Source organism: Paenibacillus sp. A3M_27_13, from assembly GCF_024213315.1.
Taxonomy (GTDB): Bacteria; Bacillota; Bacilli; order Paenibacillales; family Paenibacillaceae; genus Paenibacillus; species Paenibacillus polymyxa_B.
The window spans coordinates 115344-158121 of record NZ_JANAVE010000012.1; the positions used below are offsets into that span (position 1 = coordinate 115344).

General features: G+C 45.6%; 36 protein-coding genes (1 of these 36 running past the window's edge). 12 read left to right on the forward strand and 24 right to left on the reverse strand.

Annotated features, from left to right (window positions below; genetic code table 11):
• Nucleotides 1-80, reverse strand: the beginning of a protein-coding gene (locus NLX82_RS25905) for a DUF2500 family protein (protein WP_028541043.1). 229 nt of this gene lie to the left of the window's left edge; the window shows 80 of its 309 coding nt (coding positions 1-80); the start codon lies at nt 78-80; the stop codon falls past the left edge of the window.
• A 465-nt stretch (nt 81-545) separates the two neighbouring features.
• Nucleotides 546-1940 carry a helix-turn-helix domain-containing protein gene (locus tag NLX82_RS25910; RefSeq protein ID WP_049828369.1) on the reverse strand — a complete coding sequence of 465 codons (1395 nt, stop codon included), beginning with the start codon at nt 1938-1940 and terminating at the stop codon, nt 546-548.
• Nucleotides 1941-2182: 242 nt separating this feature from the next.
• Between NLX82_RS25910 and NLX82_RS25915 the strand changes: the two genes are divergently transcribed.
• Nucleotides 2183-2635 (forward strand): hypothetical protein, encoded by a 453-nt coding sequence (locus NLX82_RS25915; protein WP_028541046.1) that lies wholly within the window; start codon nt 2183-2185, stop codon nt 2633-2635.
• A gap of 959 nt (nt 2636-3594) precedes the next feature.
• Here NLX82_RS25915 and NLX82_RS25920 read toward each other — a convergent pair.
• The 7 genes from NLX82_RS25920 to NLX82_RS25950 all read right to left on the reverse strand — a co-directional run bounded on the left by NLX82_RS25920 (nt 3595) and on the right by NLX82_RS25950 (nt 13294).
• A complete protein-coding gene (locus NLX82_RS25920; RefSeq protein WP_013308681.1) occupies nt 3595-4422 on the reverse strand; it encodes a carbohydrate ABC transporter permease in 828 nt (275 codons plus the stop codon).
• Nucleotides 4419-5303, reverse strand: a complete 885-nt coding sequence (locus NLX82_RS25925) for a carbohydrate ABC transporter permease (RefSeq protein ID WP_023986930.1) — start codon at nt 5301-5303, stop codon at nt 4419-4421. The genes NLX82_RS25920 and NLX82_RS25925 overlap by 4 nt, the downstream gene beginning before the upstream one ends.
• Before the next feature lie 38 nt (nt 5304-5341).
• Nucleotides 5342-6622, reverse strand: coding sequence for an ABC transporter substrate-binding protein (locus tag NLX82_RS25930; protein WP_023986929.1), 1281 nt, complete (start codon nt 6620-6622; stop codon nt 5342-5344).
• Nucleotides 6623-6840: 218 nt separating this feature from the next.
• Nucleotides 6841-7908 carry a response regulator transcription factor gene (locus NLX82_RS25935; RefSeq protein ID WP_254349253.1) on the reverse strand — a complete coding sequence of 356 codons (1068 nt, stop codon included), beginning with the start codon at nt 7906-7908 and terminating at the stop codon, nt 6841-6843.
• Nucleotides 7905-9704 carry a sensor histidine kinase gene (locus NLX82_RS25940; protein WP_254349254.1) on the reverse strand — a complete coding sequence of 600 codons (1800 nt, stop codon included), beginning with the start codon at nt 9702-9704 and terminating at the stop codon, nt 7905-7907. Before NLX82_RS25940 ends, NLX82_RS25935 begins: the two co-directional genes overlap by 4 nt.
• 133 nt (nt 9705-9837) lie before the next feature.
• Complete coding sequence (locus tag NLX82_RS25945) at nt 9838-11844, reverse strand: beta-galactosidase (protein WP_254349255.1); 2007 nt, start codon at nt 11842-11844, stop codon at nt 9838-9840.
• Nucleotides 11845-11899: 55 nt separating this feature from the next.
• Nucleotides 11900-13294, reverse strand: a complete 1395-nt coding sequence (locus NLX82_RS25950) for an MFS transporter (RefSeq protein ID WP_075153715.1) — start codon at nt 13292-13294, stop codon at nt 11900-11902.
• 174 nt (nt 13295-13468) lie between these two features.
• On the opposite strand from NLX82_RS25950, the gene NLX82_RS25955 reads away from it, so the two are divergent.
• On the forward strand, nt 13469-14383 hold the full coding sequence (locus tag NLX82_RS25955) for an AraC family transcriptional regulator (RefSeq protein WP_023986924.1): 915 nt from the start codon (nt 13469-13471) through the stop codon (nt 14381-14383).
• A 160-nt stretch (nt 14384-14543) separates the two neighbouring features.
• On the opposite strand, the gene NLX82_RS25960 is transcribed toward NLX82_RS25955, so the two are convergent.
• Complete coding sequence (locus NLX82_RS25960; protein WP_023986923.1) at nt 14544-15632, reverse strand: site-2 protease family protein; 1089 nt, start codon at nt 15630-15632, stop codon at nt 14544-14546.
• A gap of 333 nt (nt 15633-15965) precedes the next feature.
• On the opposite strand from NLX82_RS25960, the gene NLX82_RS25965 reads away from it, so the two are divergent.
• Both NLX82_RS25965 and NLX82_RS25970 read left to right on the forward strand, forming a co-directional pair.
• On the forward strand, nt 15966-16916 hold the full coding sequence (locus NLX82_RS25965) for a macrolide 2'-phosphotransferase (RefSeq protein ID WP_034094972.1): 951 nt from the start codon (nt 15966-15968) through the stop codon (nt 16914-16916).
• A 166-nt stretch (nt 16917-17082) separates the two neighbouring features.
• Nucleotides 17083-20448 carry a DEAD/DEAH box helicase gene (locus NLX82_RS25970; protein WP_254349256.1) on the forward strand — a complete coding sequence of 1122 codons (3366 nt, stop codon included), beginning with the start codon at nt 17083-17085 and terminating at the stop codon, nt 20446-20448.
• A 128-nt stretch (nt 20449-20576) separates the two neighbouring features.
• On the opposite strand, the gene NLX82_RS25975 is transcribed toward NLX82_RS25970, so the two are convergent.
• The 3 genes from NLX82_RS25975 to NLX82_RS25985 form a co-directional block, all read right to left on the reverse strand.
• Entirely contained in the window at nt 20577-21527 is a 951-nt protein-coding gene (locus NLX82_RS25975) for a ring-cleaving dioxygenase (RefSeq protein ID WP_053324602.1), read from the reverse strand.
• A 55-nt stretch (nt 21528-21582) separates the two neighbouring features.
• Complete coding sequence (locus tag NLX82_RS25980; RefSeq protein ID WP_023986919.1) at nt 21583-22209, reverse strand: nitroreductase family protein; 627 nt, start codon at nt 22207-22209, stop codon at nt 21583-21585.
• 140 nt (nt 22210-22349) lie between these two features.
• On the reverse strand, nt 22350-22721 hold the full coding sequence (locus NLX82_RS25985; protein WP_023986918.1) for an MmcQ/YjbR family DNA-binding protein: 372 nt from the start codon (nt 22719-22721) through the stop codon (nt 22350-22352).
• Nucleotides 22722-23252: 531 nt separating this feature from the next.
• Here NLX82_RS25985 and panB point away from each other — a divergent pair.
• Together panB and NLX82_RS25995 are read left to right on the forward strand one after the other, a co-directional pair.
• A complete protein-coding gene (gene panB / locus NLX82_RS25990) occupies nt 23253-24125 on the forward strand; it encodes a 3-methyl-2-oxobutanoate hydroxymethyltransferase (RefSeq protein ID WP_068941424.1) in 873 nt (290 codons plus the stop codon).
• Nucleotides 24125-25048, forward strand: a complete 924-nt coding sequence (locus NLX82_RS25995; protein WP_254349257.1) for a ketopantoate reductase family protein — start codon at nt 24125-24127, stop codon at nt 25046-25048. The genes panB and NLX82_RS25995 overlap by 1 nt, the downstream gene beginning before the upstream one ends.
• 101 nt (nt 25049-25149) lie before the next feature.
• Here the strand turns inward: NLX82_RS25995 and NLX82_RS26000 are convergent, their stop codons facing one another.
• The 7 genes from NLX82_RS26000 to NLX82_RS26030 all read right to left on the reverse strand — a co-directional run bounded on the left by NLX82_RS26000 (nt 25150) and on the right by NLX82_RS26030 (nt 31013).
• Nucleotides 25150-25707: an NADPH-dependent FMN reductase gene (locus NLX82_RS26000; protein WP_028541058.1), complete on the reverse strand. Its 558-nt coding sequence runs from the start codon at nt 25705-25707 to the stop codon at nt 25150-25152.
• Nucleotides 25708-25948: 241 nt separating this feature from the next.
• Nucleotides 25949-26956: an AI-2E family transporter gene (locus tag NLX82_RS26005; RefSeq protein ID WP_023986914.1), complete on the reverse strand. Its 1008-nt coding sequence runs from the start codon at nt 26954-26956 to the stop codon at nt 25949-25951.
• Between the two features lie 55 nt (nt 26957-27011).
• Entirely contained in the window at nt 27012-27428 is a 417-nt protein-coding gene (gene psiE / locus NLX82_RS26010; protein WP_025723919.1) for a phosphate-starvation-inducible protein PsiE, read from the reverse strand.
• Between the two features lie 87 nt (nt 27429-27515).
• A complete protein-coding gene (locus tag NLX82_RS26015; RefSeq protein ID WP_013308662.1) occupies nt 27516-28010 on the reverse strand; it encodes a DedA family protein in 495 nt (164 codons plus the stop codon).
• Between the two features lie 22 nt (nt 28011-28032).
• Nucleotides 28033-28542: a CDP-diacylglycerol--serine O-phosphatidyltransferase gene (pssA, locus tag NLX82_RS26020; protein ID WP_023986912.1), complete on the reverse strand. Its 510-nt coding sequence runs from the start codon at nt 28540-28542 to the stop codon at nt 28033-28035.
• Nucleotides 28543-28566: 24 nt separating this feature from the next.
• Complete coding sequence (locus tag NLX82_RS26025; RefSeq protein WP_028541059.1) at nt 28567-30336, reverse strand: sensor histidine kinase; 1770 nt, start codon at nt 30334-30336, stop codon at nt 28567-28569.
• Nucleotides 30333-31013, reverse strand: a complete 681-nt coding sequence (locus NLX82_RS26030) for a response regulator transcription factor (RefSeq protein ID WP_028541060.1) — start codon at nt 31011-31013, stop codon at nt 30333-30335. Before NLX82_RS26030 ends, NLX82_RS26025 begins: the two co-directional genes overlap by 4 nt.
• Nucleotides 31014-31223: 210 nt before the next feature.
• On the opposite strand from NLX82_RS26030, the gene NLX82_RS26035 reads away from it, so the two are divergent.
• The 3 genes from NLX82_RS26035 (at nt 31224) to NLX82_RS26045 (ending at nt 33837) form a co-directional block, all read left to right on the forward strand.
• A complete protein-coding gene (locus NLX82_RS26035; RefSeq protein WP_071559335.1) occupies nt 31224-32567 on the forward strand; it encodes a glycoside hydrolase family 30 protein in 1344 nt (447 codons plus the stop codon).
• Nucleotides 32568-32729: 162 nt separating this feature from the next.
• Nucleotides 32730-33119, forward strand: a complete 390-nt coding sequence (locus tag NLX82_RS26040; protein WP_023986908.1) for a winged helix-turn-helix transcriptional regulator — start codon at nt 32730-32732, stop codon at nt 33117-33119.
• Nucleotides 33120-33390: 271 nt separating this feature from the next.
• Nucleotides 33391-33837, forward strand: a complete 447-nt coding sequence (locus NLX82_RS26045) for a hypothetical protein (protein WP_028541062.1) — start codon at nt 33391-33393, stop codon at nt 33835-33837.
• Between the two features lie 103 nt (nt 33838-33940).
• Here NLX82_RS26045 and NLX82_RS26050 read toward each other — a convergent pair whose 3' ends face one another.
• Complete coding sequence (locus NLX82_RS26050) at nt 33941-34432, reverse strand: phenolic acid decarboxylase (RefSeq protein ID WP_013308656.1); 492 nt, start codon at nt 34430-34432, stop codon at nt 33941-33943.
• Nucleotides 34433-34598: 166 nt separating this feature from the next.
• Here NLX82_RS26050 and NLX82_RS26055 point away from each other — a divergent pair, with 166 nt between their 5' ends.
• A complete protein-coding gene (locus tag NLX82_RS26055; protein WP_028541063.1) occupies nt 34599-35147 on the forward strand; it encodes a PadR family transcriptional regulator in 549 nt (182 codons plus the stop codon).
• Between the two features lie 63 nt (nt 35148-35210).
• Here the strand turns inward: NLX82_RS26055 and NLX82_RS26060 are convergent, their stop codons facing one another.
• From NLX82_RS26060 to NLX82_RS26070, 3 genes are read right to left on the reverse strand one after another with little or no spacing between them, the layout of a single operon-like run.
• Nucleotides 35211-36410, reverse strand: coding sequence for a Ger(x)C family spore germination protein (locus tag NLX82_RS26060; RefSeq protein ID WP_254349258.1), 1200 nt, complete (start codon nt 36408-36410; stop codon nt 35211-35213).
• Nucleotides 36407-37501, reverse strand: coding sequence for a GerAB/ArcD/ProY family transporter (locus NLX82_RS26065; RefSeq protein WP_069079778.1), 1095 nt, complete (start codon nt 37499-37501; stop codon nt 36407-36409). The genes NLX82_RS26060 and NLX82_RS26065 overlap by 4 nt, the downstream gene beginning before the upstream one ends.
• Before the next feature lie 25 nt (nt 37502-37526).
• On the reverse strand, nt 37527-39227 hold the full coding sequence (locus tag NLX82_RS26070; RefSeq protein ID WP_254349259.1) for a spore germination protein: 1701 nt from the start codon (nt 39225-39227) through the stop codon (nt 37527-37529).
• A 238-nt stretch (nt 39228-39465) separates the two neighbouring features.
• On the opposite strand from NLX82_RS26070, the gene NLX82_RS26075 reads away from it, so the two are divergent.
• Together NLX82_RS26075 and NLX82_RS26080 are read left to right on the forward strand one after the other, a co-directional pair.
• Nucleotides 39466-39807, forward strand: a complete 342-nt coding sequence (locus NLX82_RS26075) for a phage tail protein (protein ID WP_023986902.1) — start codon at nt 39466-39468, stop codon at nt 39805-39807.
• A 46-nt stretch (nt 39808-39853) separates the two neighbouring features.
• Nucleotides 39854-42778: immunoglobulin-like domain-containing protein (locus NLX82_RS26080; protein ID WP_254349260.1), on the forward strand; the 2925-nt coding region annotated here is incomplete at its 3' end.

Genomic DNA, 42778 nt, shown 5'->3' on the forward strand with positions numbered 1-42778 from the left:
TTGCTCGCAATCCGAGAACCGCCTATAAACGCTGAAAGAATAAGTCCCACGACTATAAGTAAAAGAATCCAAAAGACCATCTATAATCCTCCTAAGTATTCATTAGTTGGTAATTATGATATCGGCTTTTCAACTGTTTATTTTGATATCGATTGAAAAATGAATATAAAAACACCCCACCAGCTTAGCCAGTAGGGTGTCACCGATGCTTTCGGATTGCACAACAGTACTTCCGTATTCGTTTTATCAATACGATTGGTTTGGATAAATTTGTAAATACAATATGTATGGTTCATGCTGATCACCTCAAGATAGGTATTCGGTGATTGATGTGTTAATTCCTCCAAAATAACAAATCACCGCCAACCACTGGATGGCGGTGATTTGTTTGCTTACGCTTAAGCACCTCCATGCTGTACATGAGGCTGTATATCATGCGTCTGGGCAGGTACAGTAACAATAAACAAAAAACTAGCTGCAATCATTAGCAGTACCATTTTTTTAACATTGTCTAACCATTCATTCTAAAATAGAGGGCATAAATATTAATAGTAAAATAATCTTTCTCTTTGCCCTACACTAACTAAACTTTCATACTTTATAAAAGTTCTAACGTCAGCAAATTGTTTAAACTGCTCAAATAATCTTATGCATCTAATGAAGAAGGATTCTTTGTTATTGGCTAATGATTTAGATAAAACGTCTAGCAGGTATCTGAAGCCATAAGAGTAATTGCCTCTGTTCAAGTAGTATTTAGCAAGTTCATATTTAAAACGTGTTGTTTGCTCTGGTACTACCTGATAGGTATACATATCCGATGATGGCTGTTGTACAAAAGAATCAATAATCATTTCAAACCGTTTAAGTATATCATTCACGTCTAACTGAAATCGGTTAGCTGCAAACATTACGTTCAAAAGCTTTACGATCATTTCCTTATCGACTTTATCACTTGATGCAATAATATATTGAACATAATCGTTTAGCACGCTTACATCTCCAGATAAAAGCTTATATACGTACGTGTTACCTTCTGCCCAGTTTTGGAACAAGCCCATCCAGTATTGGGTGTCCTCGTCCTTCTCCAAAACCCAATCTAAATTAGTGTAGGCGTATGTATACTGTAGGGCTTGGTGGTAATCGCCTTTAGCTTCGCAAGAACCTGAACACAACAAATCAGCATAAGCGATGTACACAAACAGTGGACGACTTAGTTTCTTGGAAGACTCATCACGCATTCGACTCTGCTGTTGATGTTCCAAAGTATATTGGATTTCAGCTTTAGCTCTCATTGTTCTAGCTACTTCCTCAACCTTGTCCCATTTACGCAAAGACCTGTACACGTTTGCTAAATCCTTCAGCGCGTCAAGCTGTTCTATTTCATCCAGACGTTCCACGAAGGATTCAAATAGCGTTGCTGCCTTGAGATTCCGGCTTTGATCGTTTCCAACTTGAATCGTGAATATACGATATTGGCAGACTGCCAATCGTTCAGAATGTTGATACTTCTCCGCTTCAGCCACACCCTCATAGAGCAGTAGTGCAGCCGCATGTCTTCCCTGCTTCAACAATTCTTCTGCAATTTCAAATAGCTTGGGCGAATACAGTAGATTGTCCATGATGGCTCCCACCACTCGACTAATCGCATCCAACTTGTCCAACTCCGCACAACGAAATAGAAATGGCTCGATTCGCCTCATATTCGGGGGGGTGTCGATGATGTAGTTTTCTATAAACAGATCGTAAAAATACCCTTCTGGTAAATCCATAGCCTCAGTGATTAGGTCAAGCTGGTTAACAGACATTGACTTATTCCCTGTCACAATAGCACTTACTATTCCCCTATTCATGCCTGCAAGTTGTCCGAATTGCGCTAAGCTCAAACCCTTTTGTTGTAGGTAACTATCTAATTCTGCTCTAATCGTAGGTGTATGCTTCATGTCATATCCACCTTCCACACAGAAATTCCAAAACTTTTTATTATTGCATTCTATTTTTGTCCATAATTTAACAGTTGTCAATAAGCTTTGAAATATATGTCATGCAATATTCGAATAAAATATATATTTTCGAATATTAATGCTTTTTACCATTTTGTTAACAAAAATATACACTATATTCCTTTTTTGATGATATACTTGGTCAGTAGTACAAATTATACCAATCGAGAGGGCGATTTTTGATGAAGTTTAAAAACACAGTAATCATTCTTACAGGTGTATTGGCTCTTACGGCAGTAGCTCCGCTGGCTGCTACTGCCGCACCAGTTACGGGGATTAAAGTATCGAAGGATCATGGAGGTATAGTTATCCAACAAACTGGTCAAGAGGTACATGAGGTTCTTGGTGGGACAAGTCCGACGATGGACTTAACTGTTGATAAAGGTTATGGACATGTAAAGATTAAAGTTCGGAATCAAGGAACATCAACTATCTCTTGGAGCTTGCAGGGTAACGGGAAAGAATATGTCTATAAAACTGTTGGCAAAGGAGGCTCATTAACGTGGAATAGTCTTAATTCATTCCCTAATGGGATGCCTTCAGGGAAATACGTAATTCAATTCAGAGCCGACGGAAACAAAGTTGATGGCGAGGCTTGGGCTACTACTGGTCAGTACCCATCAGACATTAACTAACCGTTATTACAAGCAGGGGAGCGTCTTGGAGTTAAATCCAAGGCGCTTTATTTAATTTTTCCAAAAAAATAAAGGTGAAGGTAGCAAAACACCTGATGTAGTGATAATTGTTGGTTTAGTGATCGGAGTTCTCATAGGTATCGCTCCTGTCTTTCTTAGTGGAATACAAGAGTGGACTTGGCACACTACAGTCCTTGTACTTGGTTCTGCGCTTGTTATTGGTCACATCCTTTATAGTTGGATAAAGGAAAAGATAGTATATGAGACAAACTATGTCACGGTATTCGTAAATTAAAGCCCTTGTTGCAAATGGAAGACCTATTCATTGTAATGAAGAGGAGAGAGTGATGAAAAAGAAATTTTTTATCGTAATTGGAGTTATAATAGGCATCCTGTTCTTCTTTTACTTGTTAACTTTATGGGCGGCAAACAATCTCCATGTGCCCTCTCAATAGATTAAACAAGTTATATCGATTTTGTTTGATGTTCATTTACAATTCACATAAACGTTCCTTTCCATAAAGAGTTGCGTTTGCAATATACTCAAAAGTAAAGGAATTGTGGCTAACTTCAAATGAGAAGCATATCTTATTACAAGTAAACTCTCAACATTTTAAGCCCAGTGGAATATGAGGTATGCATAATAATCAAGGGAGCTGATATTATCTATAATTCATTTACCTCCATATTTTTTGCTGCGTTAACTGCAATCACCCTCATAACGCTGCCAAAATTAGAAGCTAGGGTGAGTAAGAGAATAATGTTGAAAGTGAGAATTTCCATAATAACAACAGTTCTGCTGATCGGAGTCGTGTTGTATATCATTGACCCTCAGTGGTGGATCATTGTAGCCTTTGCAATTTTGTTTGTAACCCTTCCTATCTTTTTATTGAAACGTTGGCGCGAAAAAAGCTGAATCAGAGAAAAAGCCTTCCTTGTTGATAGGAAGGCTTTCCACCTTATCCCTTAACCGCTCCCTCCGCAATGCCCTCCATGATGAATTTCTGAAAGAAGGCGTAGATCAGGATAACCGGGATGGAGGTCAGCACAAGTGCGGCCAGAATAAGCGACCAATCCTTGTTGTACTCTCCAAACAGCATATTGGTCGAGAGAATCAGGGTGTAATGGTTTACATCCGTCAGCATTAACAATGGAAGCAAAAAGTCGTTCCAAATCCACAGAAAATCCAAAATCGCGATGGTAACTGTGATCGGCAGCAGCAAAGGAAATATAATGCGAAAGAACGTTTGGAACTCATTACAGCCGTCCATTTGCGCGGATTCTTCTAGCTCACGTGGGATGGATTTGACGAATCCATGATACAAAAAGATCGCCATATTCACACCCAAGCCGATATAGATCAGGGCCAAGCCGTACGTACTGCCCTGAACGGACAAATCTTTTGCCATTCGCGTAAGCGGTATCATAATAGAGTGAAACGGCACCAGCATCGATGCGACAAACAGGAAGAAAATCGCACTACTCAATTTCCCCTGTGTACGAGACAGCTTGTAGCCTGCCAGTGCCGAACAGATCACAATGCCACCAATGCCGATAAAAGAAATAATCGTGGAATTAAGAGCGCTGTTCAGCAAATGAGTCTGATGAAAAGCCTGACTGTAATTTTCAAAGTGAAGCTTTGTCGGCAGCGCCGTAAAGGATGCAAACATCTCACCCTGTGTTTTAAACGAGTTAATTACCGCCATGTAGATTGGGAAGAAGGACACGACTGCGCCCACGCACAGAATCAGCGTAATCAACAAGGAATTGGCTTTCTTCAGCCTCATGCCTCCACCTCCCTCTTCTTCATGACACGCAGCTGAATCAGGGTGAAAATGAGAACGATTGCGAACAAAATAACGGATTTGGCGCTCGCATAACCATAACGGAAGTTGTTGGAGAACGCCTCCTCATAAATGTTCATCGTAATCACCTGTGTACTGCGCCCCGGCCCCCCGCCAGTCAGTCCGTATACGACCTCATACACCTTGAAGGCACCATTCAGCGTCAGGAAGAAACAGATCGTAATCGCATGAGTAATCATTGGCATCGTTACGCTTCGCAATGTCTGAAATGCGTTCGCCCCGTCAATAATAGCAGCCTCCTTCAAGCTTTGTGGTACACCTTGAAGCGCAGCCAGATAGATGATCATCATATAACCTACACCATTCCAGAGCGACACGATAATAATTGAGAAGAAAGATACTTTCGGATCGCCCAGCCACGATTGGCCCAAAAATGCGATAGCCGTCTTTTCGGCGATCTGTGGCAGCACGGAAGAAAAAACGAAGGTCCACATAAATGCGCTAATAATGGTACTGATCATATTGGGCATGAAAAATATCGTCCGGAAAAATCCTTTGGTACGTGTACGCGACTCAATCAACACTGCCAGTGCCAGTGCCAGTACATTTTGCAGCACAATCATGACCAATACGTATTTAAGGGTAAACCAAAGGGAATTGAGAAAATCGGGGTCTTCCTTCAACGATTCCACAAAGTTCCCCAAGCCGATAAAGCTGTAATTAGGATTCAATCCGTTCCAGTCTGTAAAGCTGTAGTACATGCCGCTGATCGTTGGAATGAGCAGGAAGATAGCATAAAAGATCAGCGCCGGGGCTGTAAACGCCAGTAACATGACGTATTTTTTATAGATTTTAAAAGGCATGGAGTCTCTCCCTCCCGGTGTAATTCTGTAGGTTACCGTTACTTGTTCACTTTGTTATACGATTTCCATGCCTTATCCAGCGCCTTAATTACGTCATCCTGCGAGAGCTGACCAGCATAATAGGATTGTAGCGATTTGCCTGCCTCGTCCTTAACCGCTTGCGGGATAGATGGATCTTGGTACGACTTGCCTGCTTTCACGTATTCGGTAGCGTCATTAACCCAAGGATAGCTTTTAAACGTATGCACTTTGGAGATCGGGTTAAATTTCAATGCTTCATAGAATGCGCTAGAATCCTTGTCATCCAGCACATAGTTAACAAAATCGAGCGCAACCTCCTTATTCTTGCTTGTAGAGGATACAGCCAGCGAAGTCGAAGTGGACAAATTAATCAATGTCGCATTGGAATCGTCATTGATCGGCAGCGGTGCTACCCCAAAATCCATCTTCGGATCCGATTTTAAAATCGTTTCCGCAAACCACGGTCCTTGAATCCACATCGCCGCTTTACCCGAGGCAAACGCAGCCGATCCATCATCCCCGCCGATTTCCAGCGCCTTGTCAGTACCGTTGCTATTCACCAGATCAATAATATCGAACATGCTCTTCATTTCGGAAAAAGAGCCTTTATCCTGATTCATCCGGTCGATAAAATCCTTATTCTGTGTGTTCATCATTGCACCTGCCGTAAGTGGCACAAACAGCTGTGGAATCCAGGATTCCTTGTAGGACAACAGGAACGGTTTCACATTATTCGCTTTCAGCTTCTCGACCACAGCCTTCATTTCGGTCAACGTTCCCGGCGGCTGCAAATCCAAATCCTTAAATATCTTTTTATTGTACAAGTAGCCCCATGAGATCGTTTCCAAGGGAACCGCTACGACCTTTCCGTCTTTGGTTGTCACCGAAGGCTTCACACTATCCATCAATTTGTTAACAAAAGGCTGACCGGACAAATCCTCCAAATAGCCCGCTTTATAAAACGGAGGAATTTCATTCACCGCGTGCAATGCAAATACGTCCGGCGCATCGTTGGATGCGAGTCTTGTCTTCAAAATTTGTGCGGCGTTGTCAGCAGGCGGCATCTCCAGTTGGACCGTAACGTCGATATTTTTATCTTTCTTCTCTTTCGCTACGAACGCATTAATGTATTTATCGTAGTGCTCCTTCAAACGGGGCTGAGCAATAAACATTTTGAGATTCACCGTTTTGCCGTCTCCACCGGAACCGCTGCTGTCACTGCCTGAAGAATTCGCTCCACACCCGGCCAATAACGTGCCAACCAGCATCGTGCTCAATACACCTTTCCACACTTTCATGAAAAATGACCTCCCCTATTTTGAAAATAACTGTTACCCATCGGCAAATCAGCTGTTATTCAAAGCAGCTATGCCGCCGGTCTTTAACCTCTATTCAGCTCTGTGCGAACTTCGTAAGGCCAAATTCCTTTGTACCGCTTGTTTTGTATACGCTTTCATTATAGAGTGGGAGGTCACTTCTGCCATTGGACACCCTTAGCTTATTGAATTGGACTTTTTTAAACTTCCTTCCTCATTTCACCGGGTGCCATGCCAAAATGCTTTTTAAATACCCGATAGAAATAAGACACATCCTCATATCCTGCCATCTCCGCAACTGCTTTAATTGAAATCTGTTTATTGGCCAGCCATTCCCGCGCCTTTTCCATTCTTCGCTCTACGATGTAGTCCGTTACATTTTGACCATACTCCTGCTTAAATACCTTGCTCATATACTCTTTGCTCACAAAAAAGTTTTTCGCCAACTGCTCCAGTGTAATCGGCCCAGCAAAGTGACTATCGATATATCGCCGTACCTCTTCTAAATTCAGCTTGTTTTTGTATTTTCGCTGCCGAATGAGCTGATCCAGTTCCTGAACATAGCACGACGATACGAATTCCAGCGCATGTTCTACAGAGGACACGGCATCCTGCGGCAGTGGAAATCCTGCCTTTGTCGTAGAATTATCCAGCCCGTTATCCGCTGCAAGCTCTTTCAGCAGGGAAAGAAGCTCCTGCACCAGCCTGCCTAGCATATGTGGACTTGGTGCTCCATAACTCTCCAGCTCCTGCATAACCTGCCTGCAGGTTAAGTTCACCCCGTCACAGTTCAGCTCATTAAAATAAAGACGCAGCAGTTGCTTATACCGGGTCAACCTGTGAAAAAACTCATAATCCAGCTCTGTCGCTTCTTGCTGCTGTTCAGCAGCCTTGACCTCCAGATCGTTTTTGCATTTGAGCAACACTGCATTCAGCTCTGCAGGATTGACTGGCTTTAACAAATAATCGACAGCCTTGTAACGGATGGCATGTTTGGCATACGCAAAGTCATCATATCCGCTTACGACAATGATTTTCACATCAGGACAATGGTTATTTAGTGCTTGCAGCAGCTCCACTCCGTCCGCACCCGGCATGCGCATATCAGTAATCACAATATGGGGAGCTAACTCCCCGACCAGCCTGAACGCCTCGTCCCCGTCTTCAGCCTCACCCACTACCAACATTCCAAGTTTTTCCCATGTGCCAAATGTCTTCAAAATATCGCGGTTCCACGGCTCATCGTCCACAATTAATACTCTGATCATACTTTTCCCTCCTCTGCTGAGGTGAATGGAATGCGGATGGTGACACGTGTACCGACTCCCTGCTCACTATCTATCGTCACTCCGTAGTGCACTCCAAAATTCATCCGTATGCGTGAAGACACATTGCTCAATCCGATATGACTACCCTGCGCCCAGATCGGTTCCTCCGACGCGTTTTCCAGCTTTGCCCGTAGTTTTTCCAGCTTGTCCGGGGCCATGCCGTTTCCATTATCGCAAACCGTAATACACACATCTTGTTTCATAATCTCCACCCGAATCCCCATTTGCCATGCCCCCGCCTTTCGATCAAGACCGTGCTGAAAAGCATTTTCCAACAATGGCTGAAGCGATAGCTTAGGCAGTCGAATATCCATCGCCTGTTCTTCCGTCTCCACCTGGAACACCAATCTTTGTGGAAATCGTCGTTGCTGGATGCGCATATAGTGTCCCACATGGTCGAGCTCTGCGCGTAAAGAGGCCAAATCCTGAGGTTCCCGTACCACGTAACGGAACATCTCACTCAGCGACCGAATGACTTCATAGGTGTCCTCCGGCTTTTGAGAAAATACCATACTTCCGATCATTTGCAGCGTATTTTGCAGAAAATGTGGATGAATCTGCGCTTGGAGCGCTTTCAATTCAGCCGTCTTTTTTTGCAAATTTATACTGTATTCCGCCTGAATATGCTCGCGAATTCGGCCTGCCATCCCATGCAGACTTCTTTCCAGCAGCCCAATCTCATCCGGGCGTGTACTTGGCTGTCCAATCGGTCCTTTGATCATATCCAGCTCCTGTACGGAACGCGCCAAATGAACAATCGGACGTGCAGTCCGCCATGCGATGAAAACGGCAATGCAGATGGAAACCAGAATTGAAATCACGCCTACGATAATACCATACAGCATGGTTGAAAAGGCACTGTGGTTAATGGAGGAAGTGGGTACGATTTTGACCAGCTTTAGCCCAACTACATCCAGATCATTATAGAACACATAATGTTCAGCAGTTTGAATCACTCCAGGGCCCGACTTAACGTCACGAAGAGCTGTCAGCACACCTGCAGGTGGAGGCGACTGCCGAGCCTGTGCTGGATACATGACCCTGCCATCCGCATCTGTAATAAGCACCTGATGCTGATCCCCTCGTCCCAGCAGGCCCAGCGTCTGATCGAATTGCGACCACAATACATCCAATGAAATAGCTCCCGTCTGCTTCTGATCTTCGAAACGCCGAATACTGCGCGTCAAAGTAAAGCGTTCCGGGTCAGCAGAGCTTGGGCGAATCGAATAATCCTTATTTGCTTGCCACATCTCGGCATACTGTGGGGGAATACCGCTCACTGTCGTAATTTCATTTTGCATGCTATTGAAGGTAAACAGAGTTTGCGATTGCTTCAAATAAAGCTGGATGCCGATCACATGACTTCCGGCTGAATAATACACATTCGCCATCGTATTCAGCATTTTTCGCTGAGCATTAAATTGGCTCGAAAGATTGTCAGGCTCGCGCTCATTCAAATAATCGCTCAGATCAGGGCTGATCTGAATGCTGTAAATCAGATGATTTAGACGATCTAGCTGGTCGCTGATATAGATCCCCGTCCATTTCATATTGGACATGTTCGTCTCTACCACTTCAGTTTCCATGGAAGCTCTACTTTTTTCCGCAGCCAGCACCGTGACAGCAATGACCGGCAGCACAGATAGAACAATCATCGTCAAGATCAGCTTAAGCTGAATGCTGCGTCGATACGGGGCCGTCAGCGCCCGGAACCAGCGGACTGCTCGGGTTGGCATAGCGATGCACTCCTCTACTCAGCCATATGCGAAAACGCCCCGCAATTCGCAGGGGCGCTTCATTTACCGGATACTCCCGGAGAATACCTATATGATATTATTCGTAAGTTGGTTTCAGCTCATTATTCATCATTTACGCTTCTTCGATAATTATAACACCCCAAGGCTCTAATGGAAGCGTTTGTCCTTGGATAACTGTACGTCCCCCGATTAACTCCTTGCCGTCTCCATGTGGATATACCACCGAGCCTGCTTGTTCGGAATAGTTAAAATAGTACCGGATTGTCCGTCCCAGCTCATTTGTGCCAGATTTAACAATGATCGGATAAGACGTTTCCTGATCCACTCCCCATACTCCCGCCTTTTTGGCTACAGAGCTGAATAGTTCGCGGATGACCGCCGGGCTGACGATACAGCCGATGTAGGTCGCTGTTCCCTGACCATAGCGGTTTTGCGTAATCGCGGCATATTTTCCCCAATGCGGGTGATCGTAATAGGCCAACACTTCGGCGGTCGTCGGGGTAATCAACTCCATCCACGTATCTACCTGATTGTACTCTGGTGCCACCTCAAAAGGATTATTTTTGAGCGTCACCTTCTTCGGCTCCACGAACAAGCTGTAATGAATGCCGCAGGCTTCGCTAATCACGCCCGGCTGCCGGGACGTTCTCACCTGCACATGCTCGTCAGTAAATCCGCTTCGGAATGTGTATACTATATGACCACCTCTCTCCACATATCGGTTCAGCTTCTCCAGTAGTGCGTCTGGGGCAGAATAGAGGACCGGGACGATCAAGAGATCATAGTCGTCAAACGATTCTGTACCTGGATGAACAATATCCGTCCCGATATTCAGTTTATACAACTCGTCATACAAACGGCGTACGATGTCATTGTAATTCAACGGGCTGCTCATATTAAATTTAAACCAGTCAATCGACGTCAATGCTTCGTTGCTGACCAGAATCGCCGTTTTATTTTTCTTTTTCAGGTTGACCAAATGCGGAGACAATCTTGCAAAATCCTTCCCTATGGTCTGTGCTTCCTCATACACAGGATTCGGTTCAAAATCATGGCTGAGCAGACCCTTCCAGTAAGTTTCGAAGGAATTATGGATGGAATGCCAGTGCCAGTATGCCACCATATTGGCTCCAGAAGCCAGATGGCTGAACGCTTGCAGACGCAATTGCCCCGGATAGGGAACCCAGTGGGTAAAAGCCTGCGCTTCCGTTTCCAGCACCAGATAGTTGTTATTTTTCGTCGAACGCGCTACATCGCCACCGAAGGAAATTTCAATTCCGGTCAGATCATCCTGTGATGGATGGTAAATATCCACCCCAGTCACATCAAAGGCTTGCGATGCCGCAAAGTGATCCACGTCTGGCTGAACACCAAAGGAATGACCTCTCCATTCAAAATCAAAGTTTTGCGTAACAAATTGGTCTTCCCGCTTATATTCATTCACCAGCGCGACCTGCCATGCCAGGAAATCCGTCACCAGCTTGCGCTGGAATTGGGAAAAGGCTGCGCCCAAACTTCCATTAATCGTTCCGACCACCGAAGGAAAGTCCTCCCAGCTATTGATGCGATTACTCCAGTAGTCCAGACCAAATTTGCGGTTTAGCTCCTCCAGCGATTCGAACCGCTCCCGCAAATACTTTACAAATTGCAATTGCACATTGGGCCCACTCGTGTGGTAATGCTTGGTCTCATTATCCGTCTGAAAGCCAATGACCGCCGGATGCTGACTCACCCGTCCGATCAGCTTGCGTATGATTCGCTCGGCATGGAACAGGTACACCGGGTTCGTTATGTCCATAATCTGGCGAGCTCCATATTTGCCCGGACCTTGAGGCGTTGTCGCCAATACATCGGGATGCTCCTTCACCAGCCATGTGGGTACGGCATAGGTGGGCGTCCCCACAATGACTTCGATGCCCGCCTTATGCATGGCGTCCAGCACCCGATCCACAGAGGTAAAATCAAACACGCCGTTTTGCGGCTCATGCGTACTCCAAGTGGATTCGGCAATCCGCACCACGTTGATGCCCGCATCCTTCATCATTTGGATATCCTGGTCCAAACGGTCATATGGCATATACTCATCATAATAGGCAACACCGTACAGTAGCTTTTTCATCAAGTCGTCCTCCAATTAGGTTCGTTAGGGTATGTGGAGCTATATAAGGTTATTTTCAAACACCGTGGCTGTTATGCGGTTTTTTCAGGGATGGAACGGATATCGTCTTGTCGGCAACACCCTGCTTCGCAGAATCTGCCTGTTGTAGATTTTTTTTCGCACTTGCCAGCCAGCCTTCTACGTCTTTTTCTTTAATCTTGTACAGCCATGCAAACAGACCTGCCGTAATTAAGGCCCCCACTCCAGGTACTACTGCATAGAGCGCGAATATCCATGTGAGAACCTGTCCGGTCTGCGGTACATTCGGGACATAGCCTGCAAAGGCAAGCGCATAAGCGACGATTCCACTGGCTGCCGCTCCCCCCAGTTTTCCTGCAAACGTTTGGGTAGCAAAAGCGGTACCACTGGCACGTACGCCTTTTTTGAATGCGCCATATTCCACACAATCGGCCGTAAACATCGGTACCATGAGCTGTGGTGCAGAGCTGAACAAACCGAAAAGAACCGCAAATACACATACGACAACAGGGTTGCTGTAACCGATTACAAATAAGGACAAGCCCGTAGTAAACAATCCAATCAAGCTGACGACATTCACTTTCCACTTGCCGAATCTTTTAATAATTGGTGGTAAAATCAACGCAGTGAGCAGCTGCACACCCAAGGAAATGAACATGAGAATGGAAATATAAATAGGATTTTTCAAGTTGTATAAGGCAAAGTAACTGACGACAATCCCTTGCAGATTGGTCATAGACAGCATCATAAACGACGTCAGGTAAAATAAAAGCTGCTTGTTTTGCAATGGATACGTCATAATTTGCTTGAGCGTAACCTTCTCCGCCTTGTTGGAATACCGTTCTTTGACATTAAAGCGAGTAAAGTTCATGAGTATCAAACCCGCTATGGCAACAATCAGTGCCAAAATTGGCCATGATATCTGATTGGCCACAGCTACCGAAGATGAGGAGATGACCATAAAACCCAAGAAGACCATCGTCCGGCCTCTGGACATTAACAGATCACGTTCATGCGTATTTTTCGTCATCAGTGTAGCCAACCCAAAGCCAGGCGCATCACTGATCGTATAACACATTTCCCATGCCAGATACGTGACGGCGATATAAATCACCTTGGCGGTAAGCGACGCATCATTAGGAACGAGAAAAATAAGTACAGTAAGTATCGGCAAAATGATGGAAGCCAGATTCGTCCACGGTTTGAACAAGCCGCCCTTCAGATTGGCCCGGTCAATGATCACACCGAAGATCGGAGCGCTAAGGGCATCCCATATACGGGCTAGTACGAATAAAGTACCGATAATAGAAACAGATATGCCAACATAATCCGTATAAAATAGCATCGCAAAAGAGGCGACCAGACAGAGAATTGCGTTGCTCCCCAAAAAGTAAACGTAATACGATACACGTTCTTTCGATGTTGTTTCCATAGCTCCTCCTGATTACAATATGGCATCGCTTTCAAAAAATCTACATATAAGCGCTTTCTTTTATGTAAAAGCTTATACTATAGCATTTGTAAACGCTCTTTTATTATAGTTAAATGTTCGATACAATGAGATTGTCTAAGCGGTGTAAAATTTGCCCTAATCGAAGGTGATCTGATGATATTAAATCCTGATGTTGATCCAGCTCTATTCCACGATTGCCGATGGCTGCCCATTATTGACTGGAATGTGAAATTTTTTGGCGCCCATATTCACCGGGTCAAAGCGGATTGGTGCATGCCTGAGGAATCTCATATCGGTTTTGAAATTGCACTCATTTTAGAAGGTCGTCAGGAAACGATTATGGAAAATAACGTATATTCGGTTGGGGAGGGTGATATTTTAATCATTCCGCCGGGTTTCAAACATGTGAGTCAGTGTGTTTCCCCAAACGGCATGTACTATTTTAGCTCTCATTTTAATGTCGATGATCCATTGTTCCGTCAGGAAATGATTAAGAGCAATCAGCTCTTTTTCCCAGCGGGTACTGAAACGAATACCAAGCTGCAAAAGGTCGTCCATAGCTGGATTGGCATGGTGCAGGAAAGCGGAGAATATACGACAGCAGACCGTTTTCGTATGCAAATTGCCTTATTTGAGCTATTCGGGATATTCTCGCAAATGATATCTACCGGTTTGGAGCCCAGAATTGCGCCTTCATCCGTTCAATATGCCAAGGCCATCATGGAAGCCATTCAATCAAGGTTTAAACCTTATCGGGAAGATGAATCTGGCGAGCAAGCGTTCCGCCTTGAAGATGTGGCGGCTTCCCTCGGGATCAGTCCTGGCTATGCCCAGGAAGTGTTCCGCAAGGTATACGGCTATTCTCCACGTCACTATCTATCGGAGACCAAGCTGCATGAGGCTAAGGTGCTGATCCAGCAGCCCAATCTGCCACTCAACAAGGTAGCTTCCCTGCTCGGATACTCCAGTCTGGCTCATTTCAGCAGACAGTTCAAGCGCTGGACAGGCACCAGCCCACTTAAATACCGTCAGACGTTAAAGCCGATTACTGATGCACAAAGGATTTAAGATATAAGGACGGATAGCAAGGGCTCCACCCTGCTATTCATACAAAAAAAAGAGCGTGACACCGAATATTGCGGTTGTCGCGCTCTTTTGACTCTATTTTCTATAAGCTCTACCGTTGCCTTAATGATCTAAAATCTTGACTAAGCTCTCATTACTCGAATCACAGCCTAATATCCCCTATATGCTGGTGCACCACATACATCATCCCCATCAGGAATACGGCCAAAGCCAAGTAACCGATGCCGAATTTCCAGCGCGATGATGCGGGTACTTCGTAATATTTATCATTTTCAAACGGAATGTAATCAATCCCACACAGCAATCTGAGCTGGTACGCATCCGGCGTCGGTATATGTTCCACACCGTTCAGCCATACATGCTGGACAAGACACTGCTGTGGCAGCAGAAGCGTCTGTTCCACATCCAGACTTTCCATATACACCGTCACATATTGCTGCCCCTCCAAATCCGAGTAGGTATTAAAAGATAATCTGCGCGTGTGCTCCGGTCCGGGCAGCGGATATCCTTGCTCATACAGATGCTGTACGTTCACCAGCGGCTTTTGCAAAAAGGATTGGACCTTAACCTCCTCTTTATTGCGTTTAACATATTTTTTGTACAAATCGTAGGCAAAGAACGCCCATATCAAGAAAAATAAAAAGGATTTTAAATATACTACGACTACAATTCCACCCAATAGGCCCACCAGCCACAGCCAACGCGTCACTGCCGTGGAAATCCGTCCTCCGTCGAGCGGATGAATCGGCAGCAGGTTGATCAGGTTCAGGAAAAATCCGACATACGAGAGCGCATACAACAGGGGACTGTCTGTTGCATAGGCTCCTGCGTATACCGCCATAGCCCCAACCGTCCCAAGTAACGGGCCGCCCATGGCTACATAAGCCTCTGTCTGCGCATCCAAAGGTTGCCGTTTCATTGTGATCAGCGCCCCGAGAAAAGGAATAAATAACGGTGCTGATACGGGAAGCCCCTTGCGCTTGGCGGCCAATACATGCCCCAGCTCATGCACAAACAACAGCAACACGAATCCGACCGCAAATCCCCACGGGTAAATGATCGCATATGTGCCAATCGTTATCGCCATAGATATCAGCGCACCGCCAAATTTACTGAATTTTAAAAGGGCAAGTAACGACTTACCTTTCAGAAGAAGCAATGCTGCTGCACTACCAAGGTACCATTTGGATGAGCCGGATTTGGAATCGGTCTTTTTCTCTTCATTTTGCAAAAGTATCCGCCTCCTTTCTTTAACACTTCCATTGTATCCTGCTATGTGCAGCTTGTAAAAACTTCTCTAACTCACAGATAAGCGAACTGGGGTAGCCATTTATATTATTCCTCGTATTGTAGACATCCTCCAATGTAGGATGTTATATTGGTGCTGGGTTAGATGCCCTATTTTGTAAAGGAGGTTTGCTCTTTCATGTGTACTCACTACATGCGTCTCAGATAAAAGGATAGGCTTTTCAATGAAGCTCAACCCGTTTTTTTATATGGAAGGTTGAGGCTTGTTTAAGTTACCTTTTTTTAAACTAAATCTGAACAATGAGGTGTGTTTCATATGACTGAAAAGCGTTCCTTGACTAACTCAAAAGACGTTAGTGATATATTGGCCCTTGCCAAAAGCAACGGGCTTCACATACTACATGAAGGATTAGAGCTCAACGAGTCCGGGCTAGATTTTCGGGCACTATTCGCCAAAGACATTCAGGGTACCCCTTGGGTTCTACGTACACCGCGACGAACAGATGTGGTCCAATCAGCCGCTTACGAGCACAAAGTGCTTCAGTTGATTCGGGATACTCTTCCTGTAGCGGTACCGGATTGGCAAGTGTATCGTCCAGAGTTCATCGCCTACCCTCAACTGGAGGGCACTCCTGCCGCTACCATTGATATGGAAACCAAAAGCTACGTATGGTTCATCAATCCTGAGGCTCTGACGGAAAGATTCGTTGCTTCGCTCGCTAAAGCCCTAGCCGCGTTGCACCGGACGGATCACCAACAGGCAGCAAATTTCGGTGTCCGCGTAAAGCAGCACGACGAAGTTCGGCAATTGATGGACCAGCGGATGAAGGAAATAAGGAGCGTCTTTGGTGTATCTGGCGAGCTATGGCAACGATGGCAAACCTGGCTGGCAGACGATAGCTACTGGCCGGAATATTCCGTACTTGTACACGGTGATTTGCACCCAGGCCATATTTTAGTCTCTTCGAATACAGAGGTTACTGGAATGCTGGACTGGACCGAGGCCGAAGTAGCTGATCCGGCGATTGATTTTACGAGTTACTATACTTTGTTCGGAGAAGTAGAGCTTACTCGTTTATTGAAGCTTTACGAGGCAGCAGGCGGACGTGTATGGCCGCGTATGATCGAACATATCGTTGAACTGACCGCGGCTTACCCTGTGCTTATCGCCGAATTCGCCCTCAAATCCGGGCTAGATGAATATATGGAGATGGCACGTAACGCGCTGGGTGTCCATGAGCAAGAAGAAGGACTGCCCGACATATAATATAGCTGTAGCCACCTGGCAGGCTTTGGTTCAATGACGGACCAAGGCCTGTTTTTTTCTGCTCTCCTTTTTTTGTAAAGTTACGTTTCGCGCCCAAGTGTCCATCCTCCTGTCTGTTCTGTTATCATGTAAGAAAACGGAATAACTCAGGAAAGGATTACGAATCATGAGTTTTGAACTTACCCGGCGAGCCATCAGACAACTATGCAGTCAAGCTGCTTATGACGACGGGGATGCCTATTACCGGGCCAAAAGAGTGGCCTTTACACAAATAGATCATGATGAAGGGGTATACGAAGCTACGGTCAAAGGAAGCAGCTTTTATGCTGTTGCGGCGATGATCCGATCCAATGGAAGTATCCGAGCAGAGTGCACCTGTAGCACATTTCAGAACACCGGACGATATTGCAAACATATCGCTGCTGTTCTCCTTAACGCCCATGATATACGCCGTGGAAAAAGTCTGTCTGTACGCTCCTACGCCTCCAGACTTCATCCCGGTACTACCCCAGATACAGCAGGAAGCATGGATTCAGACGGGATGTACACATCTACAGATGCTCCGTATGATTACACTGCTAAAACGGCACGATCCTCTGACATCACACAAGGGGATCTCCAGCTGACCGACAGTATGTTAAAACTATTTGACCGCAAGCGACCGCTTCGCAGCACGCCTACCCTGCTGGATACTCGTGCGGTCTTGGATTTTCAATTCGTCATCCGGCCTTTTGCCTACGGTTACCAAAAATATATGTTTGGTGTAGAAATGAAGGCTGGCCCCAAACGATTATATATCGTCCAGAAAATTCGTCCGTTTCTGGATAGTATTGACCGTGGGGATAGCTACATGTTCACGAAAAGCTTCTCGTACGAGCCTGAGTTGTACCGCTTCCGACCTGAACATGACGCTATTCTCCAGCAATTATCCCAGGTGTGCCACCATGAGCGTATGATTCGGGAAACCTCAGGCACGTATTCATCTTCCAGTAGCCATATGAGCGGCGAGCGAATGCTCCTCATTCCGCCTGCGGCTTGGGAAAAGCTGCTCCCCTTGCTGACAACAGCACAGGGCGTCTACTTTGAAATTCACGGAAACATGAGTGAGGGTATTCCCCAGTCCGACCTGATGCTTCCACTGCAATTTGAATTTGATGAGGCCGGGGCCATAACCGAAGGCTACCAGCTAAGCATACAAGGATTGGATGACTTGACCATCATGGAGGACTATGGTGTCGTCATTGCCGATGGCAAGCTTGTCAAACAGAAGGCCGATCCCTTACGGCGTTTGTCCGAGCTAAAACGGATGGTAGAGGTACACCACAGGCGAAAAGTTCTGATTGCGCCAGAGCAGATGGAATCTTTTATGGACAAGGTTGTACCCGGGTTAATGAAGCTCGGACGTGTTCATATGACTCGGTCCGTCTCAGATCGGGTCACACAGCAGCCATTGAAGGCAAAGCTATATCTGGACCGGGTAAGAGACAAGCTACTGGCAGGGCTGGAGTTCCAATATGGGGATATCATCATCAACCCGCTGGAAACAGATGCACGAACGCCTGGTAACGACCGAATTCTGATACGTGATGGGGAACAGGAGCAGCGTATTTTGGAACTGATGGAGCATAGCTCCTTTGCCAGAACAGACAGCGGATATTTTATGGAAGATGAAGATGCAGAGTATGATTTTTTGTACCATACTGTTCCTCAACTGGAAAAGCTGCTGGACGTCTATGCTACAGGTGCAGTCAAAGCGAAAATAAACAATACTCTGCCTACCCCAAGGATACGGGCGGAATGGGATGAACGTACGGATTGGCTTGAATTTAAATTTGATATGGAGGGCATTCCGGAACCGGAAATTCGCAAACTGCTCAAATCGTTAGAGGAAAAACAGAGATATCACCGTCTGCCTAATGGTGCCTTGCTGCCGCTGGAAACAGAGGAGTACAAGGAATTGATTCGGTTCATGAATGAAACAGGTATCCGTAAAAGTGATCTGGATGCAGCGCAAATTCGTGTTCCCGTCACACAAGGACTGTATTTAATTGATCCTCACGATCATGGGAAAAACCTGACTTTGGGTAAAACCTTTCGCCAGCTGCTGGAAAATATACGTAACCCAGACCATCTCGACTTTCCAGTTCCAGACGTGCTTGCTCCTATCTTGAGAGATTATCAGGTTTACGGCTTTCAATGGCTTAAGACATTGGCGCATTACCGTTTTGGGGGCATTTTGGCAGATGATATGGGGCTGGGTAAAACGCTGCAAAGTATCGCCTTTCTCGTCTCAGTATTGCCGGAGATTCGCAGCCAGCAGCTTCCAGCCATGATCGTGTCCCCTGCATCACTGGTGTACAACTGGCGGAATGAGCTGGAGAAATTTGCTCCACACGTCCGCATCACTATCGCAGATGGCAGCCCGGAAGAACGCGGCCGGATCATACGGGATGCCGCCAGTTATGACGTCGTCATTACGTCCTACCCGCTGCTACGGCGCGATGCAGATGTGTACAGCAAACCATCGTTTCATACGCTCATACTGGACGAGGCGCAGGCTTTCAAGAACCATGCCACCCAGACAGCACAAGCTGTTAAGGATGTAAAAGCCCGTTACCGTTTTGCCCTGACAGGAACGCCTATAGAAAATACATTGGAAGAGTTATGGTCCATATTCGACGTTGTATTTCCTGCGCTATTTCCCGGTGGGAAAAGAGTGTTTCACAACCTGCCTCGAAATGTGATTGCCAAGCGGGTTCGTCCGTTTCTGTTGCGCCGTCTTAAGAGCGATGTCCTCAAGGAGCTGCCGGAGAAAATCGAATCCGTGCAGGTATCCCGGCTTCTGCCAGATCAAAAAAAGTTGTATACAGCCTATCTGGCCAAGCTCCAGCATGAAACGTTGAAGCATCTCAACGAGGAAGGATTTCAGAAAAATCGAATCAAAATTCTCGCAGGTCTGACCCGACTTCGTCAGCTCTGCTGTCATCCGGGCTTGTTCATCGAAGGGTATACGGGAAGCTCCGCCAAATTTGAACAGCTGTTGGAGATCATTACGGAATGTCTCAGCTCCGGGAAACGGATGCTCATTTTTTCACAGTTCACTACGATGCTTCAAATGATCGGACGCGAGCTTGCTCGAGAAGGGGTGTCCTACTTTTACCTGGATGGGCAGACTCCCGCTCCGGAACGAGTCGAGCTGTGCAGTCGCTTCAACGATGGAGAACGCGAGCTGTTCCTGATTTCCCTAAAGGCAGGAGGCACTGGCCTGAACCTCACCGGCGCAGATACAGTCATTCTGTATGACCTATGGTGGAATCCCGCTGTAGAGGAGCAGGCTACCAACCGCGCACACCGAATGGGTCAGAAAAAAGTCGTACAGGTTATTCGTCTCGTCGCCCAAGGCACGGTAGAGGATAAAATGTATGAGCTGCAACAAAAAAAGAAAAACATGATCGACCAGGTCATTCAACCGGGGCAAGAAACCCTTTCGGCACTGACCGAGCTGGAGATTCGTGGACTGCTCATGATCTAGCCAACTCTTCCACGCTTATTTATACGTTAGTATGACAATTCCACATGCAAAAAAAGGTCCAATCACGGTAGAAATCTTCCCGCATTGGACCTTTTTGCTTCTAAATATGATTGTTTGGATCGAGCAGATTAATCCTGTTTTAATACTCTAGGTTCAATGGGAACCAGGTTAGACTCAATCTGGGTGCGCTGAGGCTCATACCATTCAGGCAGCATCAGCTTGTGCCCTAACTCATTCAATTCCTCATCCACGGTAAATCCGGGTGGATCGGTTGCGATCTCGAATAAAATACCGCCCCGCTCGCGGAAGTATACGGCATTAAAGTATTGGCGATCTACAATACCACTGGTCCCAAAACCATGCTGATGAACCCATTCGTTCCACGCCTGATGCTCCGTATCGTCCTGCGCGCGCCAGGCAATATGGTGAACCGTACCGGCGCCGCCATTCCCCCACGGGACATCTTTGACCGGAATGTCGATCAGGTTGCCCAAATCACCTGTCGCCTGATAGCGGATGTAGCCTGCATTTGCGTCTTCTCCGATGGGAGTCATCCCCAGGACGTTCTCCAACACCTCTTGCGTATGCTTGGAATCCGCACTGTACAGTACCGCCCCGCCAAAGCCCTTGATAGCTTTATCCGTAGGCACGCCGCCAGCTGTCCACGTGTTCACCGGGCCATCTTCCCGCTCCACCAGCTCCAGATGCAAGCCCTCGTTGTCTCGGAACTGGATGAATGACTCGCCAAAACGAGTGGCCTTCGTGAAAGACACCTTCAAGCTGTGCAGACGGTTTTCCCAGTATTCCAAAGCACCGGACGGCACGACATACGTCGTAATCCCGACCTGTCCACCTCCAATCTTACCCTTGCGTGTACCCGGAGCTGGAAAAAAGGTAATGATCGTTCCCGGGCTGCCCTCTTCATTACCAAAGTACAAATGGTATACTTCTGGAGCATCAAAGTTGATCGTCTTTTTAATCAATCGCAAACCAAGTACGCCTGCGTAAAAATCAACGTTGCCCTGCGGGTCTCCTGCAAAGGACGTGATATGGTGAATTCCAGCGGTTTTCAATGACATCTTTATCACTCCTTCATTAACATGATGATTTATTTACACAAATGATTTACAAATTTCAAAATCCATTGTAGCTGACAAATTGTCCAACCGGCTTGCGGTATCCCCGTGCCCGCTGACCCGATTCGTCCTCTTTACCCAAGGTAATCATCATCACGGGAACAAATTGCTCTGGAATATTCAGTACTTCCTGCACCTTCGCCGGATCAAAACCGATCATCGGGCAAGTATCCCAGCCTTTGTCCTTGGCAATCAACATCAATTGCATAGCCGACAGACTGGCATTACGGATCGCTTCTTCTCTCTGGAAGACAGGTCCCCGCTCGCGATAAAACTGAGTTACCGATTCCACCGTACTATCATATTCCTGCTTGCTTAGGACACCTAAATTCAGGAATCCTTCGTTGAGGTCAGCTACCTTGGTATAAGCTTCTGTATCCCCCAGCACTACAATGGTCGCCGAAGCCGTTAATATTTTATACTGCTTACTTGCCTCATCATGCAGTCTTTGTTTGGTATCAGCATCCTGCACTACGATATAGCGCGTATGCTGTAAATTAAAAGCCGATGGAGCAAACTTCACCAACTGAAATATTTCTTCTAGTTCTTTTGCATCTATAGTAACATCAGGAATAAATTTAGAAGCTGATCTTCTCTCTTGAATAATATTCACCAGTTCGCTCATGCTAAGTTCCACTCCTTGATATTATTTTCAAATGAATTATCTTTAAATTAAGAATATATCTATTCGTGATTTCTGTCAAGTAAAACTATAATAATGTTAGTAAGTATTTTTGGATACAACCTAAGGGCTTCACCAGCCCTTTACAAATCCGTTGCCCGTATTCTCATCGTAATCGCTTCGCGTTGCGCTTTGGTTAAGCTCTTGAAGACTAGCTCATACGAATGGTCGATCATGCTGTACAAATCCTCCAGTGGGAAGGTAGCATCAACCTCAATCGTATTCCAATGCTTTTTATTTAAATGATAGCCTGGCTTAATTGCCTTGTTTTGTTCACGCAGATTTACCGCAATGATCGGATCACATTTCAAGGATAGGTGGCTAATGCCGTCCTTTTCAGATAATAGAGCAAACATCTTGCCTCCAACTTTCAGTACTAGCGTTTCAGCACCGAATGGATAATCCTTAACAGCCTCTTTTTGGCTCAGACCATACGCTACAATTTGTTCATACACCAGCCTTCACTCCTCTGCTTGATTCATCATCTATGAAACGATTTGTGCCCTATTATATCACGCTCTCCACATACAATAGTCCCATGTTACAATTAGAATTCTATCGGGAGGGTCAATCCTTTCTATATGAATTTATCGACCGTCCGTGACCTCATACACGTCCTAAAGATTTAGCGATATTTCACATACTGTATCTGCAAGCTGACAGCCCTTCACTTCCGAATAGGAAGTTGGAGGGGCTTGTTTTGTTCATATAGTAGAGAATGTTATGCAACAGCCCTATATTTTGGTATACTTCCGTGAGAGGCTGTATCGATACATTCGAACGGTACTCTAGTTACTGTAATTCAATATGTAGATGTGTGAGCCTATGGAGGTGAACTCGTTGGATTTTGCTCTGATCCGCAAGGACCGAGACAAAAGAACGGTCGCAAATTGACTCTTTTTTTGCCTTTCGGACCTTTTCAGCCATGTGCTAAAAGGTTTTTTTTGTGATCTAAAATAAAGGTAGGAAAGGATTTGAATGCAACCATGGCAACCTCGAAAGCACTTAATATTTTGCAATTGAAGAAAATGAAACGAGAAGGTTCACCTATAAGTATGATTACGGCGTATGACTATCCATCTGCTCGTTTGGCTGAGGAAGCCGGGATCGATATCATCCTTGTCGGTGATTCCGTAGGTAATGTGTTATCTAATTATAACTCCACACTGCCCGTCACTATGGATGATATGGTCTATCATACACGGTCTGTCGTGCGCGGTGCGGAACATACTTTTATTGTTGCGGATATGCCATTTATGACGTACCACGGGAGTAGTGAAGAAGCCCTTACTAATGTGCGCAGGCTCATGCAAGAGGGACATGCCCATGCCGTGAAATTAGAAGGGGGCATGGAAATTTGCGACACCGTGAAGCGAATTGTTCAATCCGGCGTCCCACTACTGGGGCATATCGGACTTACACCACAGTCTGTGCATCAAATCGGCGGATACTTCATTCAAGGTAAAAACTCACAGGCCGCTGAGCGCCTTCTAAATGATGCCCGGGCCCTGGAGCAAGCGGGAGCTTTTGCCATCGTGTTAGAGCTGGTGACAGAGGAAGTAGCGAAGAGCATCACCCGAGAGATATCTATTCCGGTCATAGGCATCGGTGCGGGGAGATACTGTGATGGCCAGGTTTTGGTGTATCATGACATGTTACAATACTCAGCTCCTTACCGGGAGAAGAAGTTCGTAAAAACCTATTCGGATATAGGTGCTTTGATTCGCAACAGCATCGGGCAATATGTCGAAGACGTGAAGAATCGTTCTTTTCCAGGCGAGGAGCATGTTTTTAAGGCAGATGAGAACGTAGTAGAAGGATTATACGGAAATGCAAAAGTAAAGGCAGGGACCCTATAATGCGATTTCTGATTGTAGGTGCAGGGGCGATTGGAGGCTATTTCGGGGGACTTCTTGTTCAAAAAGGAGAAGACGTGACCTTCTTCGTACGCCCTTCAAAAAAATCTCAGTTGGCAGAAGTCGGTCTGATTGTTAGAAGTGTTCATGGAGATTTCCAGACGCCAATCCGTGCTATTACAAATGGTGAAGCCGCCGATCCGTTCGACTGTATTATCATTTCGGTCAAAGCGTATCATCTTCCCCAATTGCAATTTGATCTTGAGCCTTATGTCGGTGATCATACCATGATTCTTCCGTTACTTAATGGTTACGAACATTTTGACTTTTTGCGCAAGCAATTCGGTTCTGAAAAAGTGCTGGGCGGACTTTGTTATATTGAAACTACGCTGGATCATGATGGTTCTGTTGTTCAGACAAGTCCGTTCCACCGTATCGTCTTCGGTGAATGGAACGGAGTGCACTCAGAGCGTACACAATTGCTGCTGAATCATCTTGATCATGCAGGCTTCACAGTGGCACGAAGCCACGATATCCAGCGTGAAGTTTGGCAGAAATATATATTCGTTGCCAGCTTGAGTGCAATTACAACACTGATGGATGCCTCGGTTGGAACTATACTTGCCACGGCAGAGTCACGTGCTATTTACGAAAAGCTGCTGCATGAGATTGTCACACTTGCTCACAACGCGGGGATGCCGATTGATTCAGAGATGGAAGCTCATACACTGAAAACGATGGAATCCTTACGACCAGAGATGATGTCATCCATGCAACGCGATATGCTTAAAAAGCTTCCGATTGAAGCCAGCCATCTACATGGTTCACTGCTTGCATTGGCTGCAACCAGTAATACTGTTTACCCCATACTCGAAACGGTATATGCCCGATTAAAGGTATACGAGAGCTTATTGGACACTGTCTAAAATTCAAACTTTAAAATCAATTAAAAGAGGAAGCGGCAGCTTCGAAGGTGAAAATGAAATCTTAGACTGCCGCTGCTTTTCCTTTATTAAACTTCAAAAATCTAAAGAGTTCCTGTGCTTGAGCATGCTTGCTCAAGCCCTTGAAGTAGTGCTTCTAGCTCCTGCCTAGTTTCAGCGTTTGTAATTTCACCTTCCTGATTTAGCTTCAAGGTGATATGCGGAATAATGACCTTTCCATTCTCCACAATCTGTGCATTGATCATTTGCAATGTGAGCAGCAGCGAGGCATGCGCAAGATGGCCGCCCATAGGAGACGGTGACGCGCTAATGACCGCTGTAGGTTTATTTACAAATTCACCTGAAGATACGAGCCAATCCAAGGCATTTTTCAAAGCACCCGGCACACCATTCCCATATTCCGGTGTACAGATCAGCACTCCATCCACTTGTTTCAATTGCTCCCGTAGCTCTTTTACGGAAGCTGACCCCTCATCTACATCCAAGTCAGGGTTAAAATGCGGGAGATCCCCCAATCCATCATAGACTGTGAATATCATATTTTCAGAAGCCAGCCCAATAGTAGCCTTCATAAGCGCTGTATTGGAGGACTTTTGACGAAGGCTACCCGATATAGCCAATACCTTAATTTTCTGTTCCATCCGATCATCTCATTTCTTTTAACTTGATCTAATCTTGCATATTCAGTGTACTATAGCTAACAAGAGAATTAAAAAGCAAGTGAGAATGCATTGATAATGCCGTTGGACACCTCCTGCATGATGATGAGCGTCAGCGATTTTTTCCTATGAACAAAAGGGCAATAAAAAAATGCCTGCGGCTTCGCAGGCATTCGTGATGAATCAATAGTCACTATACAAGGGTGGAATCTGTAGTGCTGAATCAAGTATCCTTCTCTTGCTTGCGTTTTATCCCAATCAGATCAAGGAAGAAAACAAACAACGGAATACCTACAATCAAGCCCCAAATTCCAATCAGATGCTCAGAGAAAATAAGTACGACAAAGGTAAAGAAGATCGGTAAATTCGTTTTGGATGACATCAGCTTCGGATTTAAGAAATAGGCCTCAATCGCATGAATCACCACGATCAGAATAACTAGATAAATCACATATTGAATGCCGCCGACACTGAAAGCGATCAGGCCGAGCGGTGCCAGTGAGATAAACACACCTGCCACTGGAACCAATCCAAGTACGAAAATGATGAGCGCAAGACCAAGCAGATTAGGGAAACCCATAATCCAGAGTGCAATCGTGGTCAATATACAGTTAATAAGTGAAATCAGTAGTTGAGCCTCCAATACCTTCCCGAACGTATCCAGAAACATACGGCCAAAATGACCCACTTCCTTGAAAAACCAACCCAGTTTGCTATCTACAAACGTAGCTGTAAAACGTGTAATATATGATTTTTCCATCAGGAAGAACAAGCTCAAAATAATCGACACCAGAAGCTGTGTTCCCAATTGACTGACCTTCATCACTGCACTCAGGCCAGGCTCAAATAGCCGCTGAACATTCAGCGTGTCCATAAATTCGATAATCGTTTCGTTCCATTGATTACGATCAGGATACATATACGCTTGCTGAATCATGAGATACACCTGCTTGACCTGTACAACGATTAGCGGCACCATTCGGTAAACGCCCCACACCATAATCAGAATTAGCAGCCCATACACCAGTAGCAACACGATCATTGACGGCACATTGACGAACCGCTTGACCAGCTTATTCACTCCGTTATATATACTACCAATCAAGATCGTAAGCAGCAGTGTTAACAACATAATATTCATCATGCTTCTTAACATAAACAACAGTAAAACGATTATCGCAAGGACGGCTACCCGCCTGACGCCCGCATGATTCATCCAGTTTCTTACCATTCGTCTTTATTCCCTCTTTCCCACTTGACTGTCAACTTTGCAATCTTCCTGAGCATCAATTTTCTCTTTTTATCAATTTACTGTTAGCGATCAATAGAGAACCTACCATGACTAGGATAGCAATAGACCACCAGAATGTATTTTTAGCATCATCATGATCTACAATAATGAGCCTGATGACAGCCGTGATCCCAATATAGATAAAATAACGTAATGGAAAATGAAAATTGGTTTTAAAGTACTTAACTATTAATGCTATGAATTCAAAATACAAGAAAAACACAAGCAACTCTTCCGTGAATTCATAGTAATTTTTGTCGGCCTCTGTGTACAAAAAAACATAAGAAAAAATGGACCATGTTTCTTTTAGAAGTAAGAAGCTTAAAATCAGCCCGACCAGAAACAGCGAGATATTCAAGATCATTTGCAGAAAACTAGGTAACTTCTCAATATACTTCATTAATGCATTCAATACAGATCCCCTCACTGGTTGTACAGTATCTTTATTTATATTATCGGTGGTATACGTGAAAAATGCTACATTACTTTTGAGGTCACCTTAATGAAAGTTTATATTCGCCCCTGCAATATAACCAATGGAGATAAAGATAAGCGTCCATATCAGAGAACCTGCGCTTGCCACCAGCATATATTTTCGGACAGGCATCGCACTAATGCCCGACAAATAGCTTGTCGCATGTCTGACTCCTGGGATAAAATAACCAAACAAAATGGTCCATAACCCAAAACGCGCAAACCACCCCTTAACTCTTGCAAATCGCTTCGGTGTCAATCCAACCCACTTGCCGTGCTTATCCACCAGCGGCTGACCCAGCTTTTTGCCTAGCGTGTAGCTGATCATCATCCCTGTCATTGCACCGATGAAGCTGACTAATATAGACACCGAATAATTCAGTACCATGATAGAGGATAAATAGCCGACAAAAACCATAATAATTTCATCCGGAACCGGTAGACCGATAATCCCAAGAGCAAGAAGAGCAAAAATAGCGATATATCCGTATTGTGTAATCATGCTGATGACCCATTCCATAGGAGAGCCACCTCCTGACCGATTATTTTTTGAAGGACGGAAAGGGAATACGGCTAACCATCAGGAACGACAGCACTACCATTAATGCAAGCAACAACCCCGGCTTCAAATGCTCACTCCATAAAAACATAAAGGACAAAATCACACCCGCCGCCGTAATCGGCATACCTACAAAGCCTTTGCTAAAAGCCATTAGGTTGAATCTTGCCAATCTTACCGCACCGCATATGACAAACAAAACAGCCACAAGCGGTCCTATCCAATGGGTATCTCCCAGTTTGTATAACAAGATCAGGAAAGCAGGGGCAACCCCAAATGAGACAACATCCGCCAGCGAGTCGAGCTGTTTGCCAAAATCACTGGAGCAATGCAACAGCCTTGCCAGCAAACCGTCTAATACATCCCATAAAGCAGCCACCACCACGAGAATAAAAGCGGTCATGTATTGCTCATGAATCGTAAAATACAGGGATAAGACCCCTGCCCCCAGGTTTGCAATCGTGAATAGTGAGGGCAACCAATTCCATTTCATACTCCTTAACTCCTTTGCCGTAGCTTAGCCTCCGAATATAACAACAAAACGGACGCCGTCCTTGGTATTCTCCACCTTATAGCGGAATTCGTGCAAATCTAAAATTCGTTTGACGATCGACAGCCCCAGTCCTGTCCCACCCGTCTGGCGGCTACGTGACAGCTCGGCCCGGTAAAAACGGTCCCATATCTGCTCCAGTTGATCGTCAGGAATGGTCTCACCTTTATTTTCAATGGAAAAAAAACGGATTTCCTCAGCGCCTTCGATACGAATCGTGATTGAGCTTCCTTCCTCAGCATGCCGTATGGCATTGACAACAAAGTTGATAATCACCTGTTCCATCCATCCTACATCGGCATGAATCGGCATCTCATTGGCGGGGATAATGACCACTTCCAGCTTTTTCTCCTTCAACAGATGGAATAGCTTGTCCACGACTTCCTCCACCAGCTCACTCAAGATAAAGGTCGTCTTGCGAAGCTTGAGAGTACCCGATTCCAATTTGGCGAGGTCCAGCATATCTTTGACCAATCGCTCCATTTTGTCCGCTTCCTCTACAATGACTTTCATATAATGATCCTGCTTCCCGGCGCTAACCCCATCTTGTAATCCTTCTGCGAAGCCTTTAATGATACTCAGCGGGGTTTTCAGTTCATGAGAAGCGTTGGCAAAAAAGTCTTGTTGCACAGCCTCCATCCTCTGTTTCTGTTCCATGTCCTCGACCAATTGTTGATTGACCTCCTGAAGCTCGCGCAAAGCCGTGTCCAGGTTCTGGGACAGGGTATACATGCTGTAGGACAGGCTGCCTAGTTCATCATTCTGCCGGATTGGTGTATGGGCAGTAAAATCGAGCTTAGCCATTCGCTTGGCGGTATTATTCAAAGCAATGAGCGGACGGGTCACCATCCGGGAATAGAACAGGGACAAAATCAGAATGAGTGCAAATCCCCCGATCCCTAGGTACAGATAAAACCAGCGCAGAGCTTCATTCGTCTCACTAATTTCCTGCAACGATGTCACTGTGAACAGGAGGTCGATCTCGCCTGTGTCCTGACGAACAGGATGGACTATGACTGCATTACGTACCCCTGTCCAAGGTTCCGTCCAATCTTCCTCCAACACTTCGAAATTCTTAAGTTTCTCCAGATGCGCCTGTGATAAAGGGAACCATTCCTCCAGCGCACCAAACAGTAATCCTTGTCGCTGACTCCATGTTTTCAGATCTGGTAGTGCAATCTCTGTCACCGTACCGGATAACCTTACACTGTCATCTGTGCCAGCCGCTTGCGATGTCGTTCCTATATTTTTGAAACCAGGCTTCTGAATGCCTAATGGATAAATTAAGTTGGGGGAAGTGATGCCGTCAGTCCCCAATACCTCACCTTCAACCGTTACCGTATCACCGGGCTGAATCCGGGCAGCTCTCAACTCATCTCCGTACTCGCTCATAAACAGAGACAGCGATATCTTAACAACTTTACCATCTGCTGTTCTGAGACTGATATGAAACGCATCATCCAGCTTTACTTTGCCGTCCAGCGTAACAATCGCCAACTGGTTCTTATTTTGAAGCATAAAGCGAGCTGCCTCTCGCGAAACCCTGCCCGATCCCCAAGCCTCCTGGACATAACTTTGACCGAAGCTTTTCAAACGGCTTTCCACACGACCAATCTTCTGTTGCTGATAAAAATTTTCAAAAAACAGAAATTGACTTAAAATCACCATACCGTAAAAACACAGGAAAAACACAACCGTCATAATGAACAACTTAAAGGTAACTCCCCGTTTGTTCATTCTTCCTCCTCAAACCTGTAGCCTGTACCAAAAACCGTGCGGATATGGCGTGATTCACGGCCTAGCTTACTTCTCAGCTTTTTGATATGAGTATCGACAACCCGTGTGTCTCCTTCAAAGTCGATGCCCCACACCCGGTTCAGTATCACATCCCGTGAAATGACTATGCCTTTATTATGTATAAGCAGCCGCAGCAACTCATACTCCTTGGGCGTCAGCTCGACTTCCGCCTGATCCACCTCAAGTCGATGAGCCATCGTATTGAGAATGGCAGTGCCGAATCGCAAAATATGCAACTCCGGCTGCACATGTCCTTCCACTCGCTTCATCAGCGCGTTTGCGCGGGCGATCAACACCTTGGGGCTGAAAGGTTTGGTAACATAATCATCGGCTCCCAGTTCAAAGCCTAATATTTTATCATCATCACCGGATTTGGCTGTCAACAAAATGATCGGCACACCTGAACGGCTGCGTACCTGGCGGCACACCTCCCAACCATCCAGCTCCGGCATCATAATATCGAGTATAATCAGGTCCGGCTGCACCGAATCAAACCAGATTAGTGCATCTTTTCCATTACCTGCTTCATAGACTTCCCAATTATTTTGTTTAAAATAATCAGCAATAACTTCACGAATACGTATTTCATCCTCCACGAGAAGAACCCTTTTCTTCAATCGACTTCCCTCTTTCGTCATTCTAGGACACCAGCATATCAAAGACATGTGTACTTTATGTGTTCTTGATACCTCTTATCAGCAGAACTTCTCATCAGCAAATTCGACCTTGGATTAGGGCAAATTTGTCTTGGCTCAGACCATCTCATCTCCTGTGATCCTACCCTATAATAAGAAGAGATACAAAAAGCCTGAACAGGAGGGTAATACATGAGTAATCAAACCATTCAGTGGTTTTCCACTTCTAAAGCTAAAGCTTGGCAATCCCAAGCTCATCATCTTACCGATACCCAAGATAGTGCCAACCTAACCCTTACGGGAGAAACACATCAGCTTGTCGAAGGTTTTGGTGGCTGTTTTAATGAATTGGGTTATGTAGCCCTGAACCATTTGGAAAAGGACGAACGAGATCGGGTGCTTCATTCTCTCTTTCATCCAGAGGGCGAGCACAAATTTGCAATATGCCGACTTCCTATTGGAGCGAGTGACTACGCGCTGGAGTGGTACAGCCACAATGAAACAGACGGCGACGTGGAGATGAAGCACTTTTCCATTGAGCGTGATCAGCAATATCTCATTCCTTTTATTCGGGAAGCGTTACAACTCAATCCTAACCTGAAGTTGTTCGCTTCACCCTGGAGCCCGCCGACATGGATGAAATCACCGAAAGCCTACAATTACGGCACTCTGCGCTGGGAAAAGGATATTTTGAAAGCGTATGCATTGTACTTTGTCAAATTTGTTCAGGCTTACCGCGAGGCAGGTATTACGATCCATCAGATTCATGTTCAAAATGAAGTCATTGCCGATCAGAAGTTCCCTTCCTGTGTATGGACCGGGGAGCAGCTGCGTGAATTTATTCGGGACTATTTGGGCCCTGCTTTTGAGGAACACGGACTAGATACGGAAATTTGGCTGGGGACCATTAACGCTCCCGATCCGTGGGAGGAATTAATGAAGAAGACTTCTACCGGATTCGATGAGTATGCCCATACCGTATTGAGTGACCCCGAGGCCTACAAATATATTAAAGGCGTAGGCTACCAGTGGGCAGGCAAAAATGCCATTCAGCGCACCGTTGCCAGTTATCCTGAGCTTCGTTACATGCAAACAGAAAATGAATGCGGCAACGGAGAAAACTCATGGGACTACGCCAAATATGTATATAATCTGTACCAGCACTACTTCAGCAATGGTGTGAATGCTTATATTTACTGGAATATGGTTTTGGAACCGAAAGGCAAGAGCACATGGGGCTGGGAGCAAAATTCGATGATTACCGTTGATCCCGCGGATCGAAAACCTGTCCTGAACCCGGAATATTACGTTATGAAGCATTTTTCTCATTTTGTATTACCAGGTGCCAGACGCATCGGACTTCGTGGCTCATGGACTGGAAATGCAGTTGCTTTTCAAAATACAGACGGGCAAAGGGTGGTAGTCATCGCCAATCCGTTCAAGGAATCGCGTGTGCTGAATCTGTCTCTCGGTGAAACAACACACCGCTTGGAGCTGGAGCCGGAGTCCTTTAATACTATCGTGATTCCTTCTTAACGCCACAGATTTCTGGACTCTTCCAGCTTGCACACATCATTAGGTCCCCCTGTCCGGTCTATAAGTGTCCAAGCATATGTATAGTTTCCAAAATGGATGTATATCCTTTTGCGTATAGTAGCTATAAATAGTATACTTGGAATAACTATGGACAGGAGGTCGATGAATATCACTACTGTAAAAGACCGGATTGATTTGAAGCTGATTAATTGTGATAAGGAATTGACTCTCGCGGTCATCGGTGGAAAATGGAAGCTGATTATTTTGTGGCATCTCGGTATGGAAGGCACCAAGCGGTTTGGTGAATTGAAGAAGCTAATCCCCCATATTACGCAAAAAATGCTGACCAACCAATTGCGCGAGCTGGAGGAAGATAAACTCATTCTTCGTAAAGTCTATCCCGTCGTCCCTCCACATGTGGAATATTCACTGACGGAGCATGGCGAAAGCCTGATTCCGGTACTGAGAGCAATGTACGATTGGGGATCAAACTATCGCGAGAACGTGATTTGGAAAGAAGAAGAAGCGATTCAGGACGTCACACCCGTGTGACCAGCAAAACAAGCATTTTGCAAAATGCTGAACTATATTTTTGTAGAGACGACCCTGGGGAGATCTGGGGTTGTTTTTTTTGTGATATAAAGACGTTCCCCAAGATAATAAAAGAAATGGATGCAAGTATCCGTTTCCATTGGCATTAAAGCTCGTTTTCCGCTACATATCCTCATTTTACACTTGTATTCGTGATTTACATTACATCCGCTGTGACGTATGATTCTTCCATCCCTATTTACAGTGAATCCGAGAAGGAGGCCGTTCTAGCATGAGCATGACGCTTGCCCAGCCCACAACATCCCAAGCGACCCAATTAAGCATTGGTTCCATGGAAATGATTCAATACGACTATCGTCAATTTCCTGACTCAAAACCTTATCAACACCATTGCTGTGGCTTGCTTACTATGTCGTGTAACGGCGCTCAAGGTCTGGCGGAATATGAGTTGCCTGAAATTAAAGGTGCCTTTGACCTCGTCCGCTGGGCTTCCGTGTTTACCTCGCTCAAGGGTCTGTCCTTAACCGAGGCTGAGCAATATATTCAGCACCATGCTGATCACTGGGGGCCTGATAAAACAGAGCTAGCTCTATCTGCCTTATCCGATCTGACTACCCATGCGAACCTGCACATTCTCTCCCCATCAGCGACCATACTCCCCCCTCGGATTAGTCGTTCATATCTTATCGAGCATGGCCTGGTCTACTATTCATTCTAAATATCGTTCACAACTCCATTGTCAATCCACTTTTCAGTTCACGTAAAAAAGCCTGAGACTGTTTATCACAGGCCAGGCTTTTACACTTTCAGCACAGAGTTGATTACACTTGCAGTTTACCTGCACGAATATCGTCTGTCATTCCTGCATAAGGTGCTTGGGAAATTAATTGTTCGTTGTTCACACCCGCATTTTCGATGAATGTAATATCTGCAAATTCAGGAACCACATACTTCGGATATGTTTCATACTTTTCGCGTGATTCCTCCATCAGCGGAATAAAATCGTTTTGATAGCGCACAGTGATTTCCGGATGCTCATGAACCCATTTAGGAAAGAAAATAATGCCGTGCATACGTTTTTCCTCAGGCATAAAGTTCAGAGACACGTCAGTGCCTGTCGGTTCGGTCCACGATACTTTATACACATTTTCCACCAGCTTCACCAGATTGACCTTCTGATCACGTACCCAGCGGCCGCCTACCATACCACTATGAATGCGATAATCGATCGTATCTTCATTTTTAATATATATTTCGTACTCCCAACCATTCTCATAAGTGTAGATCATGTGGCTGCCGATAAACTTGTCCATCTTGCATCCTTCTTTCCTAAATTATAAGTTTTCATGAATTGAATAGGAGACCAAAAATAAAAATATTCAATTCAAAACATGTAATGTTAAACATGTTGTTAAGTACATATAAATTGTAGCACTATGGTATACTAGTGTCAAATAATGTTTGACAAGGAGAACTACGTTGAAGCGCACATTAAAATACGCCATTTTGGGCCTGGTTCATAAAGAGGAAATGAGCGGCTACGATATTACGAGTCAATTCAAGAAGGAAATCGGACAATTTTGGAGCGCCAAACACAGTCAGATTTATCCTGAGTTAAAAAGGCTGACCGAAGAGGAGCTTATTGAATATCGCACCTCCATTACAGGAGCCAAGCTGGAAAAGAAGCTGTACTGCATCACCCCCAAAGGAACCCAAGAGCTGACCGAATGGCTGTTGAGCGCCAAAGAGTTACCGGAAACGGAAAAGGATGAGTTTATGCTCATGCTGTATTTCTCAGCAGCCATCCCCAAGGAAGAGAACAAGCGATTGTTCGAGAACCAGATAACCAAACGTAAAGAGAAGCTGGAGTATCTGTACGAAAGTAAAAAATCCCTCCAACAGCTGGACGAAAACCTCCAAGCCCCCGGTTCTAATCAATTTGGGCATTATCTGGTGCTGAGCCGTGCCATTAATCGGGAAGAAAGCTATATTACGTGGCTGGAAGAAACACTGTCCCTGTTTGAATAGCCTAAAAAACCTTCAACGCCACGTAGATTCGTGGTATTGAAGGTTTTTCTAAATAGGTGCAAACTAGTCTGCCGTCGTAATCGAAGAGCCGTAATCTTCAATATGGATATCTGTGTTAAAACGTACAGGAATGGTACTAAAAGTGGTATCCCAATCCTCTTTAACCTTACGCCAAACTTTAGGATGCTGAATCCTCAACGCTTCTCCGAAACCTCCAACATCAGCCTGCAGCTTTTGCATTTTGGCTACAGTTTGTTCAGCTAATGAATTAACTCTCTCTTGAAAGATACTCTCTTCTTGTCCGAGCACATCATTGCTACGCAAATTTTCTTTCTTGTTAAAAACCTCGGAAACGCGTCCCTCTGAGGTCATTTTTACTTGGAAGGAAATGTCGCCCCCCTGAACGATGGCCTTGATCCTGCTTTTCACCGCTTTGATCTCATAGGCTATATTTTTACCGGTTTGGGGATCACTACTTTTCAGCACGCCTCCAACCAATTGACCTTTGATCCACATGAGGCCCTCGACCTCTGACTCATTCAGAAAGCCACCGTAGGTTTGTGTCTTTCCCTTGATGATTCCCGCACCTGCGAGCTTGATTTCATTCTCCGCCGTAATGACATTGGGCAATATAAAGCTTCTTTTCCCCTTCATGGGCCCGACCACTTTAACCAAAGCCACGGGTTTTATCAACCGGGCATTCCGTTTACGATTTTCGAAAATATCCTTTAAGATATAGGCAGGAATTTGACCAGGAATTTTCTCCTGAAGCGCATTGCCCGCCTTGTCTGTACTAATCAGCAGCTGGACGCTGGGCCGAATGTCATTATCCCCCAAGAAAAAGTCCAGCAGCTCATACAATGGAATTTTGCGAAGCAGACTGGAGCTGATAATAATCGTTTTCAAATGTTGTCCGATGGGCGGTCGGTTGGTTCGCAATGAAATTTCTCTTAACATTTCAAAAACGGAATCCCCCGTTTCCGTAATATTAAAAAACTTTTTAGCTTGTGGGGAGGAGCTGTTGGAGCCGCCGCTTTCCTCTGGGATGATAAATTGAAAGGTTCCGGTGATTAACTCTTTTTTCGGATAGTCTCCTCCTTTCCGTTTAATTTGTTCTTCTTGTGAAGATTGTGACACTACATCCATAGCAATGCCCGTCTCCAGATTTAGATCCTCCACCGGAGAGCTGCTCCAGCAGCCTGAAAGTGTACAGCATGTCAGGAGAGCCACCATTCCGAGTAATCCTGACTGGACTCTCTTCATGACCGCACCCCTCTCCAATGAGAAATAAGCAGCAGAGGGAGTGGAAGCAGAGCGAATAGAACGAAAGCTGCATTCCCGATCATCGTTCCAAGAGAAAATAACTCATTCAGATTTTTGGGAATTTGGGACAGGACGTAGATGAACGGGAGCAAAATAAACAGCGCCTTGGAATAAGAGCTATTCAAAATTTGAGAAACTCCGAGCGAAGCGCAATAAAAAGCAATACTGAATGTAGCAAAAATTTGCATGATCCAAATGGACAACAATAGGGATTCGAACCGTTCCAATAACAGATACTCCACTTCAAAGGAGCGGGCCAAGTCTAAAAAAGGCCAGGTTCTGGTCATAACTCCTTCCACCGAAAAGGCGCCAATGCATAAGATCAGCGTAGCTGTATAAAAAATGGTCGAGATCCCGATTGCCAGTCCGACCGCCTTAGTTGCTTTCTCCGGTTTTTCCATCCGACAAAGAATAAACAGTAGGCACTCTGTCCCCGTTAGGGTCAGGGTTGTAGTCTTGAGCGCTTTAATCACTGGCATCACACCCTCGGACAAAACAGGACGCAAATTATTCAATTCGAAAATATTCAAACTCAGCAAACATATCAATAAAAAGATAGCTGCCGTAATCGGGAATATAACTTGACATATTTTACCCAATGTACCTATCCCCCCCAAGCAGAGATACAGAGAGATCCACATAAAGGGGGCTGAAATAGCCCACACTGGAGTTCCTTCAAGCAAAAAGAACGACGTTACTTCCTCCACAGCTCGGATTTCGTATGCAGCTATACAAATAAAATAGATGACGAACAAGATGCCCAACACTTTGCCGATGGCTTTGCCAGTTATCCGCTGAACATACTGGTAAAAGGTGCTTTCTGGAAACCGTGAACTTAGTTTGACTATAATCCATCCGAACAGGAAAGTGGCAGCCCCTGCTAAAATGACGGACATCCACACATCCGGTGTTTTTGCAGTTTCAACGGCTACTCTGGGAAGAGTAAGCAACCCGGCAGCCAGCATAAAGCAAAGCACGATTTCCGTCGTCTGTAACGTTGTAATTTTATCCGTTTTTTTCCCACGGGCCATCTTGCTCCCTCCTGTGTTGTTGAACTCATCCTTGTCGCTTAGGGTCTTTATGCTTCAATAGAATGGGTCTATTTTTCATAAATTGTAACGGTGCTCGCAAAAAGTAATCTTTCCAGTCCTTCAATGAACGGGGGGCCGTTAAGCTAAGATATGGCACGCCGAAGCTGTGTAATTTAGCCATATGAATGCTCAGCATCAGGAAAAACATGATCACTCCATACAAACCGAAGATAGCTGCCGTGAACATGGCCCCAAAACGAAGAACACGCATAGAGATCCCGGCGCTGTATACAGGTGAGGCAAAGGAAGAAATCGCCGTGACTGCTACTACAATAACGAGAATCGGACTTACAATCCCGGCGTCAACAGCGGCCTGTCCAATAATCAAACCGCCGACGATGCCCATCGCTGGACCGATGGGTTTGGGGAGCCGTAGTCCCGCCTCGCGTAAAATTTCGATGGAAATTTCCATAATCAGGGCCTCAATCAGCGTCGAAAACGGAACTCCCTGTCTCGCACTGATAATAGAAATGACCAGCTTGGTTGGAATCAGGCCGGGATGAAATGAGATAAAGGAAATATAGAGCGCCGGGGCGAACAGAGATATCGTAGTTGCCATAAAACGAAGAAATCGAATAAGCGACCCCGGTATCCATCGTTCATAGTAATCTTCGGGAGACTGGAGCATCATCCCGTACGTCACAGGCATAAGGAGCGCAAAAGGTGTACCGTCCAGCAGAATCGCCACACGTCCCTCCAGCAATGCAGCCATGACCCGATCCGGTCTCTCCGTATTTTGAATTTGCAGAAAGGGGCTAAGAAAATTATCCTCAATAAGTTGCTCCACATAGCCCGACTCCAGCACCTCATCCATATCAATGGTTTTGACCCGCCGTTTTACCTCATCTACAAGCTCCGGGTCGGCAATGTCTCTGAAATACACCACCATCAGCTGCTTTTCCACTCTTTTGCCGACTTTAAAGGACGACATGGCTAGTTCCGTACTTTCTCCATGCCTGCGCAGCATCGCTGTATTATCGCTGAGTATCTCTGTAAAACCGACTCGCGGTCCCCGCAGCACCGATTCCGATATGGGGTCTTCCACCCCTCGTGTATTCCCTTTGGGTGTACCCAGCACGAAAGCACCCGGTATGCCCTGAATCAAGAGTATGACTGAACCGAACAGCACCTTTTGCAAGGAGAACTGCACCTCTAACGTATGCTCTGTCTCCGATACCAGCATAACCTGACGAATAAACATATCCCGAAGCTCTTCTCCTCTCGGGAGATCTTCCCCCTCTTGCCCGGAGCTGCCCCAATCCATCAGCGGCTTTAAAATATTCTGATCCATGCCAACCTTGTCCGTTAATCCATCCACAAAAAAAAGTGTGCCTACAGCGTTCAATTTTTCCAGAAAAATAGATCGTTCGTTCACGTCTGACATATCCGTAACTGCTTGTCTGATTTTTGCTACATTGGCTTCATAATCTTCGGTAAAGGTCCCTTTTACCTTCTCAGCCTCACTTACAGACGGATTACGATCTGCATGCTGCGAACGGTCTTCTTCTTCTAAAAGCTTTAATCGTTCCATACGTCTGCTCTCTCGACCATCCATCGCTCTAATTTGTCGTACCGTCAGAAAAATAATCAAAGGGATGAGGAACAAAAAGAAAGCTTCCATCCATACGTTCCATTTAGGCATATGAGTTCCGATGACCTGCCACACACTCTTTCCTCCTTCACTTCCATAGGATTTGTATATAGATTTACCTGGATTAGAAAAAAGATGCATGGGCAATGGAATAAATTTCTTTACTCACAAAAGGAATAAAAAGGTGAATTTGATAGATGAACTGTAGTGCCAAAAGTGGAATTACATGATAATATCTATTCATTCTATGACTAATGTCACAAATTTGTTGAATTCGTGGGCCATTATTCGAAACTAAAAAGGAGTTGTAGGTATGAAGAATCATTTTTGGAAGAAAGCCGCTGTGTTGAGTTTGTTAGCGGTCATTTTGTTAGGGGGAACGGCGATCAGTCCCAAACAGGCACATGCAGGTTATGAGCCTTATATTGGGGAAATTACGGTGTACCCGTACATGTTCGCTCCTAAAGGTTGGCTAAAATGCGAGGGTCAGCTCTTATCTATTTCGCAAAATACAGCACTGTTCAGTCTGCTGGGCACTAATTTTGGCGGCGATGGAATGAGCACATTTGCATTACCCGACTTGCGCGGGGCTTCCCCGTTGCCGAATGTAAACTACTATATCGCAACCGAAGGGGTTTACCCATCCCGCCCTTAATGAATGTGTTCATCGGTGGGCTAATTAATGAAGAAGAGGTGATGGCGTGCTCGAAGGCAATAACTTCACACGCAACAAATTGAAACCCTATCGCTTGCTGGTTCCATTGCTGCCATTTATCGGCGGTACGTTCCTGCTCATAGGGACGAATGAGGTTCACGCTGCCGGTTGGGAAAATGTGGTGCTTAACAAGCCAGCCACATCCAGTGGCTACAGCCAGCCCTATGATCCCTCCAGAGCTGTGGATGGGTCAATCGAACCAACAAGCCGCTGGTATCAAGCCAGCAACGGTGAAAAATGGATTCAGGTAGATCTGAGAGACTGGTATATCGTAGATCGATACGTTGTTACAGGTATGGGAATCCATAACGGGTGGCAGGATCAACGTGATCCATACAGTTTCCGATTGCAAACAAGCAGCAACGGAAGTAATTGGGTGACTGTTGATACCGTCCAGAATAATGAGAGCTCTAATGTTGAAAAGAACATTGCCCCTGTAACTACACGATACTTGCGATTATATATTGATCAAGGAAATACAAGAAACAATCAGTGGGCTTCCATCATGGAATTCGCAGCTTATGGGGAGCGATTGCCCGTTCCACAGGCTCCGGGGCATTTTACAGGAACCAAAAATGGAAATACAGTGGAGTTAAGCTGGGATGCTGTTCCTTATGCAACTTCATACAAAGTCATACGAGATAGTGTAACGCTCTATTCAGGTAACTTAACCCAATTCATAGACACTTCAGCATTGCCGCCAGGTGAAGCCCTTTACACGGTTCAGGCCGTGAATGCTAAGGGGGAGAGCACTCCCTCAGAAGTTAAAGTGAACATACTTACCGATGCCGAGAGAGTTGCACAGGCCAAAGCTGCTCTTGCATTAGGCTTCGCATCTGGAGATACAGTTGATTCCGTATCCCAAAAGCTGACACTGCCACTCGTTGGATTGAATGATACGACGGTGAGCTGGAGTTCGGATACTCCTGACGTCATTACGAACGAGGGGGCTGTCACACGCCCGCGGTACGATCTGGGTGACCGAAAAGTAAAACTGACAGCTACGATTGCGAAGGGAAGCGCCTCGGATACTCAAACTTTCGAAGTTACCGTACCGAAGATAACTGCACAAGATACATTGGATCAAGCAGTAGACACCCTCTCGCTTGGCAATTTGTCTGCGGTAACAGAGAGTATTTCTCTCCCTTTATCCGGTTATGGTGGAGCGCAGATCGAATGGTCCTCGTCCAAACCTCTTGTCATTGCAGCAGATGGAACACTCACCAGACCCTCTTATAACAGTGGAGATACGGATGTTACCCTAACGGCTACCCTGCAACTTGCAGGCTTAACGAAAACAAAGAACTTTACTGCGCATGTACTCAGTCTGCCCATGAGCGATACAGAAGCCGTTGACGCAGCATACAGGGCGCTTGAGCTGCCAATGACTACAGTAACCGGAGACGTATATTTGCCAAAAGACGCTCTGCATGGTGTTCAGGTGTCATGGTCATCGACTCAGCCCCAGTTCTTGGATCATACTGGGCATGTAACATTCCCAAGCTATGTGCAGGGCGATCAGACCATCACGCTGGAAGCAGTTGTGTCACGAGGCGGGGTTGAGCTACGAAAAACATTCAGCCTGCTCGTGCCTGCACTGCCCGTAAGCGCTGATGAAGCCGTAAATTTGGCAGCTAATACACTGAATTTAGATTATCCGCAAGGGATTAAGGATTCCATCGCTCTGCCTCGTACAGGAGCATTTGACACCCAGATCGACTGGTCTTCGGATCAACCAGATATCCTCAGCAATAGCGGTCAGGTGAATCGGCCTAAATATACAGACGGTGATATGAATGTACAGTTAATTGCCATTATTTCTAAAGGTACCGCTTCTGTACAAAGAACATTCACAATCACAGTGCTGAAGGCATTACCGAATACACCTTACGTACGATTGAACGGCAGTAATCCAATTGTTCTGGAAGCCGGTGACAGCTTCACTGATCCGGGAGCCAGTGTACTGGACAGCGTATACGGCAATATCCTGATCCCTGAGCTTTCAGGTAACGGGAATGTCGATATAAATGTACCCGGTGTATATGTATTGAACTATGCTTATAGCGACAATGGAGGTTGGACAGCGGAGCCAGCAGAGCGCCATATAAACATGCTGCCCCGTGCTGTTAGAGCCGCAGCAGGCAATGGGGATATAGCCTCTGTGGTCGTTACAGGTGCCTTACCAGGCGCACGGCTTGAACTGTACAATGCCCAGCAGGAGCTTATAGCGGAAGGAATCGCTTCGGGAGAGGGAAAATATACATTTACACCTGTGCCTGAAGGAGCCAGCTACTATGTGCTACAGAACGTAAATGGTATGAAGAGTGCCCCGTCAGGGCTAGTATATCCGCAAGGGTTAACCGCGCAGCGCGTTGCGGATTCCATCACAAGCATAACAACTCCTACAACAAGTGACACACTGCTCAGGTTGCCTGTTGTACCTGATGGTTTCCGTGTGACCATCAGCAGCAGTAGCCACCCAGACATCGTGCGTACAGACGGAACTATTGTTCAAGCAGATACTCCTTCCGTTGTAACTATCATGCTGGATGTTATGAGGGTAAGCGATGGTTCTCGTGCGTTGACGCAAGCCATAGAAGTCACCGTCCCTGCCAAGGTAATTGCAAACACAGGCAAATCTAACAAAGATAAGAATGAGGATCTATCTGCTTTCGTACCACAGATCGGAATTTCCGAACAAGGGAAAGAGTTCTCCCTCTTTGTTCCTTCGCCGGCATTCCTGGATGAGCAGATACAGCAAGCACTTCGCGAAGGCAAAGCATACGCAGACATTCGTTTGGAGCAGGAGAAGCAACTGAGTCGTGTTATCCTTTCTCATTCTTTACTGAATAAATGGGATAAGATTGGTGCATCGGTAATATCCCGATATGGTACACTGATGATATCCAGT

Coding starts and splice junctions, on each gene's coding strand:
- panB (WP_068941424.1), top strand. CDS start 23,253: ATGGCAACCTCGAAAGCACTTAATATTTTGCAATTGAAGAAAATGAAA.
- NLX82_RS25940 (WP_254349254.1), bottom strand. CDS start 9,704: ATGCCAACCCGAGCAGTCCGCTGGTTCCGGGCGCTGACGGCCCCGTAT.
- NLX82_RS25920 (WP_013308681.1), bottom strand. CDS start 4,422: ATGAGGCTGAAGAAAGCCAATTCCTTGTTGATTACGCTGATTCTGTGC.
- NLX82_RS25970 (WP_254349256.1), top strand. CDS start 17,083: ATGAGTTTTGAACTTACCCGGCGAGCCATCAGACAACTATGCAGTCAA.
- NLX82_RS25945 (WP_254349255.1), bottom strand. CDS start 11,844: ATGAAAAAGCTACTGTACGGTGTTGCCTATTATGATGAGTATATGCCA.
- NLX82_RS25955 (WP_023986924.1), top strand. CDS start 13,469: ATGATATTAAATCCTGATGTTGATCCAGCTCTATTCCACGATTGCCGA.
- NLX82_RS25925 (WP_023986930.1), bottom strand. CDS start 5,303: ATGCCTTTTAAAATCTATAAAAAATACGTCATGTTACTGGCGTTTACA.
- NLX82_RS26000 (WP_028541058.1), bottom strand. CDS start 25,707: ATGGAACAGAAAATTAAGGTATTGGCTATATCGGGTAGCCTTCGTCAA.
- NLX82_RS26065 (WP_069079778.1), bottom strand. CDS start 37,501: ATGGCCCGTGGGAAAAAAACGGATAAAATTACAACGTTACAGACGACG.
- NLX82_RS26035 (WP_071559335.1), top strand. CDS start 31,224: ATGAGTAATCAAACCATTCAGTGGTTTTCCACTTCTAAAGCTAAAGCT.
- NLX82_RS26045 (WP_028541062.1), top strand. CDS start 33,391: ATGAGCATGACGCTTGCCCAGCCCACAACATCCCAAGCGACCCAATTA.
- NLX82_RS26060 (WP_254349258.1), bottom strand. CDS start 36,410: ATGAAGAGAGTCCAGTCAGGATTACTCGGAATGGTGGCTCTCCTGACA.
- pssA (WP_023986912.1), bottom strand. CDS start 28,542: ATGAAATGGAATTGGTTGCCCTCACTATTCACGATTGCAAACCTGGGG.
- NLX82_RS25995 (WP_254349257.1), top strand. CDS start 24,125: ATGCGATTTCTGATTGTAGGTGCAGGGGCGATTGGAGGCTATTTCGGG.
- NLX82_RS26050 (WP_013308656.1), bottom strand. CDS start 34,432: ATGGACAAGTTTATCGGCAGCCACATGATCTACACTTATGAGAATGGT.
- NLX82_RS25975 (WP_053324602.1), bottom strand. CDS start 21,527: ATGTCATTGAAAACCGCTGGAATTCACCATATCACGTCCTTTGCAGGA.
- NLX82_RS26025 (WP_028541059.1), bottom strand. CDS start 30,336: ATGAACAAACGGGGAGTTACCTTTAAGTTGTTCATTATGACGGTTGTG.
- NLX82_RS25915 (WP_028541046.1), top strand. CDS start 2,183: ATGAAGTTTAAAAACACAGTAATCATTCTTACAGGTGTATTGGCTCTT.
- NLX82_RS25910 (WP_049828369.1), bottom strand. CDS start 1,940: ATGAAGCATACACCTACGATTAGAGCAGAATTAGATAGTTACCTACAA.
- NLX82_RS25965 (WP_034094972.1), top strand. CDS start 15,966: ATGACTGAAAAGCGTTCCTTGACTAACTCAAAAGACGTTAGTGATATA.
- NLX82_RS26075 (WP_023986902.1), top strand. CDS start 39,466: ATGAAGAATCATTTTTGGAAGAAAGCCGCTGTGTTGAGTTTGTTAGCG.
- NLX82_RS26040 (WP_023986908.1), top strand. CDS start 32,730: ATGAATATCACTACTGTAAAAGACCGGATTGATTTGAAGCTGATTAAT.
- NLX82_RS26015 (WP_013308662.1), bottom strand. CDS start 28,010: ATGGAATGGGTCATCAGCATGATTACACAATACGGATATATCGCTATT.
- NLX82_RS25935 (WP_254349253.1), bottom strand. CDS start 7,908: ATGATCAGAGTATTAATTGTGGACGATGAGCCGTGGAACCGCGATATT.
- NLX82_RS25950 (WP_075153715.1), bottom strand. CDS start 13,294: ATGGAAACAACATCGAAAGAACGTGTATCGTATTACGTTTACTTTTTG.
- NLX82_RS25980 (WP_023986919.1), bottom strand. CDS start 22,209: ATGAGCGAACTGGTGAATATTATTCAAGAGAGAAGATCAGCTTCTAAA.
- NLX82_RS25930 (WP_023986929.1), bottom strand. CDS start 6,622: ATGAAAGTGTGGAAAGGTGTATTGAGCACGATGCTGGTTGGCACGTTA.
- NLX82_RS26005 (WP_023986914.1), bottom strand. CDS start 26,956: ATGGTAAGAAACTGGATGAATCATGCGGGCGTCAGGCGGGTAGCCGTC.